The following is a 57,671-nucleotide window of genomic DNA, read 5'->3' as shown; positions in this document are numbered from 1 at the left end:
CGAGCTTGCCGCCGCCCGCCTTGATGTCCGCCACCCACTTGTCGAAGCCGTCGGCGGCCAGACCGTGGAAGGTGAAGCGCATGTGCGAGAAGCCGGCGCCGCTGTAGTTGGCGGAGAAGCCCTTGTAGCTGCCCGGCTCGTTGATGACGGCGTGCAGCTTCGTCTCCATGCCGGCCATGGCGTAGATCTGCCCGGCCAGCGCGGGGATGTAGAAGGAGTTCATCACCGTCGAGGAGGTGATGTTGAAGCGGATCGGCCGGTCCACCGGGGCGGCCACCTCGTTCACCGTGGCGATGCCGTATTCCGGGTAGATGAACAGCCACTTCCAGTCGAGCGCCACGACGTTGACGTCGAGCATCTTGGTGTCGGCCGGAACCGGGCGCCCGGCGGCGATGCGGTCGAGCGGGCGGTAGGGGTCGAGCAGGTGGGTCGCCATCCAGGTGAGCGCGCCCAGGCAGATGATGATGAGCAGCGGGGCCGCCCAGATCACCAGCTCGAGCTGCGTCGAATGGTCCCAGTCCGGGTCGTACTGGGCCGTGCTATTCGACTGGCGGTAGCGCCACGCGAACAGCACCGTCAGCACCATCACCGGAATGATGATGAGAAGCATCAGGAGGGTGGAAATGGTGATGAGGTTGGCCTGTTGGCTCGCCACGTCGCCGGACGGGCTCATCACCACAAGGTTGCAGCCGCTCAAAACCGCCATCAGCGGCAAGAGGGCCAAGGCGCGGAAACGGGTCAAGGCAGGACCTGTCAGCAGGGGTTCGCTTTGGATTTGGGCGAAGAGCTAACCCCCACGGGCCGGGTCGGACATTGGACAATTTGTCCAATGCGCCGCGATTCCGCGCAGCCATTGACGCACATCAAAGCAATGCGCCCATGGGCGTGGCAGAATGCCGTTGCGGTGCCTATTTAATTCCCTCTGACGCAATTGCCAGACGGTGGGGGGACCATGGGATCATCGACCACGGCGACCGAACGGGACGCAAGGCTGGTCAATGCCCGCGACCACCGGGTGAATCCCGGTGAAATCGCGATTGGCGTCATCATCGGACGGACGTCCGAATTCTTCGATTTTTTCGTTTATGCCATCGCTTCGGTGATCGTCTTCCCGAAGCTGGTCTTTCCCTATCTTGACCCGCTGACCGGAACGCTGTGGTCCTTCGCGATTTTCGCGCTGGCCTTCGTCGCCCGCCCGGTGGGCAGCATGCTGTTCATGGCGATCGACCGCGCCCACGGACGCGGCGCCAAGCTGACCCTCTCCTTGTTCCTGCTGGGGACCTCGACGGTCGCCATCGCCTTCCTGCCGGGCTACGAGCAGATCGGCGCGGCGGCGATCTGGCTGCTGGCGGCGGCCCGCATCGGCCAGGGTCTGGCGCTGGGCGGCGCCTGGGACGGCCTCGCCTCGCTGCTGGCGCTGAACGCGCCGGAGAACCGCCGCGGCTGGTACGCGATGATTCCGCAGCTCGGCGCCCCCATCGGGCTGATCGTGGCGAGCGCCCTCTTCGCCTATTTCGCCGGCAACCTGTCGGCGGAGGATTTCTTCAGCTGGGGCTGGCGCTATCCGTTCTTCGTGGCCTTCGCCATCAACGTGGTGGCGCTGTTCGCGCGGCTGCGCATCGTGGTGACGCCGGAATACACCCACCTGTTCGAAAGCCGCGAGCTTCAGCCGGTTCCGGTGACCGAGATGCTGCGCAACGAGGGCATGCGCGTCGTGCTGGGCGCCTTCGCCCCGCTGGCCAGCTTCGCGCTGTTCCACATGGTGACCGTCTTCCCGCTGTCCTGGATCTTCCTCTACACGCAGGACACGCCTGCGGACTTCCTGCTGATCGAGGTGGTCGGGGCCTTCTTCGGGCTTGGGGCGATCATCGCCTCCGGCTGGATCGCCGACCGCATCGGCCGCCGCACCCTGCTTGGAAGCTGCGCCGCGGCCATCGCGGTGTTCAGCGGCGTGGCGCCCCTGCTGCTGAACGGCGGGCCGCTGGGCGAACTGGTCTTCATGATCGTCGGCTTCGTGATCCTGGGCCTGTCCTTCGGCCAGTCGTCGGGCGTGGTCACGTCGGGCTTCACCCAGCGCTACCGCTACACCGGCGCGGCCATCACCTCGGACCTCGCCTGGCTGTTCGGGGCGGGCTTCGCGCCGCTGGTGGCGCTGGTGCTGTCCGCCAACTACGGCCTGTTCTCGGCCGGCGCCTATCTGCTGTCGGGCGCGGTCTGCACGTTGCTGGCCCTGTGGCTCAACAAGACTCTGGCGAAGTGACCTGAGCGAACGTCGGGAACCGGACCGGCCTCATCCTTGCGGGATGCGGCGGTCCGGTTCCATCCTTTCATGCAATAGGCGAAGAATCACGACGACCGGCGGCTCGCCGGTCTGCTGATCCATGGCGTAATAAAGCGTGTGGGCCGCAGCGCCGCGCCGGCCGGCGGCATGGTCCAGGTGGAAGGCACGCAGGTCCGGCACAATGCGCCCACGGTCCCAGGAGCCGCCCCTGGCAGGGTTTGCGGCAACCATCTCGACCGCCTTGGCGATCAAGGCCTTGTAAATATCTCTCTGCTGCGCGCCGAATCGCTCCCTGTTTTCCCGCAGGACCATCGCAAAGTCCCGCTTCGCCGCATCTGTGACGCGGTAAGCGACCACGGGTCAGTTCTCGATGTCGTTCAGGATGTCGGCAATGGGACGGTCGTCCAGGCGGCCATTCTTCCAGTCGTCAACGCCCACCAGGATGGCGCGCCGGAGCATCTCCTGCTTCTCAAGCTCGACCGCCTTTTCCCGATGAAGCAGACGAAGTGCCTCGCGGACGACTTCGCTCTGCGACGCGTAGCCGCCGCTTGCCACCTCCCGCTCGACGAAGGCGGCCAGCGCTTCGGGCAGGCTGATGTTCATGGTCGGCATGGACCACCTCCTTCTTCCGAAGGACATTTCGGAACGATTGGCAATCTTTGTCAAGAAGCTCGGGACTCTCCGAAATCTCACCCTCGAACGCGCATCGCCACCCGGCGGCGGTACGCCGTAATCCCGCGCAGCGGCTACCCCCGACTTTAATCGTCGTTAAGAGATCGGCGCGCATCCTGCCCTCACACACAGATCGGCAGGTCATCATGTCCCAGTACAATCCCGCTGTCGGCACCACCGAGACCGTTTCCTTCCCGCTCCCCCTCACCGCTCCGGCCCCGGCGAAGAAGCTGCGCGGCCTGCCGCTGGTTGCTCTGTGGGGCGGGCTGATCGCCGCTCCCTGGGTCATCCTCTATCAGGCCGCCAAACTGGTGTTCTGAGACTGGTGTTCTGAGACCGGCGATCTCAGGCCGACAGTTCGGCCATGATCTCCGGCACCTGGGCCAGCAGCTCGCGGGCCAGGAAGCCCAGCGGGCCGCGGCGGGCCAGACGGTTGCCCGCCTCGCCATGCAGATGGACACCCCAGATGGCCGCCTGAGCCGGGTCGGCGCCCCGCGCGGCCAGCCCGGCAATAACACCGGCCAGCGTGTCGCCCGACCCCGAGGTGGCGAGGCCGACGTTGCCGCCGTCGTACGACCACATCCGCCCGCCGGGCGTGGCGATGTGGGTGCAGGCGCCCTTCAGCACGACGATCACCTTGTGACGGTCGGCGACCCGGCGGGCGGCGGCGGGCGGGTCGGCCTCCACCTCCTCCCGGCTGATTCCGGACAACCCGGCCATTTCGCCGGCGTGCGGCGTGATGATCGTCCGCCCGCCGCGGCGGCACAGCGCCGCGTTGGCGTCCTCCAGGCCCATCAGCGCTTCGGCGTCGATGACCAGAACGGGGCCGCCTTCCCCGTCCAGCTCGGCGATCAGGGCGCCGGTCAAGTCGGCGACCGCCCGCTTGTCCATCATGCCGGGACCAATCAGCACCGCGGTGCAGCGGACCGCCCGCCCGCACAGCATCTCCACGCAGTCGGGGGCGATGCCGCCCTCCGCCGTCTCGCCCAGGCCGAGCACCAGCGCCTCCGGCACGGCGAGCCCGAGATGCGGGGCCACGCTGCGGCAGGTCGCCATCTGGAGCTTGCCCGCCCCGGCGCGCAGCGCCGCCGTCCCGGCCAGCAGCACGGCGCCCGGCACCTCCACACTGCCGCCGATGACCAGAACCCGGCCCCGCCCGTCCTTGTCGGCGCCGTCGCCGGGGTGGGGAAGCGGCATGGACCGCAGCAGGTCGCGGGTGACCGGAATCGAGTCGCTCATGGGAACATCACTCATCGGGCGGCCATGTTGGCGTCGGGTTCGGCCGTCAGCGGCGCTCCGGCGGCCTCCAGCGGGGCAACGAAATTGTAACGGCGAAGCTGCATCCGCCCGCTGTGCCCCTGGTCGGGATCGAAGGCGTATTCGGTGACCCCGCAGTTCGCCACGTCGCCCTCGCGGTCGATGGCGAGGATCTGCTCCTCCGTCATGCCCTCCAGCAGGTAGCGCAGGCACAGCACGACGACCTGATGGCTGACCACCAGCACGCGCTGGCCGCCATGGTGCAGGCTGATGGTGTCGAGCGCGCTGCGCAGCCGCAGGATCACGTCGCACCAGCTCTCCCCGGCGGGCGGGCGGAAATAGAATTTGCCGAGGATGCGGCGGAACTCCGCCTGCTCGGGATGCTCCTGCGCGATGCCGAGCGCGGTCAGCCGGTCGAGGATGCCGAATTCCTTCTCGCGCAGCCGCTCGTCCACCACGAACTCCGTGGGTTCGACCGGCAGGCCGCCCCCGGCGTGGATGATCTCCGCCGTGCGTCGGGCGCGCCTGTAGGGGGAGGTCAGCACCACGTCGGGCCGCTCTTCCGGCGGCAGAGCGGCGAACCAGCGCGCCAGCGCCGCGGACTGCTGCTCCCCCTGGCGGCTCAGCGGCACGTCGACGTCGCGTTCGGCGATGTCGATCCGCCCCAGCCCGGCGGCGTAGGCGGCCTCGCGCGCCACGTTGCCGGCGCTTTCCCCGTGACGGACGATCCACAACCTCTGCGGCCAGCGCTGCTGCATGGTGAACGACCTCTTCCCGCCTCAAACAAGGCTTTCAACGGGAAAAAGACGGTTCCGTCACGCAGCGGCGGGTCTTTCCCTGGTCGGGCCCCGATCGGCCCCCGGTCGGGCCGCTATCAGGCCGTCCGGCGCTCGAAGATGCGTTCGGCGGTGGACTTGCCGGGGCGCCAGGGCACGATGCTGATGGGGGCCGTGGGGTCGAGGCTGCCGTTCGCCCGCAGGCAGTCGATGGCGGCCAACGGCTCGTCCCCATGGGGCAGGCCGGGCTGTTCGAGCAGATAACGGCGGTGATTGACGGTCACCGCCCAGCCCGGCGGGCGGCCGAGCGGGCTGGTGGCGACCACGCCGATCGGTTCTGAGACGAGCCACGCCTCGTCCGTGACGCTCCAGCCGACGAGGCGGCGTTCGCCGGGGCCCGTCCCGGAACCGATGTCGAGCCAAGCCCACTGGCGCAGGCGGGTGGTGCGGTCACCATCGACGCAGACGAACATGATCCCATCCTCTCCCGTCAAGAACCGGTCAGGCGGGTATTGTTCTTCTTTTGTTCCGGCTGCGCAAGCGGATTCCGCACCCGGTCAGTCCGGATTCTCTCAGTCCGGATTCTCGTGGCGAACGTCCCTGTAGAAGACGTGGGTGCCGCGGCCCGCCTGCTTGGCCCGGTACATCGCGCCGTCCGCCGCCACCAGCAGGCTGCGGGCGTCCGCTCCGTCGGCGGGGGACAAGGCGATGCCGACGCTGGCGCCGATCACGGCGGTCATCCCCTGCACCGGGATGGGCTGCGCCACCGCCTCCACGATCTTGGCGGCCACGCTCCCGGCATCCGCGGCGGAGGTCACATCCTCCAGCACGATGGTGAACTCGTCGCCGCCGACGCGGGCCACCGTGTCGCTGCGGCGCAGGCAACCGGCAATGCGCGCCGCCGCGATGCGCAGCACCTCGTCCCCGCAATCGTGCCCCATGCGGTCGTTGACCGCCTTGAAGCCGTCGAGGTCGATGAACAGCAGGGCCAAGGGTCGCCCGGACCGCCGCGACCGGGCCAGCGCCACGTCCAGCCGGTCGAAGAGGAGGCGGCGGTTGGGCAGGCCGGTCAGGGCGTCGTGGTTGGCGAGATGGTCCTTCTCCGCCTCGCTGCGCCGCAGATCCTCCTCGGCGGCCTTGCGCAGCGTGATGTCGCGCCCGACTCCGACCAGCCCGAGAAGCTCGTTGCCGGCGTCGCGAATCGGCGCCTTCAGGATCTCCACCCAGATCCGTCCGCCGTCGGGCAGCGGGATGCTCTCCTCGTTGCGCCGCGGCTGGTCCTCGGCATAGACCGAAGCGTCGCCCGCGCGGATGCCGTCGGCCATCTCATGAGGCCATATCTCGTGGCTGTCCAGCCCGATCAACTGCTCCAGCGGACGCCCGGTCCAGGAGGCGAAGGCGCGGTTGGCCTTGCGCAGCACGCCGTCCCGGTCCTTGAAGAAGACGGCGTCGGGGATGGTGTCGATGATCCCCTGCAACAGGGCGTGCTGCCGCAGAAGCTGCTTTTCCGTCTGCCGCCGCTCGGTGATGTCGCGGGCGATGCCGACGACGCCCAGCATCTTGCCGCTGCGGTCGAGGCAGACGGCCTTCGCGGTCTCCATCAGCACGCGGCGGCCGTCGGGATGGACGAACCACTCCTCGCTGCGCGAGAAGCCCTTCTGCATGGCGATCTGGTCGGTCCGCCGCCGCCGCGCCGCCGTCTCCGCGTCGAACAGCCGGTGGTCGGTCAGCCCCAGCGGCGGGCGCCCCGCATAGTCGAGCATCGCCCGGTTGACCTTGAGGTAGGTGCCGTTCACGTCCTTGAAGAAGACGATGTCCGGCATCGAGTCGATCAGGCTTTGCAGCATGGCGCGCTCGCGGTCGAGCGCCTCGGTGTCGGTGCCGCCATGGTCCGGATCGGCCATCGGGGCGGCGAGTTGCGCCTCGTGCAGGATGCCCAGGCGTCCGTCCGGCAGCGCCATGCCGCTGCGCCGCACCCAGGCGGTGACCGGACGCCCCTTGGGGTAGAAGGTCCAGCGTCCCGTCACCGCTTCCCCCTCGGCCTGCGGCGCCCCCTCCGGCTGGCGGCCGAACTCGCGGGCCTGGAAATCGGCGAGCGACGCGGCGTTCCACAGCTCCAGGGCGGCGCGGTTGCCCCAGACCATCCGCCCGCGTTCGCCCTCCTGCAACCAGACCGGCGCCCACAGCCCGTCGAGCCGGGGAAGATCGGCAACGGTCATTGGGGCGGTCATTGGGGCGGTCATTGCGGCCGTCATCGAAGCCGTCATCGGGCGGTCCGCCGACGCGCACGCCTCCCCGCCGGGGACGCCGATCCCGGACTGGTTCTGATCCGCCTGATGACCCATGGTGGTCGCCGCCGCCTCGGCACGAAGAAAGCACCGGACGGCTTTCTAGCATAATTCGAGGCAATCTTCTCCTGCTACCGCAAGAGGCCGCGCTCTTTCACCACCCCCGCCACTTTCCATACTCCTGCACGAAGTCGCGGACGATTGCTTCCCGCCCGGCGAGAGCCGGCAACAATTGTTTGTGCAAACCGCCGCGCAGGATCACCTCGACGCGCATCTGCCACCGTTCATCGGCCTCCTTCAGATCGGTGAAGGCGAAGGTCAGCGGGTGATAGGCCCGCGCGCGGATGTCGTAGCTGAACTCCTCCTCCCCGTCGCGCAGGACGGACAGCCCGGCGTTGAAGGGGCCGACCTCGATGACCGCCCGGCGGCCGAGGCGTTCCAGCTCCGCCGCAATGTCGCGGAAGGCGGGCTCGACCGTGTCGGCGATGAAGCGGGCGACCTCGCGCCGCGCCCCGGCGGCGCCGGGCGGGGCCGCCGCAGCAATGGCCCCCTTGCGCCCGATCACGGCGGCCAGCTGCTGGCGCCAGTCGCCGTCGCCCGCCGGCTGCACCGGGGCGCCGCCCTCCGACGCGGTGGCGACCCGCGCGACCCGCCGGTCAGGCCCCGTCCGGCGCTCCGCCCGCAGGCTGGTCACCAGCCCGACGCACATCAGCACCATAACCACCGCGAAGGGCAGCGCCGTCGTCACCGCCGCCGTCTGAAGCGCCTGCAACCCCCCGACGAGGAGCAGCACCGCCGCCACCACGCCCGACAGCACCGCCCAGAAGATGCGCGTGGCGATGGGCGGATCCTGGTTGCCGCCGGACCCGATGATGTCGATCACCAGAGCGCCGGAGTCGGCGGAGGTGACGAAGAAGGTGACGACGATCAGCGTCGCCAGGGCCGAGGTGATCACGCTGAGCGGCAGGCGGTCCAGCATGACGAAGAGGGCCGTCGGCACGCTCTCCTGGACCGCCGCCGCCATGCCGCCGCCTTCGAACATCTCCATATGGATCGCCGTCTCGCCGAACACGGTGAACCAGACGAAGGTCAGCGCCACCGGGGCGAACAGCACGCCGCCGATGAATTCGCGGATCGTGCGGCCGCGCGACACCCGCGCGATGAACATCCCGACGAAGGGCGCCCAGGAAATCCACCAGCCCCAGTAGAACATCGTCCAGCTCGCCTGCCACTCCGCCCCGGTGTAGGGCAGCGTGCGGAAGCTGGTGTAGGGCAGCGTCCACAAATAGCGCCCGATGCTCTCCACCAGCGTCGACAGCAGGAACACCGACGGGCCCAGCAGGAAGACGAAGAGCAGGAGCAGCAACCCCGCCAGCATGTTCAGCTCGCTGAGCCGGCGGATGCCCTTGCCGACGCCGCTGACCGCCGATACGGTGGCGACCGCGGTGATGACGGCGATCAGCACCATCTGCTGCACCGTTCCGACGCTGAGCAGCCCGAGATAGTCGAGCCCGGCGTTGATCTGCATGACCCCCAGCCCGAGCGAGGTGGCGATGCCAAACAGCGTACCGACGATCGCCACGATGTCCACCAGATGGCCGGGCCAGCCGCTCAGCCGGTCGCCCAGCAGCGGGTAGAGCGCCGACCGGATGGTCAGGGGCAGGTCGTGCCGGTAGGCGAAATAGCCCAGCGACAGGCCGACCGTGATGTAGATGCCCCAGGCGTGCAGCCCCCAATGCAGGAAGGCCAGATTCATCGCCTCCCGCGCCGCGTCGGGGGTTCCCCCCTCCCCGACCCGCGGGTTGGCGAAATGCAGCACCGGCTCCGCCACGCCGTAGAACAGCAGGCCGATTCCCATGCCGGCGCTGAACAGCATGGCGAACCAGGTCAGGTAGCTGAATTCCGGCTCGTCATCGTCCTTGCCGAGCTTGATCGACCCGTAGGGGCTGAAGAACAACCAAAAAGCGAACAAAAGGAAGCCCGCGACGGACAGAATGTAGAACCAGCCGAAGTTGCCGACAATGGCCGATTGAAGAGCGGAAATCCGCTCCCCGAACGGTTCGGTGAAGACGCTGGCGAGAAGGACGAACAGGAGAATCAGACCCCCTGCGGTGAAGGAGACGGTTTTGTTGATCCCGTGCATGTCTTTCTCCGGGTCCGGGCAGCGCACCCGAATCCGAGGCGCGGCGACGTGGCCCACACAACGGATCAACCCGGCCGGAGTTTCCAAAAAAATGCCGCGCTCATGCTTCCGGCCCAAGGCGCGGCGTCCGGCTATTCCGGGCGGGCGCCGCCTTTGCGATCCGCGCGGAGACGCCGCCGCAGGACCAGCGCGTACCAGGCCAGCAGCACCGTGGTGACGAGCGACAGGGTGAAGGACACGCCGTCCGGCCGCAGCCCGTAGCCCGTGGCGCCGCCGAACAGCGTCACCGAGCTGTCCCAGAGATAGGCGAGCAGCAGGATCAGCGTGTTGGTCCCCGACAGGCCGGTGGCGAGATAAAGCACAAGATGCATCCGTTGCCTCCCGAAGAGCCACGCCCGGCCATGCGCTTTTTCGTTGCGCGGTGTTGTTCTTGTCCGAAGCCCCGTCATCCTAGGCGCCCGGAACGATCCTGTCAGCCATGGCCCATACCGAAAGCCCCCCGACCTGGACCCAGCGGCTCCTGCGCTACGGCACGGGGGTGCTGATCCTGGCCCTGCTGGCCGGGGCGCTGGTCATCCTGAACCGCTGGCTGGAGCAGTACAGCGTCGCCGACATCCGGCAGGCGCTGAGCCGCATCACCGGCGTGCAGCTTCTCGCCGCCTCGGCGGCGGCGGCGGTCAGCTACTGGCTGCTGACGCTCTACGACCTGCTGGCCCTGCGCCACCTGCGGCGGCCCCTGCCCTACCGCTGGGTGGCCTTCACCGCCTTCACCAGCTACGCCTTCAGCCACAGCCTGGGCTTCGCCAGCATCATCGGGGCGACCGTGCGCTACCGCCTCTACGCGCCGCACGGGCTGGGCGGGGTGGAGGTGGCGCAGGTGACGCTGTTCGTCGTCACCACCTTCATGCTCGGGCTGGCGACGGTGATGCCGGTGGTCATGCTGATCGACCCCACCGCCCTGAAGGCGCTGCACGTCCCGCCGGGAAGCGCCGTCCTGCTGGGGCTGGCGGCGCTGGCGGTCCTGGCGGCCTACGCGGTGGGCGGCTTCTGGCTGCGCCGGCCGCTGCGGGTGTTCGGACACGCCATCGCCTTTCCCCGCCCATTCATCGCGGTTCGCCAGCTCCTGCTGGGGCTCTGCGACCTGTCATTGGCGGCGCTGGTCCTCTATCTCTGCCTGCCGCCGAGCGACGCGGTGAGCTACGCCGACGTCCTGGTCGCCTTCGGGCTCGCGCTGGTCGCCGGCATCATCAGCCATGTGCCGGGCGGGCTGGGGGTGTTCGATGCCATCGTCCTGGTCAGCCTGACCCCGGCCATGCCCGGCAACGACGTGATGGCGGGGCTTCTGGTCTTCCGGCTGATCTACTATCTGGCGCCGCTGGTGATCGCCGGGCTGATGTTCGGCGGGGTGGAGGCCTTCCAGGCCCGGCGCCGCATCGGCGGCCTGTCGCGGGGCATCTCCGCCGCCGTCAGCCCGGCGGTGCCGCTGGTGCTGGCCGCCTGCATCTTCATCACCGGGGCCTTCCTGCTGTTCTCGCGCGCCACGCCGGAGGAGACGCTGCCCGCCCCCTTCGACGCCACGGCGCTGCCGCTGGTGGAGATGTCGCACTTCACCGGCAGCGTCGCCGGGGTGCTGCTGATTCTGCTGGCCCACGCGGTGCAGCGGCGGCTGCACGCCGCCTGGGTGCTGTCGCTGGTGCTGCTGGCGACCGGCTGCGCCTCCGCCCTGCTGAAGGGCGGCGATTGGCCCGAAGCCATCGTGCCGGGGCTGATCTTCCTGGCCCTGCTGCCCGCCCGCAAGGAATTCCACCGCCGCGGCAACATCCTGCGCAACCCCCTGACGCCGAGCTGGTTCATCGCGACCGGCGTGGCGCTGGCCAGCGCCTTCTGGCTGGGCCTGTTCTCCTACAAGCACATCGCCTTCAGCGACGAGCTGTGGTGGCATTTCACCCTGCACGGCGACGCTTCCCGCTTCCTGCGGGCGTCGGTGGCGGTCGGGGTGATCGCGCTCGGCGCCGCGCTGGTCCATCTGGTGTCGGCGGCCAGCCGCGACCCGCAGGAGCGCGAGCGGGAGGAGAAGCCCCCCGGCCCCCTCACCGCCGCCAGAAGGACGGACTAAGCACGACCAGGATGGTGAAGAACTCCAGCCGCCCCAGCAGCATGCCGGCGGCCAGCGCCCATTTGGCTCCGTCCGGCAATGTGGCAAAATTCCCGGAAGGTCCGATGGTGGGGCCGAGGCCGGGGCCGACGTTGCTGACCGCCGTCGCCGCCCCTGACAGCGCGGACACCACGTCCACCCCAAGGAAGGCCAGGACGAAGGCCAGGACGAACACCGACATCAGATAGACGAAGCCGAAACCCATCACCGAGATCATCACGTCGGCGCTGACCGGCTTGCCGTTGTAGTTGAGCGGGATCACCAGATTGGGGCTGTAGAGGCGGCGCTGGAGCGCGCGCAGAACGATGAACAGGATCTCGAACCGGAAGATTTTCAGCCCGCCCGAGGTCGATCCGGTGCAGCCGCCGACGAAGGTCAGGATGAAGAAAGCCACCGACGCCAACGGGCCCCATCGCTCATAGTCGATGGAGGCGTAGCCCGTGGTGGTGACCACCGAGACGACGCTGAAGGTGGTCACGCGGATGGCGTCGTCCCACGGCATGCCCCGAGTCAGCGTCAGCCAGACCGACAAGCCGAAGGACACCGCCGCGAGGAAGCCGAGGTACCAGCGGATCTGCGTGTCCGCCCAGAAGCTGGCCGCCCGCCCCTGGGCAAGGCTGATGAAACGGACGAAGGGCATACCGCCCAGCACCATGAAGACCACCAGGACCCACTCGATGGCCGGGCTGTTCCAACTCGCGATGGACGCGTCGCGGGTGGAGAAGCCGCCGGTGGACACGGCGGTCATCGCGTGATTGATGGCGTCGAACCACGACATCCCGGCATAGGCGAGCATCACCGCGCAGACGGCGGTCAGGCACAGATAAATCCAGCCCACCGCGATGACGAGGTCGCTGACCCGCGGCGTCACCTTGTCCGACCGGTCGGAGGATTCCGAGCGGAACAGCTGCATGCCGCCGACCTGAAGGAAGGGCAGGATGGCGATGGCCATGCCGATGATGCCGATGCCGCCCAGCCATTGCAGCAATGACCGCCACAGCAGCAGCCCCGGCGCCAGCCCGTCCAGCCCGGAGATCACCGTGGCCCCGGTGGCGGTCAGCGACGACATCGCCTCGAAATAGGCGTCGGCCGCCGACAGGTCGATCTGCGACACCATGAAGGGCACGGCGGCGAAGGCGCAGATGACCACCCAGGACAGGGCGGTCAGCAGGAAGGCCTGCCGGAGGTTGAGCGCGATCCGGTCCATGCGGTTGGCCAGCATGAACTGGACGCCGAAGAACAGCGTCAGGGCGAAGGCGATGGCGAAGACCATCCAGTCCGGATTGCCCGTCGCCAGATCGACGGTCATCGGGAGCAGCATCGCAACGGCCAGGACGCTGAGCAGCGCGCCGATGATGAAGAAGACGGGGCGGGTGTCGAAACCAGTCATGCACGGGCCATAGCCGATCGGAATTGCGGCCTAAACTGTCACGATTGCGCCCGCTCGGCATTGCCGAAGCGCGACGCACGACGATTTTTCCTTCGGATTACCCCGAAGGGCGGATTCAAGCTGGCCTAGCGTTGTCAATTCACCCAGTGAGCACCGCCATACCCCGAAAGATGTCTGGAATCGGGCCGGATGCGCCCCCGCGAAGAGGGGCGCGGGACTGGACGGCGGGGGGCATCCTGTGCACACTCCGCCCCGACGTACGGCTCAAATCGTCGAGCCTTCCCGGATGATCGGGACCCGCGGGGAACTGGAACAGACAATGGACTGGCGGCGTGCTTTCGGACGATGCCCTGATCTTTCTTCAGCATTCGATCAAGACGGTGTGGACCCTGGAGATCCTGCTGATTTTACGGCGTGATGCGGATCGGGCGTGGAATTCGGAGGAACTCATTCGCGAATCACGCGGCAGCACGCTCATCCTCCAGGAAGTCTTGGCGAATCTTCATCAGGCTCGATTGATCGAAACGGACGGGAACCATCGCATCCGCTACCGTAGCGCGACCCCGGCCCTGGAGCGTCTTGTCGGGGAGATCGCCTCCGCGCAGGCGCGGCGCCCGGCGGCGGTCACGAAGGCGCTGCTCTCCGTGTCGTCGGACAAGGTCCAGAATTTCGCCGACGCGTTCCGCGTCGGAAAAAGGACATGAGGGATCAATCACAATTCACCCCGAAGCCCAGTCGGATTTTGCTAAACTCTCGTTCGAAGTAACGGCAATTGTCGCGCCGCCTCATCCGGAAGAGAGGCGAACGGCGGCGATTGGCTTGATCCGCCGACCGAATGGCTTCGATGTCTTGTGGAGTTTCCATTATGCCGTTTCACCGACCGGCCCTGGGGCTGACCCTTGCCGCCCTCGCTCTGGCCGGAACCCTGGCGGGCGCCGCCCAGGCCGCAACCACCGATCGCAGCCCCGCTCCCGCCGCCCCTGCTCCCGCCGCCCAGCCCGCCCAAGCCACCACGCCCAACGCTGCGGCCGAGACGGCCCCCGCCGCCAAGGTCACCGGCTTCCGCTCCGCGCGCTTCGGCATGACCGGTGACGAGGTCGCGAAGGCCATCACCAAGGACTTCAAGATCGAAGGCAAGGACATCCGCCGCGAGACCAACGCGACGGAGCGGACCACCAGCCTGATCGTGAAGGTCGATGACCTGCAGACCGGCGCCGGCCCGGCGGTCGTCGCCTACATCCTCGGCCATTCGACGCAGAAGCTGTTCCAGGTGAACATCCTGTGGGGCGGCGCGGTGAATCCGAAGGTCGACCCGAACGCGCTCGTCGGCGCGGCGAACGCGCTGCGCAACTACTTCGTGGCGCAGGGCTACCGGCAGGAAGGTATGCTGCTCAACGCGCCGGTCGGCGACGGGTCGCAGGTGGTGGTCTTCCGCGGCACCGACAGCCAGGGGCGCATGAGTCTGCTGACCCTCGCGGTCCCGCCGAAGCCTTCGGACGACACCCCCGCCCTGCCGCCTTCGCTCCAGCTCTCCTACATCGAGAAGCCGAACGAGCCGGACGTCTTCAAGATCGAAAAGGGGTTCTGATCGCCGGTCCGCAACGAAAAAGGGCGGCGCCAGGGTGGCGCCGCCCTTTCCGTTTCCGGCAGACTGGACCGGATCAGCCGCGCAGGGCGAGGCGGTCGACCAGACCCGACCAGCTGCTGACCGAGATCAGGTGGGCGTAGACCAGCCCCAGCCAGCCGCGGTCACGCCACTCCACCAGCGTCTCGGCGGGAAGCTGGTTGAAGGCCGCCTCGTCGATCACGTTGAAGCCGGCGAGGCTCAGCCGCTCGCCGTTGTTCAGGGTGATGTCGGCGCGCTTCTCCGACATCAGGCCGGCGGCGGTCACCGCCTCGACGAACTGCGTGGTGTAGGCGCTCTGGGCCTGGACTTCCTTGACGAATTCCAGGGCGTTGTTGGTCAGGGCGGAGGGCTGCCCGTCGACGAAGAAGGGGTTGTCCCGGCCGGGGACGACGGAGTCCGCCGCCTCGTCGATGCACAGGGTGAGCTGGGACTTGTCCTCGCTCTCCAGGAAGATGAACGGGTAGCGGCGGACATAGGCGGGGATGTAGGCCCCCTCCTCCCACGCGCCGTTCGCGTCGACGAACAGGTTCTCCCCGGAGCGCAGGCCGAGCAGCGCCACCGGCTGGGCCGTCGGGCCCTCCGAGAACAGGATCGGGAACTGCTTGCAGGCCGCGGGGAACTCCACCGCCATCAGCGGCACCGAGTTGGTGGCGGCCGCGAAGGCGAAGTTCGGCTCGGTCCGCAGCGACAGATCGGCGTCGCGGGCGGCCACCAGCGGGCGGGGGCTCTTGTAGAACAGGGGCAGGGTCGGGTTGGTCATCGTTCACTATCCAAAGGGTAAAAGTCTGCCGCGGGGAAAGGCGCGCCTCAGCGCTCCTCCTCCTCCTCCGTTTGCTGGTTGCCGGTGACCGACGGCGCGGGGCCGGTGGTCAGAACCTCCGGCTGCGCGCCGGCGCGGGTGGTGGACGGGGTGGTTCCGGCGCCGGTGGTCAGGACCTCCGGCTGGGTCCCCGCACCGGTCAGGGTCGGGGCCGTGCCGGCCAGGGTGAGAACCTGCGGCGCGGCGTAGGCAGCCAAGGCGTCCGGCGTGAGGCCGGCGCGGGTCACCGTGCCGGTGAACAGGCTGGTGACGCCGGGGGTGCTGGGAACCGGGACCACCACCACCACGGTGGCGGCGACCCGGCTGACCTGCTCCGTCGGACCCCAGGGGGTGTTGTTGATGAAGTACGGGGCGGCCCGCAGCGGGCTGTCGATCGCGCTGGCAGCCAGAGCGTCCGTCTTGCCGGCCACGGTGCCGAACATCCGGGCGGACCCGGCCTTGGGGACGGTCAGGCTCAGCACGTCGATCTTCTGCAAGGCGGTCCCGGTCTCCTGTCCGATGAGCAGCGCCCCGCCGTCGGACGCCATGGTCAGCATGGTGGCCTTGCCCTGGAGCCCCGCCATGGTGATGGGGCCGCCCGCCGCGATGGACGCCTGGCCGTCCGGCAGGGACGCCACGGCGCCCAGCGTGATCGGGCCGGTCTTGGCCGTAATGCTGGCCGGCAAAACAATGCCCGATCCACCGGATTGGGTAAAGCCTCCCTCCGTGACAACCGTGGCATCGCGACCAAAGGTCACCGCCCCCGCCGCGTCCGTCGTGACCAGGGCCAGCGAGCCCGCGCTGTTCACCGCCGCGCCGAAGGTGAAGCCGGCGCCGGTCAGGCGGAGGCCGTCCGTCCCGGTAGCGGTCAACGCCTTGGCGAAGCGGCTCTCCCCACCCGTCGTCTGGGTCAGCGAGCGCACGGTCACCGCGCCGTCGTAGAAGACGCCGCCCGAGGTGCGCACCGTGACGTCGCCCATCAGGCCCGACGCGCCGATGTCGCCCGCCGCCCGGATGGACGCCCCGTTCAGCGACAGCGCCGAACGGTTGGCGCTGTCGACGGCCCCGCCGAACACGAGGTCGCCGCCGGTGCTGGTCAGCGCGCTGGCGCCGGCCACCGTCAGGGCGCCGCCGAAGCGCTGCGCCCCGGTGGCGGTGACGGTGGCGCCGTCCAGGCGGGTACCACCGCTGACGGCGATCTGCCGCAGGGCGCCGGTTTCGCCGAAGACCCCGGCCAGGACGGCGTCGCCGTTGACCGTCAGTCCCTGCACCCCGGCGTTGGCGGCGTTGCCGCCGTTCCGCAGGGAGACGGTTCCGCCCGTCAGGACGGTGTCGCTCCCCAGCGTCACCGCGCCCTCGTAGCTCTGCTCCGCCACGGTGGTCACCGCGCCGCCGTTGAGGGCGGCGGTGCCGGTCACCGACAGGCGGCTCAGCGCCTGGGCGCCGCCGATCGCGCCGTTGACGACGGCGTCGCCGGCGATGGTCAGCCCCTGCCCGCCGCGGGTGGCGGCGTCAAGCCCACCGGCCAGCACGACCGTGCTGCCGGTCAGGCGGGTGTCGGCACCGAGCACGGCGCGCTCGCCGTAGGTCTGAACCCCGGTGGTGTCGACGGAGCCGCCGTCCAGGGCCAGCGTGCCCGCCGCGTCGGTGACGACCGAGGCCGCGCGGACCGACTGGGCGAAGCGGGTCTGGCCGGCGCTGTTCACCGTCAGGGCGCCCAGCCGCTCCGTTCCGCCGACCGTACCGGCGAACACGGCGTCGCCGGTCCCGCTGGTGACGGTCAGCGCCTGACCGCCGTCCAGCGTCCCGGCGACGGTGATGCCGGTGCCGGTCAGGGTCGACCCGGTGCCGGCCAGACGGACGGCGCCGCCGTAGGTCTGCGCCCCGCTGGTGACCGCCGTGGCGCCGGTCATCAGCGTCTCGCCGCCGACCGTCAGCGCGGCCAGAGCCTGCCGGGTGCCGAGGGTGCCGGCGAGCGCCGCGTTGCCGGCGATGGTCAGGCCCTGACGGCCCGCTTCCGCCGCGTCGATGCCGCCGGACAGCGACACCTGGGTGCCGGTCAGGACCGTGTCGGCCCCCAGCGTCACCGCGTCGGCGTAGCTCTGCGCCCCGGTGGTGTCCACGCTGCCGCCGTTCAGGATGGTGATCCCGGTGGGGTCGGTGGCCAGCGAGGCCGCCTTGACCGCGCCGGCGACGGTGGTGGTGCCGCCGCCGTTGATCGTCAGCGCCCCCAGACGGCTGGTGCCGCCGACCGCGCCGCCGAGCAGGATGTCGCCGGTGCCGCTGGTCAGCGTCAGCGCCCGCCCGCCGTCGAGGGTGGACGCCAGGACGATGCCGCCGGTCCCGGTGATCCGGCTGTCGCCGCCCAGCGTCACCGCCTCAGCCGCCGTGAAGACCGTGCCGGCCTGATAGGCGCCGTCCAGGGTCACCGCGTCGTTGTAGGTCTGGGCGCCGCTGGTCGTCACCGACGTGAGGCTGGTGGTGCCATCGGCGTCGGTGGTCAGGCTGGCGAGCGCCGTCGTGCCGCCCACCGCCGCGTTGAACCGGGTGGCGCCGCTGCTGTTGACCGTCAGCGCCTGGGCGCCGTTCACCGTCCCGTTGAAGGTCGCCGCGCCGTTGCCGGCGTCGACCGTGACGGCCCCCGCCAGTGTTGCCGGGCCGGCGACGGTGAAGGCGCCGTTGCCGGTGGCGTAGCTGCCCATCAGGCTGGTTTCCCCGCCGTAGCTCTGGTCGCCCGCCGTGGTCACGTTGACGAGGCTGGTGTAGCCCGTGCCGGTGGTCAGGCTGGCCAGCGCCGTCGTGCCGCCCACCGCCGCGTTGAACACCATCGCCCCGGTCGAGGTCGCCGTCAGCGCCTGGGCGCCGTTGACCGTCCCGTTGAAGGTGATCGTGCCGTAGCCCGCGTCCACCGTCGTCGCCCCGGCCAGAGTCGTCGCACCGTTGAAGGTGATCGGGCTGTTGACCGAGCTGTAGGTGCCGTTGAGCGTCGTCGCGGCGCCGTGGGTCTGGGCGCCCGTGGTGGTGACGTCCAGGAAGCTGGCCGCGACGCCCGCGTTGGTGGTCAGGCTGGCAAGCGCCGTCGTGCCGCCCACCGCCGCGTTGAACTGTGCCGTGCCCGTCCCGGCGATGGTCAGCGCCTGGGCGCCGTTGACCGTCCCGTTGAAGGTCGCCGCGCCGCTGCCGGCGTCGACCGTGACGGCCCCCGCCAGTGTTGCCGGGCCGGCGACGGTGAAGGCGCCGTTGCCGGTGGCGTAGCTGCCCATCAGGCTGGTTTCCCCGCCGTAGCTCTGGTCGCCCGCCGTGGTCACGTTGACGAGGCTGGAGTAGCCCGTGCCGGTGGTCAGGCTGGCCAGCGCCGTCGTGCCGCCCACCGCCGCGTTGAACACCATCGCCCCGGTCGAGGTCGCCGTCAGCGCCTGGGCGCCGTTGACCGTCCCGTTGAAAGTGATCGTGCCGTAGCCCGCGTCCACCGTCGTCGCCCCGGCCAGAGTCGTCGCACCGTTGAAGGTGATCGGGCTGTTGACCGTGCTGTAGGTGCCGTTGAGCGTCGTGGTGGCGCCGTGGGTCTGGGCGCCCGTGGTGAAGACGTTGAGGAGGCTGACCGTGGCGCCGGCGTTGGTGGTCAGGCTAGCCAGCGCCGTCGTGCCGCCCACCGCCGCGTTGAACTGCGCCGTGCCCGTCCCGGCGATGGTCAGCGACTGGGCGCCGTTCACCAGGCTGTTGAAGGTGGCCGTCCCGGCGTTCACCGTCGTCGCCCCGGCCAGCGTCGCCGCCGCGTTGGTGGTGAAGGTGCCGCCCGTGTAGGTGCCGTCCAGCGTCACCGCGTTGTTGTAGGTCTGCGCGCCGCTGGTCGTCACCGACTTCAGGCTGGCGCTCCCGCTGTCGGTGGTCAGGCTCGCCAGAGCCGTCGTGCCGCCCACCGCGCCGTTGAACGCCGTCGTGCCCTTGTTGTTGACCGCCAGGGCGTAAGCACCGTCCACCGTGCTGCCGAAGAGAATGCCCGACCCGCCATACACCGTCGTTGTCCCGGCCAACGTCGTCGCGCCATTGGCGGAGAAGGCGCCGCCGGCGCTGTAGAGACCGTTCAGGGTGACCGCGTCGTTATAGGTCTGCACGCCCGTGGTGACCACGTTGCGCAGGCTCGTCGTCCCGCCGGCGTCGGTGGTCAGGCTCGCCAGCGCCGTCGTGCCGCCCACCGTGCCGGTGAACTGCGTGGCGCCCTTGCTGTTGACCGCCAGGGCGTGGGCGCCGTCCACCGTGCCGGCGAACAGAACCGCCGACCCGCCGTTGACCGTCGTGTCGCCGGCCAGCGTTGCCGCACCGCTGGCGGTGAAGGCGCCACCGCTGGTGTAGGTGCCGTTCAGCGTCACCGCGTCGTTGTAGGTCTGCGCGCCCGTGGTGGTGACGTTGCGCAGGCTGCTCGTGCCGGTGGCGTCGGTGGTCAGGCTGGCGAGCGCCGTCATGCCGCCCACCGCGCCGGTAAACTGGGTGGAGGCCTTGCTGTTGATGACCAGGGCCTGGGCACCGTCCACCGTCCCGGCGAACAGCACACTCGTCCCGCCGTTCACCGTCGTGCCGCCAGCCAGAGTCGCCGCACCGTTGGCGATGAAGGCACCGCCGGTGGTGTAGGTGCCGTTCAGCGTCACCGCATCGTTGTAGGTCTGCGCGCCCGTCGTCGTGACGTTGCGCAGGCTGGTGGTACCGGTGGCGTCGGTGGTCAGGCTCGCCAGAGCCGTCGTGCCGCCCACCGTGCCGGTGAACTGGGTCGTGCCCTTGTTGTTCACCGCCAGGGCATGGGCGCCGTTCACCGTGCCGGCGAACAGCACACTCGTCCCGCCGGTGACCGTGGTGTCGCCGGCCAGGATCACCGCACCGTTGGCGGTGAAGGCACCGCCGCTGGTGTAGGTGCCGTTCAGCGTCGTGGCGGCACCGTGGGTCTGGGCGCCCGTGGTGGTGACGTCCAGGAGGCCGACCGTGGCCCCCGTGTTGGTGGTCAGGCTGGCGAGCGCCGTCGTGCCGCCCACCGCCGCGTTGAACTGCGCCGTGCCCGTCCCGGCGATGGTCAGCGCCTGGGCGCCGTTCACCATCCCGTTGAAGGTCGCCGTCCCGGCGTTCACCGTCGTCGCCCCGGCCAGCGTCGCCGCCGCGTTGGTCGTGACCGTGCCGCCGGTGTAGGTGCCGTCCAGCGTCACCGCGTCGCTGTAGGTCTGGGCGCCGGTGGTCGTCACCGACTTCAGGCTGCTGGTGCCGGTGGCGTCGGTGGTCAGGCTCGCCAGAGCCGTCGTGCCGCCCACCGTGCCACTGAACGTCGTCGCGCCCTTGTTGTTGACCGCCAGGGCGTGGGCACCGTCCACCGTGCCGGCGAACAGAACCGCCGCACCGCCGTTGACCGTGGTGTCGCCGGCCAGCGTCGCCGCACCGTTGGCGGTGAAGGCGCCACCGCTGGTGTAGGTCCCGTTCAGCGTCACCGCGTCGTTGTAGGTCTGGGCACCCGTGGTGACCACGTTGCGCAGGCTCGTCGTGCCGCCGGCATCGGTGGTGAGGCTGGCAAGCGCCGTCGTGCCGCCCACCGCGCCGGTGAACTGCGTGGCAGCCTTGCTGTTGATGACCAGGGCCTGGGCGCCGTCCACCGTGCCGGCGAACAGAACCGCACCGCCGTTCACCGTCGTCGCCCCGGCCAGCGTGGTCGCCGCGTTGGCGGTGAAGGCGCCGCTGCCGGTGCTGTAGGTGCCGTCGAGCGTCACCGCGTCGTTGTAGGTCTGCGCGCCGGTGGTCGTCACCGATTTCACGCTGCTGGTGCCGCCCGCGTTGGTGGTCAGGCTGGCGAGCGCCGTCGTGCCGCCCACCGCGCCGTTGAACTGCGCCATGCCCTGGTTGTTGACCGTCAGGGCATAGGCGCCGTCCACGGTGTTCATGAACACGACGCTCGACGTGCCGTCCACCGTCGTGTTGCCGGCCAGCGTCACCGCGCCGATGGCCGCAAAGACCGCACCGGTGGTGTAGGTGCCGGCCAGCGTCACCGTGCCGCTGTAGATCTGGGCGCCGGTGGTCGTCACCGATTTCACGCTGGCCGTCCCGCCGGCGTCGATGGTCAGGCTCGACAGCGCCGTCGTGCCGCCCACCGCGCCGGTGAACTGGGTCGCGCCGCTGCTGGTGATCACGAGCGAGTTGGCCCCGTTCACCGTGCCGCTGAACAGCACGTTTCCGCTGCCGGTGCTCACCGTGGTGTTGCCCGCCAGCGTCGTCGCGCCGATCGCCATGAAGGCGCCGTTGGTGGTGGTGTAGGTGCCCTGGAGGCTGGTCGCGCCGTTGTAGGTCTGTCCGCCCGTCGTCGTCACGTCGCGCAGGCTGATGGTTCCCGCGGTGGCCGACAGATAGGCCAGGTTGCTGGCCGCGCCGCCCAGCGTCACACCGCCCTGCGCCGCGTTCAGGGTCGCCCCGAACCCGCCGCCGTTCAGCGTGCCGCTCACCGACAGGTCGCCACCGGTCGCGATCACCGTGCGGTTGAAGCCCGCCACGCTCAGGTTCCCGGTGACGGTCACCGACTTGCCGGACAGCGCGCCGCCAAGGGTGGTGTCGCCGGTATAGGTCTGCGCGCCCGTGCTGGTGACGTTGGCCAGGGCGATGGTGGCGGCCTGCATCGTCACGCTCGCCCGTGTGGCGTCCGAACCGGTGCTGCTCACCGCCTTGGTCAGGGAAATCGCACCGCCCGTGGAGACGAGGGAGATGTTTCCGCTGCCGCCGGCGATGATGCCGATGGTGGCGTTGTCGTTGCTGATGGCGCCGCTGGCGGTGACCGAGATATCGCCGTTGGTCGTGGAAAGATTGCCCAGGGTGAAGCTGGTGCCGGACAGGTAGATGCCGCCCGTCCCGGTCACCATCGCAGAGGTGTTGGCGATGGTGGTGGTGAAGGCGGCGCTGCTGCTCCCGATCCCGTTTCCGGAAAGCAGGGTCAGCTTGCCGCCGGTCAGGCTCGTGCCGTTGCCGGTCAGCAGGCTGCCGGCGGCCGCCGACAGGTTGATCGTGCCGGTCGTCCCCGCGTTGATCGTGCCGACCGACAGGTCGCCCGACACCACGGTCAGGTTGACCGTGCCGACGCCGGTGACCGAGGTAGCCGTCATGCCGGTGCTGCTCACGGCGAAGAGGGTGCCGTTGGCGCTGAGGGTCGCCGACGTCAGCGTTCCGGTGTTGTTGACGCTCAGGCTCTTGCCGGCGCCGGTCAGGCTGGCGTCGATGCTGCCGACCGTGGTGTTGAGGGTGGTGTTGCCGCCGTTGGAGCCGCTGGCGAAGATCAGCGAGCCCGCGGTGATCGACAGCGACCGCGGCGAACCGCCCGCGGCCACCACGTCGGTGGCGCCCTTCAGCGTCAGCGCGCCCGCGCCGAGGTTGATCGCAGCGGTCGGCAGGGTCAGCACCCCGCCGGACTGCAGCAGCAGGTTGCCGCTGGTCATCGACAGGCCGGCGCTGGCGTTCAGGTTGCCCGCGGTGCGGATGTAGGCGGAGCCGCCCGACCCGAGGGTGATGAGGTTGTTGCCCAGCGTCAGCGCGGCGCTGTTGATGTTGTCGACCGAGATGACCGGCGTGGAGCCGGTGGCGGTCAGGCCGGTCAGGCTGGACACGTTCATCTTGATCGGCGTGCCGGCGCCGGTGGCGGCGTCGGTCACCGTGCCGATGCTGCCGCCGTTGGCGGTCAGGCTGGCCGAATGGCCGGTCACATGGGTGCCGTTGCCGCTGCCCAGGATGGAGCCGGCGGCGGTCAGCGCGACCGCTCCGCTGGTGCTGTTGGCCGACACCGCCTGGACCGTCATCGTGCCGGCCGACGCGATGGTGACCGAGCCGCTGGAAGCGGTGGCCGAAGCGACGGTGACACCGGCGGCGGTGTCGTCGGTCACATAGACGCTGCCGTTGGCGCTCGCCAGGGTCAGGCTGCCGGTGGTGGTCTGGACCGAACGGCTGGAGGTACCGATGCCCTTCCCGCCGGTCAGCGAGACCGAGCCGCCGACGATCCGCGTCTCGGCGAGGCCGTCGTCATACACCCCGCCCCCGCTGGAGCTGAGGGTGACCGCCCCGCTGCCGGCGTTGAGGCTGCCGGCGATGATGTCGGCGTCCACCGCGGTGGAGGAGATGGCGATCGCCCCGCCGCCGGTGCTGGCGCTGACCACCTGGAGGCGGTCGCCGGCCAGCACGTCGATCTTGCCGCCGGTCGTCGCGGCGTAGGCCAGCGCGGTGGCGCCGGTCGTGCTCAGATAGATGTCGCCCGACCCGCCGTTCACCTGCACCTGGGCGCCGCCCACGCCGACGCGGGCGGAGGAGGTGCCGATGCCGCCGGCGCCGTTCAGCGCGACGGTCTTGCCGGTGACCGCGGAGCCGCCGTTGGCGGCCAGGATCTTGCCGCCGTTGCCGGTGGCGCTCAGCGTGACCGCGCCGTTGTTGGCGCCGGCCGTCACCGTCCCGGCGGTGATCGAGCCGCCGGTCGAGGTCACGGTGATGCTGTTGCCCGCCGCGTCGGTGGCGATGGCGACGTTGGTCAGGGTGATGTTGCCGCTGCCTGTCACCACCACCGGGCCGTTGTTGACGGCGGCGCTCAGCCCACCCGTCAGCGATCCGGCGATGTCCAGATAGAGGCCGCCCGCGCCCGTGACGTTGGTGGTCAACGCTCCGGTGCTGGACGTCGTGACCTTGAACGCCGAGTCCGCCGTGCCGATGCCGGCCCCCGCCGTCAGCGTGGCGCTGCCGGTGCCGAGGCTCAGGCTGGAGCCGCCGTTGAGGATCCGCCCGGCCGTCGCCGTCAGGGTCAGCGCCTTGCTGCTGTCGTAGGAGAGGTTGGAGACGGTCAGGTCGCCGGCCGCCGCGATCACCGTCAGGGCGCCGCCCGTGGTGATGGAGCTGAGGTTCAGCCCCGCCGCGTTCTTCACGAACAGGCCGCCGGTGCCGCTGCTGGCGGTCAGGCTGGACACGTTCATGCCCAGCGCCGTGGCGTTGCTGCCGATGGCGCTGCTGTTGCCCTGCTCGTTGGTCTTCTTCTGGGCGTCGAGCTTCAGGGAGCCCGCGGTGATGGTGGAGCTGTTGTTCACCGCCGTGATGTTGCCGGCGGTCGCGCTGTCGCCCGTCGCCGTCAGGCTGACCGTGCTGGATGCCCCGGTGTTCACCGTACCGATGGCGATGGCCCCCGGCGCCTTGAAGGTGAAGTCCAGGCCGGTGCTGTCGGTCAGCGTGGTGAAGGTGGTGGTGCCGCCGCTGTCCGTGACGTTCCAGACCAGGTTGGTCGCCGTCAGGCTCATCGTGCCGGAGGTGGCGGTTCCGGTGGACGGCGTGCGGTCGATGGTCAGCTTGGCGAGGTCGAGCGTGTCGGCAATGTTGAAGGTGCCGGGCGTCTTGATCGTCAGGTCGGTCGTCGCGACGTTCAGCGTGGAGCCCGTGTCGGCGATGCCGCCCATGATCGCGGACAGCTCGACGCTGCCGCCGGTCACCAGATTGCCGCTGTTGGCGCGGATGTTGCCATCGTTGCTGGTCAGCGTCACCGACCCGGTCGTGGTGATGGTGCCGGCGGTCAGGAGGCCGGCCCCCGAGGAGCCGGTCGACAGCTTGATCGCACCGCCACCGGTGCTCACCACCGACTGGGCGATCAGGCTCTTGCTCTCCGACACCGCGATGCTGCCGGCGGCGCTCGCGGTCAGCGTGGTGCTGGTGGAGTTGGCCTGCGTCGAGATGGCGGTCACGTTGCCGATGGACCCGGTTGCCGTCAGGTTCACCAGATTGCTGCCGCTGATCGTGCCGCTGAGGATCGAGCCGCCCTGGTTGTTGATGTATGCGTTCGCGCCGTACATCGAGATCGAGCCGAGCGCGATGTCGCCGGTGGAATTGTTCAGGGTCAGTGCACCGGCCAGGCTCATGGAGTCGATGACCGTCGAGCCGTGCAGGTTGATCACGGCGCCGTTGTTGGCGTTCACCGTCAGGTTGCCGGTGGTGATGCTGATGAATTCACCCCCGTTCGCACCGACCACGTTGGAGGAGGACGTCAGGCTCGCGACGCCGGCGTTGATCTTGAGAACCGAGTGGCCGTTCCCGACGATGCCGGGATCGGCGATCAGGGCGATCGTGCCGGTCTTGCCGACGTCAAGGCCGCCGACGACCAGCTTGCGGTGGCTGTCGAAGGTGAAGCGCACGCCGCTGGCGTCGGTCAGCGAGGCCAGCACCGCCTGGGTGCTGCTCTCCATGCCGCTCAGCGCGATGGCCGCGCCCGCCGTGTTCACCGAGGTCAGATTGTAGGTGCGGTCGTTGATGGTCGACAAGGCGCTCTTGATCTTGAGCGTGCCGATGCGGGTGTCGGATTCGACGTAGAGGTCGCCCTTCACGTTGAAGGTCGCGGACGACGCCGACAGACGGATCTTGTTGCTGGAGGAGCCGATGGCACCGCCGCTGCTCAGGGTCGCGGTGCCCGCGGTGATGCGGTTGGCCGGATTGCCCGCGTTCGCCGACGCGGCGCCCGTGATGGCGCCTGCGCTGGTCAGATCAACGGTGCCCCAGTTCTGCACGTTGAGCGTGCCGATGGACAGCGCGTGCTGGGTGTCCAGCTTGAAGGCGAGACCGGTGGCGTCCGTCAGATTGGACAGCGTCGTGGTGGTGCCGTCGTCCGTCATGGTGAAGACGAGCTGCGGCGCGGTGATCTGGTAGGTGCCCGCGCCGGTCGTCCGCGAGCTGGTCAGCGACAGCGCGGTCAGGTCCTTGCCGTTGTCCACGAAGGCGTTTGTCGCCGTGGTCAGAACCAGCGTGTCGGCCATCGTCGCGATGTGGTTGGACGACGATCCCGCCTGACCGATGCCGCCGGTCGCGGTGAGGGTGACCGTGCCGGCGGTCACCATCGAACTGCCGTTGCTGAGGATGTCCTTGCTGGTGCCGGTGGTCTCGATGGTCACATTGCGGGCGAGGCCGCCGTTGATCGTCCCGAGCGCGACGCTGTTGTCGCTCTTGAACGAGAAGTCGAGGCCGCTCGCGTCCACGACGCTGCCGAGGGTGTACTGGCTGCCGGTGTTGCTGTCGGTCAGCGCGAAGGTCAGCGCCTCCGAGCGGATGTCGTAGACATTCTGCGCGCCGGAGGAGGCGTGCCTGACGTCCAGGCTGAGGGCGTGCAGGTCGGCGCCGTTCGTCAGGTAGACGTTGCGCCCGGCGGTCACCTCCAGGGTCCGCGTCTCGGTCAGCAGCGGCGTGCCGGACGCCCCGATGGAGCCTCCTTCGACCGTCAGCGTCACCTTGTCCGCGCTCAGCGGCTTGGTTCCGGTCTGCAGCAGCGACCCGTTGTTGGTCACCTTGATGTCCGCCGAAGAGCCGGCCTTCACATCCTTCAGCGTCAGGGTGCCGGTGTTGCTGAGCGCCAGCGATCCCGTCAGATTGGCCGACAGGGTGCCGACCTGGGTGGTGAAGTAGGAACCGCTGCCGTTGGTATGGCCGACGCTGGTCGCCTTCAGCGTCAGGCTGCCCGCGGTGATCGCGGCGCCGCTGCTGTTCGAGGCGTTGATGGCGGACGTGCCGGAATTGGCGGTCAGATCGACAGTGCCGCTGTTCCCGACGTCGATCTTGGCGATCCGCAGGGCCTTGTCGTTGCTGATGTTCAGCTTCAGCCCGCTCTGGGTGACGTTCGTCACCGTCAGACCTTCCTGCAGCGACGAATCGCTGAAGGAGGCGGTCAGGCCGGTCGAGCTGATGGAGTAGGTGTTGCTGCCCCCGCCGGACTTGTTGTGCCGGAAGTCCAGCGTCAGATCGGTCAGGGTCGTGTTGTTGCTGACCGTCACGTTGCCGCCCGACGCGATGGACAGCTTCTGCGTGCTGGTCAGCACCTGGTTGGTGCCGCCGACGTTGCCGTTGCTGCCGGTCGCGGTCAGGGAGACCGAGCCCGCCGTGATCGTGCCCGACCCGTTGATCGATGGGCCGCCGGACGCGCCCGACGCCGACCCGGTGGAGATCAGCGTCACCGAACCGGTGGAGCTGGTGCCGGCGTCGATGGTGCCGGCCACGATGCCGCGATCCACGCTGTAGCGCAGATTCATGCTGCCGTTGCTCGGCGTGGACAGGGCCAGCGTCTGGATGCCGTTGGCCTCCGTCACCGTGAAGCTGCGGTTGGAGCCGAGGGCGTTGAACTGGTAGGTGCCCGCGGCGGTCGACGTCTTGTGCGTGACGGTGACGTCCAGCGCGGTCAGCGCGGCGTTGCTGTTGTTGATATAGAGGTCGCCGTTGCTCACCAGGGTCAGCGACGCGGCGGAGGTCTTCACCGCCCGCGTGCTGGTGCCGATGGAACCGCCGTTGGTGCCGGTGCCGTTGGCCGACAGGGTGACGGAGGACGCCGCGATGGTCCCGCCGCCCGCCATGGTGATCGTCGAGTTCTCCCCGCCGCCGGCGGTGGTCAGGCTGACCGACCCGCCGCCGGCGACGATCTCCGAAACCACGATGTGCTTCTTGCCGGTGAAGCTGAAGTTGCTGTTGCCCGCACCCGTGATGTCGATCGTGTGCGTCGTGCCGCTGTCGGCCAGCGAGTAGATCTGGGACCCGGTGCTGCCGATGGAGAAGGTGCTCGCGGTCGAAGAGTTGGTGGTGCTGTTCGTGCTGGTGATCGCCAGGCTGTTGAAGGCGCGCCCGTTGTTGTCGACGTGGATGTTGCGTCCCGAGGTCACCGACAGGTCGCCGGTGTCGAGGCTGATGGCCCCGTAGAGGGTCGAATCACCGATGGAGGAGGAGGTCCCCGCCTCCAGCGACACCTTGCCGGCGGTGATCTTGCTGCCGTTGCCGGTGTTGGTGACGCCGCTGGACGAGACGATGGCGACGCTGCCGCCCGTTCCGACGTTGACGGTGCCGACCTTGATCGCACGCGACGAATTGAAGGCGAAGTTCAGCGCCGTGCTGCTGGTGACGGTCTGGATCGTGGACTGCGACGAGCTGTCCGACAGGGTGAAGACCTGTCCGTTGACCGTGTTGATCCCGATGGTGCCGCCGGAGTAGGAGCCGCGCGTCAGGGTGAGATCGGTCAGCGCCATCGTGCCGGCGATGCCGATGGACCCGCCCGCTTTGATCGACAGGTTCGCCGTCGCCACATCCAGCGCGTTCACGCTGCCGACGCTGCCGCTGGCGTCCAGGATCACCTTGCCCGCGGAAATGCGGGTGCTGGTGTCGGTGTCGCCCTGGATGCTGCCGCTGCCAACCTTCAGCTCGACGGTGCCGGTGCCGTTGTTGGCGTTGACCGTCCCGACGGTCATCGTGCCGCTGGACTGCGTGACGCTGATGTCGCCGCCCGCCGTCAGGCTGTTCAGCGCGACCGGGTTCCCGCCCGTCAGGCCGAGCCACAGGGAGCCGCCGGCATTGGCGACCAGCGTGCCGCCCCGCACCACAAGGGCGTTGGACGCGGAGCCGATGTCCTTCCCGGCGGTGAGGGTCACCGTGCCGGTGTCGCTGGCGCGCACGCTGGCGCTGTTCGGGTTCAGGATCGACCCGTGGGTCGCCTTTACCGTGATGTCGCTGCTGGCGCTGGACGAGAAATTAGAGCCGAAGGCGATGTCGCCCCAGGTCGCCGTCACCACGATGGGGTTGTTGGCGGCGCTGAAGAAGCTGCTGCCCAGCGTGATCAGGTTCTTCTGGTTGTCGACGCCCGTCGAGGTCGGCAGGGTGATGTAGATTCCGCCGTCCGACGCGCGGGCGTTCAGGACGGGGGTGACGACGTCCAGATACTCGGTGCCCGAGCCGCTGCCGATCGCCTTGCTGGCCTTCAGGTTGACCGACCCGGCCAAGACCAGCGTGGTCTTCGATCCATCATCCAGAATGGAGCCGTTCGTCGTCTCGGCGTTGAAGATGCTGTAGGTCTGGCCGAGCGAAGGCATCCCGTTGTTGGGGAGGACGCCGCTCTTGTCGGTCAGATCGACCCGGCCCAGCCGGATGTCGCGGTCGCCCTTGAAGGAGAAGATCTGGCCGGTGGTGTCGACCAGCGTGCGCAGCAGATAGCCGCTGGTGGCGTCGTCGGTCAGGTCGAAGGCGAAGTTCGGCGCGGTGATCGAGTAGCTGTTCACCACCGTCGTGTCGGCATGCGTGCTGGTGACGGTCAGCTCCGCCATGTCGGACAGGTTGGTGACGTGCAGGTCGCCGCCGGTGGTCAGCACCAGCTTCGTGGCGTTGAGGCCCAGCGGAGCGGAGGCCTCGCCCAGGCTGCCCGCCGCAGCACTCAGCGTCACGGTGTCGGCGTTGATCCGCGTGTTCAGGCTGCCGTCGTCACGGATGCTGCCGGCGGTGGAGGTCAGCGTGACCGTGCCGCCCACCCCAACCGTGGCCAGATCGCCGACGATCAGGTCGATGTCGCTGTTGAAGCTGAGGGTGGACAGCTTCGGGCTGCCGACCGCCTCCAGGATGGTCGCGGTGCCGTTGTCGCCGACCACGAAGTTGAAGTATTCGGAGGTGAGTTCCAGCGCGTTGGCGGTCGTGCCGACATGACGATTGGTGATCGACAGGCCGGTCAGGATCACGCCGCTGTTGTCGACATACAGATCCCCGACGTTGCTCAGCGTCAGCGACCCCGTCGAGGTGCGCAGATGGGTGCCGGAGCTGCCGATGGCGCCGTCCGTGCTCAGGCTGATGATGCCGGCGGACAGCCGGTTGCTGGAGTCCTTGCCCAGGATGGCGCCGCCGGTCGCCGTCACGGCGATCCCGCCGGAATTCGACGCCTTGATCGTTCCCAGCGTGGCGGCACCGCCGGTGACGGTGAGCGAGACCGACGTGCCGGCGGAGGTGATGTTGTCCACGGTCACGGCACCGGTCTGCATGACCGTGACATTGCCCGCGTCGTTGGTGACCGTCAGCCGCTTCGCCGCGGTGTTCACCATCACGGTGGAGGTGTTGCCCCCGGCGGCGAGGGTGACGTTGTCGCCGGTGATCGTGCCGGACAAGCCGGAGATGCTGCCGTTGGCGGTCGTCAGGGTGACGTTGCCGTTGGCCCCGGCATTGACCGTGGTCACCGTGATGTCGGAGACCGTGCCGTTCGCCGTGACGGCGATGCTGCTGGTCCCGTTGGCGCTGGTGATCGTCCCGATGGTGGTGGTGCCGCCGGTGGTGATCGCGACGTCGCCGTTGGTCGAGACGATGGAGCCCAGCACCGCCGAGCCCGACGTCGTCAGGAAGACGCCGCCCACGCCGGACGTGGCGTCGATGTTGTAGGAGCCGGCGGTCAGGGCCGTGCCGCTGGTGCCGATGCTGCCGGCGGCGTTCAGGACCAGGCTGTAGGAGCTGATGGTGGTCGAGGCGTCTGCGTCGTTCAGGATGCTGCCGCCGCTGCTCAAGTTCAGCGCACCGCCGCTGGCCACCGCGCCGACCGTCAGGTTGCCGGTGGCCGCGACGGTGGTAAAGCCGCCGCTGGTCAGGTTGGCCAGGGTCAGCGCGCCGGTGTTCGACAGGTTGATGCCGCCGCTGCCGGCCGTGGCGGTCAAACTGGCGCCAGCCGTGTTCAGCGTCTGCAACGACGTGCCGATGGCGCCGTTGCTGCCCGACGAGCCTTTGGCGGTCAGCGTCAGCGCGCCGCCGGTCAGCAGGCTCGCGCCCGTGCCGGTGATGTTGCCGGCGGTGCTGGTCAGCGCGACGGACCCCGCTCTGGCGTTGACCGTGCCGACCTGGATGTTGCGGTCGCTGCGGAAGGCGAAGCTGTTCAGGCCGCCGGTCTGGCCGACCGTGTCGAGCGCGGTGCCGCCGGCCGAATCGGTGACGGTGAAGGTCAGGCCCGTGGAGGCCAGGAAGAACTGGCTGTCGGCCCCGGCCGTCCGGTGCGTGCTGGTGACCGAAAGGTCGGTCAGCGTCCGGTCGTTGGTGACGAACAGGTTGCCGCCGGTGACCAGGGAGAGCTGGGTGCTGCTGGTCGAAACCGCCGCGCCGCTGGCGCCGATGTCGCCGCCGACGGACAGGGTGACCGGGCCGCCGACGATCCGGCCGGCGTCCAGCGCGCTCAGCGACCCGCTCTGGGCGCTGACGGAGACCGCCCCGGCGCTGCCCGACACCGGCGTGGTGTCGATCAGGTTGGCGAGCTGGACGTTGTTGGTGGCGGTCAGCCGCACCGCGCCGCCGCGGGTCGTCAGCTTCCCGATGTTGGTCAGGCTGCTGGCCATGCCGTTGGCTTCCAGCACGATGTCGCCGCCGTTGGTGCGGATCTCGTAGCTGGCGTCGGTGAAGGCGATGCCGCTGCTGGTCAGCGACCGCAGGGTGAAGCTGTGGCCGGCGATGGTCTGAAGGTCGAGGCTGGTCTCCACCGTGATGAGGCCCGAGGCCTCCAGCACGATGTTCGCGTTGCCGGCGATGCTTTCCAGCACCTGCTTCGACACCGTGTTGACGGCGTCGCCGCTGCCCAGGTTGGGATCGTTGACGCCGATCGTGCCGTCCGCCGCGGCGCCGTCCTGGCTGCCGCCGGCGGAGCTGACGATGCGCAGGCTTTCCGGGTCGAGCAGGAAGGTGCCGGCCGCGCCCTTGGGCGCGGTCAGGTCGACGCTGCCGGTCAGCGAGATGTCCTTGTGGCTGGAGACCTCGGCGAAGCCGCCGTCGCCGCCCTCCGCGCCGCCGCGGGCGGAGATTTTACCGGCGTGCTTTGTGCTTTTCTGCGACAGCACCGTCACGCTGCCGCCCTTGCCGGACTTCACCGCGTCGGCGGACAGGGTGGCGCCGGCCTCGACCGTCACCTTGTCCGACCAGGTGCCGGAGCGGCCCGTCTTGCTGCCGATGGCGACCTCGCCGCCGCCCTTGCTGCCGGAGGCGTCGACGCGGGCGTTCTTCTTCACGGCGATCTCGGCGCCGGTGGCGACGACGGTGCCGCCGGTCTGCCCTTCCCCGCGCCCGCTGGCGTCGACCGTGCCGCCGATGGTGACCTTGCCGGTGTCGCCGCCCGACAGGACGATCTTGCCGTTGGCGCTGCCGACCGAGGTGGCCTTGATGACGCCGTCGGTGTTGATGACGTTGTCGATCACGCCCTTCACGGCGCGCGCCGACAGGGTGACGCTGCCTCCCTCGGCGGCGATCTCGCCGGAATTGACGACCAGCGCCGCGACCGGCTTGCCGTCCGCGTCCTTCGCCACCGTCTTCACGGCGGAGCTGGCGTCGAAGCTGATCAGCCCGTCGCCGTGGAAGTCGAGCGTGAAGGTCTCGGCACCGCCCAACGCGACCTTGCCCAGCTTCGCGCGGATGACGCCGGAGTTGCGGACGTGCGGGGCCACCAGGGCGGCCAGGCCGCTGTCCTTGACGGTGATGTCGCCCTCGTTCACCACCATGGCGTTCGGCTTGGCGGAGGCCTGGTCGAACTGGTACTTGCCCGCCATGAAGTTGGCGTCGGAGATGTTGGCGGTGGTCGCCACCAGCCCGCCGACGTCCACCTTCGCCCCGGCGCCGATCACCACGCCGTTCGGGTTGACCAGCATGACCGTGCCGTTGGCCGACAGGCTGCCCATGATCTTGGACGGGTCGGCGCCGGTGACCCGGTTCAGCGTGACGCTGGAGGCCGAGGGCTGCTGGAAGGTGACCTTCTCACCGGCGTCGATGCTGAAGGACTTCCAGTTGATGATGGCCTTGTCGGTGGATTGCAGGATCTCCATCGACTTCGGGGTCGCCGACTGGATGGTCGCCGCGCCCGCGGTGACGGTGCCCTCCAGCGGGTTGGCATAGGCCGCGCCCGCGAACAGGGTGGACAGCGCCACGCCGATCACGCTGCGCAGCGCCAGCCGCGCGAAGTCGATGCCGCCCTTGGCCTTCGCCGCGCGGCGCTGGCGCCGGGTGCCGCCGCCGCGCTGGGGCGCCTCCGTCGCGGACGACAGCAGCAGCCGCTGGCGCAGCGTCTGGCGGTGGCGGCGCGCGCCGGGAAGCTCGGTGAAGCCGGAGGTGGTGGTGACGTTGCCCTTGCCCATGTCCTGTTTCCCCCGGCCCTATCAGTATTGCGCAGTGATGTTGAAGAAGACCCGCATGTCCTTGTCGCCCTCGGTCGCGACGCGGCGGGTCAGCGGCTTGTCGATCTCAAGCGTCGCGAACAGCCGTTCCACCAGGCCGGCGCGCACGCCGCCGCCCACGGAGACCAGCGAATTCCGGCTGTTCTGCTCCAGGCTGGAGCGGTTCCACACCTCGCCACCGTCGACGAAACCGTAGATCTGGACGGCCTGGGCGAAGCTGTTGTCCGGCAGCACCGGCGTGTAGCGCAGCTCCAGCGACCCGGCCCAGCCACTGTCGCCGGAGATCTCGCCCTCGTCGAAGGCGCGGCCGTAGCTCGGGCCGCCCAGGGCGATCTGCTCGCTGGCCAGCAGCGGCGTGCCAGCGGCCTGCATGGTGGCCGTCGCCAGGATGCTGAAGTTGGCCGGCAGCTGCTGCACGCGGGTGATGTCGGCGGTCAGCTTGGTGAAGTCGCTGCGCCCGCGCTCGCGCGATGCGTAGGCCGAGCCGAGCTTCGTCGCGTCGAGAATGTCCAGCCCCTGATGCACGAGGCCGCGCACCGCGGTGATGCCATCCCAATTGTCGGTCCGGTCATAGCTGAAACCGCCGCGCAGGATGCGCAGGCGGTCGCGGTTGAAACGGTCGCCGGAAATGTCGGTGTTCACGTCGCGGTATTCGAACTCGCCGACGGCGCGCAGGTTCTCCAGGCGCGAGCGGATCACCGGGTAGCTGAGCGTCCCCACGCCCGCGGCCACCCAGCTTTCCACGTCCAGCGGGTCCAGCGTCAGGCCCGGGCGCGACTTGGAGTAGGAGCCGGTGGCGGAAAAGGTCAGCCCGTCGCCGGTCACCAGCGCCTGGTAGCCGGCGCCGACCGACCAGGCCCGCGACGCCGGGGAGGACACGCGCCCGCTGAGGTTCACCGTGTCGGCGTTCGGCCCGAAGGAGTTCAGCGCCGCCGTCGCGGTCGTCTGGGCGGTGCCGAGATAGGGCGTGTTGCGGTTGCTGAACGACACCAGGGCGTCCACCGCCTTGCGGTCCGTCTTCACCACCACCACGGAGGCGCCGAGCGTGTCCGGCGCCGGTTCCAGGCTGGCGCGCACGGTCAGGCCGGCGAGGTCGTTCGCCAGGAGAAGGCGGCGCTCGACCTCGGCGACGTTGATCGGCTTGACGCCGCGCAGCGGCTCCACCAGCCGCTTCACCGCGGCCAGCGCCGGGCCGATGTCGTCGGGATAGGTGATGTCGGACACGAAGCCTTCGACCACCTGGAGGCGGAAGGTGCCGTTTTCGATCGTCTGGGCCGGAACGATGACCCGGCTGGTGATGAAGCCGTCGTTGCGGTAGCGGAACTCGATGTCGTTGGCGATCTTGAACAGGTCCGCCACCGACACCTCGCGGCCCAGCATGTCCTGGTAGGCAGTCTTGAGGCTGTCCTGGCTGTAGGCGGTGGCGCCTTCGATGGCGACCTCCCGCAACGTCAGGCGGTAGTTCTCGGCCCCGGCCGGAGCTTCCGCCGCGGGCGCCTTCGGCACGGTCACCGCCCCGCCCGGCACGGAGGGCAACGGCATCACCGGGCGCGGCGCCTCCGGACGGGGCTCAGCGCCCGAGGGAAGCTGGGTCGGCAATTGCTGCGCGAGTGCCGACGACGCAAAACCCGCAGAAATGGCTGCGGCCGCGACCAATGTCCACCGTGACGCCTTTCTCTTATCCACATCTTCTTTAAGGACGGACGTGGAAAAGGCAGCTCTGGTGGACGAATTCATGGGACCGATACCTTCGCGCGATGGTCGTTGCTAACCTTTGATTAACGAAGATCCCATTGGATCTCCATCTGAGGTAGCTATTTTTATCATACGATTTCGGACAGGGTGTTAGTTCTAGATTGTCGGAATTTGTAACATTCACATCCTTGTCATGGGCAGCACTGGAACGGCACCGGGGCAGCACGCCGATTGCGGGCAAGCGTGCACAACCTTCCATGGAAGGCTGCGGAACAACCGATGAATCCCGGCATGGAACCTCGAGCGCGGCGCGGCGGCGCCATGGCGGAGCGCGGTGCAGCTCGCGCTTTTCCACCCCCTGTTCCATGCTCTATGCATAAGAAGACGGCGTTTGGACAGAAGCGGTGCGGACACCGAGTTCCATGGACAAGACCGCGGAGCGGCCGGAGGATGCGGTGAACCTGTTTGCGGCCGGCAGCCTGAAGGCGGCTCTGGGCGAACTGGGTGCCATGTTCGAAGCGCGGGAGGGCATCCCGGTCACGGCCGTCTTCGCCCCCTCCGGCCTGCTGAAGGCCCGCCTGCTGCGGAGTGGGGAAGGCGGCCTGTTCGCGTCCGCCAACATGGCGCATCCCCACGCGCTGGCCACCGCCGGACGGGCAACGGCCGTCCGGCCCTTCGCACGCAACCAGCTGTGCGTCATCGCCCAGCCGGAGATGGAGGTCACGGCGGACACGCTGCTCGACCGCCTGCTCGACCCGGCCCTTCGGCTCGGCACCTCGACGCCGCTGGCCGATCCCGCCGGCGATTACGCCTGGGACGTCTTCCGCAAGGCCGAGGCGCTGCGCCCCGGCAGCTTGGCGGCGCTTGACGCGAAGGCGCTGCGGCTCACCGGCGGGCCGGACAGCGAGAGGGCGCCGGAGGGCCGCACCCCCTACGGCTGGCTGATGGAACGGCGCAAGGCCGACCTATTCCTGACCTACCGCACCAACGCGCGGATCGCGGCCCTGGAGATTCCGGGGTTGAGAATCGTCGCCCTGCCGACGGCGATGGCGGTGGGCGCCGACTACGGGCTGGCCGTCCTGAACGGCCCGGGCCGCGCACGGGCGGAAGCGCTTGCCCGGAGCATCCTGTCCCCCGCCGGCCAGGCGGTCCTGGAGCGTCACGGCTTCGCCGTCCCGTGACGCGGGGGCCGCCACGAACCGTCGCCCCTCCCGCTCCACCCGCATCCGCGGCGCCGCTATCTTTTAAAACTGAAACCGATACTTTCAAAAACGGCTGATTTCTTCAAAATGGCGAGCAGAGGCGGGTATCACGTGACAAAAAATGACGTTCTTTGGTAAATTTTTTCTTGTTCTGCTGCACGCGCGAAGGCCGGCGACGGTCCGGCCACGCTCACGGTGACCTTGCTCCACGCCGGCCTCCGCCATGCCCGCGGGAAAAGAGCGTTTCAGACCCGATTGCCGCAATTTTCCGCTGGTGCAACGCTCTGAAATCGCCTAAAAGCGGCTTCCCGCTGCAGAGCGGCGACAGGAGTGTAGCTCAATTGGTAGAGCACCGGTCTCCAAAACCGGGGGTTGGGGGTTCGAGCCCCTCCACTCCTGCCATCCGGCAAAGGCTTCGGATGGCCCCGCGCACGGCGGCATCAAACTCCTGAAATTTGGACATCCGGCTGGAATATAGAATTCCGGAAACATTGCCGGGACGGCGAGCGAGGATTCGCGCCTCTTGGTTAATAGACGTTTAGCCCTAAAGCCTTGAACGGCCTGGAGCCGCACGGCGTTACTGTCTCCCCGGCCATCCTTCCCCACGACCCCATAGAATCGACGCATCCGGTTGCGTGTGCATAGCCATGGCTTGATTATCAAGACATAGTGCGGTTGTAGCCGGATAGGCTTTTTTTTAGATAAGGTCGTACGAAATACATAGGTATTTCGAAAAAAAGTATATCCAGTTCGTTCACGCCTAGAACCTGGCGAGCGTCCCTTGAGCAAAACGCGCAAGGGACGTGATATGCAACAAAGAGCGCAACCTTTGGGGGATATCCCCACCGGAACGGCGTCGGATCGTCGGCGGGAACCGAAACGCCCCTGGCCTTCCCTGTCCATGGCCGGATCGCCGCGGCTTCTCTCCCGCAACGGCGAGGATCTCCACCAGCTGGACGATTCCAGCCTTCTGGAACGCATCGCGACGGGGGACCAGACCGCCTTCTGGGTCTTCTGGTGCCGCCATTACACCGACCTGTTTTGGACATATCAAAGGTTGTGCAAGGGAAACAGGCAGGAGATTCACGACTGCCTGAGCGGCCTCTGCATCAACCTGTCCGAATCCCTTCCCCTCTACGCCCGTTCCATCATCAAGACGCGCACCTGGCTGCGGCGCACCGCCATCAACCACTTCATCGACCGGCACCGCTCCCACCAGCGCCATCCGGTCCTGGTCGGCTCGCTCGTCGAGATCGCCTCCATCGCGGACGTGTCCAGCGGGCGGGACGCCATGGACCCGGAACGCACCAACGCCGACCGCGCCCTGCTCGTCAAGGTCCTGGAATCGCTTGACGGCATCCGGGACGACCGGATGCGCCAAGCCGCCCGCATGCGCTTCATCGAGGAGCAGCCCTACGCGGACATCGCGGCCGAGCTGTCGATCTCCGAAGAGCTGGCGCGCAAGTGGATTCAGCAGATCCGCAGCTATCTGCGCAGCGCCGTTCCCGATCACCGCGACCTGCTGGCGAAACCGCCGCCCGACACCCCCCAGGCGCGGCGCGCCACCAAGCACGGCGTGCTGACGCGAACGCGGCCCCCCAAGGCGCCTCAGAAGACCATGAAACCGGCGCTCTGACCGGCACCGGACGCCCCCAGGCGCGTCCGATCACACACCCATTCCCAACCCTGGCGACCTCCAACCCGGGACGCCAACGACCGGAGCCATCATGCCCGACCAGACCATGCCCGCCCCCGCCGTCCAGCCCGCCAACCGGAAGGGCGCCAAGCCGATCAACCTCGCGCTGCAGGGGGGCGGCGCCCACGGCTCCTTCACCTGGGGCGTGATCGACCGCATCCTGGAGGACGGGCGCCTGACCATCGACGGCATCGTCGGAACCAGCGCCGGCGCCATGAACTGCGCCGTCACCGCCTATGGCCTGACCGTCGGCGGTCCCGAGGGGGCGCGGAGCAAGCTGCGCGAGTTCTGGCGCCGCATTTCCGACGAGGCGAAGAAGGGGCCGCTCCAGCCGACCCCGCTCGACAAGATGTTCAGCAAGGGGAACATGGACTTCTCCCCGCTCTGGCAGATGTTCGACGCGCTGTCGCGCATGATGTCGCCGTACGAGCTGAACCCGATGAACATGAACCCGCTGCGCGACGTGCTGTCGGACGTGGTGGACTTCAAGCGGCTGCGCAAGGCGCCGGCCTGCAAGACCTTCATCGCGGCGACCGACGTCTGCGCCGGCCGGCTGAAGGTGTTCGGCCCGAAGGACATCTCGGTGGACGCGGTCCTCGCCTCGGCCTGCCTGCCCTTCCTGTTCCAGGCGGTGCAGGTCGGCAACGCCTTCTACTGGGACGGCGGCTATTCCGGCAACCCGCCGCTGTTCCCGCTGATCGACCAGTGCGACAGCCGCGACATCCTGATCGTCCAGATCAACCCGGTCCGCGTGCCGGTGCCGCCGCGCACCGCCCGCGAGATCATGGACCGCGTCAACACGCTCAGCTTCAACTCCAGCATGATGCGCGAGCTGCGCGTCGTCGACTTCGTCTCCAAACTGATCGATTCCGGCGAGCTCAGCCCCGAGAAGCACAAGAAGATGCACATCCACACCGTCGACGCCGAAGAGGTGGTGGAGAAGCTGGGCGTCACCAGCAAGCTGAACGCCGACTGGGACTTCCTGACCTACATGTTCGAAACCGGCCGCCACAAGGCCGAGGAGTTCCTGGATCAGCATTTCGAGAAGATCGGCCGGGAATCCTCGACCGACATCAGCGCGAAGTTCCTTGCATGACGGGAACGCGGACGGGCCGGCGGGGCAGCACCACCGCCTGGGCGGACATCGATCTGCACGCCCTCGGCCGGAACCTGGAACGGCTGCGCCGCGGCCTTCCCCCCGGTCAGGCCGTCTTCGGCGTGGTCAAGGCGGACGCCTACGGCCACGGCGCCGGACCGGTCGGGCGGGCACTCCAGCGTTTCGGGATCGACGGGCTGGTGGTGGCCGACATGGGCGAGGGCATCACCCTGCGGCGGGCCGGAGTCGCGGCCCCCATCCTGGTCATCGACCCGCCGCTGCCCAGCCAGCTCCGGCTGCCCGCCCTGCACCGGCTGGGCGCCACCGTGACCAGCGCGGCCGAGGCGCGGGCGCTCGCCATCGCCGCCAACCGCGCCGGCCGGACGGTCGACGTGCATGTCCGGGTGAACACCGGCTTCGCCGGCTTCGGGGCGCCGCGGGCGGACCTGACCGACCTGCTGGCCGCGGTCGCCGCCGCGCCGGCGCTGCGGCTGGAGGGGCTCTACACCCACCTGTCCGGCGCCTATGGCCCTTATGAGGACGGCGGCCTGGTGGAGCTGGACCGGTTCGGCGAGGCGGTCGATGCGGCGCGGGCGGCGGGGCTGCTGCCGCCGCTGGTCCACGCGCTCAGCAGCCCGGCGCTCGGCCGGCCCCTGCTGACCGGGGCCGCGGCGCGCATTGGCTGCACGGCGGTGCGCTGCGGGGCCGCCCTGTTCGGCATCCGCATGGCGGACGGGGACCTGCCCCTCCCCCTCGCCCCGGTGATGAGCGTGAAGGCCCGCGTCTCCTGCGTTACGGCTCTGGAGCCCGGCGACGTCGCCGATTACGCCGCCGCCGGCGCGGCGCCCCGGCGCACCCCGGTGGCGGTCCTGCCCTTCGGCTTCGCCGACGGCCACCACCTGCACCGGCTGGCCGGCGGGACCCTGCTGATCCGGGGGCGCCCGGCGCCGGTCCTGGGGCGCGCCTTCATGAGCAGCCTTCTGGCCGACGTGACGGACATCCCCGACGTCCAGCCTGGCGACGAGGCGGTCCTGATCGGGCGGCAGGGCGATCACCGGATCACGGCAGAGGACATCGCGGCACGGTCCGGATTGCGCCCCAGCGCGGTCCCGCTTCTCGGGCCGCGGGTCGTCCGCCGCTACCGGTCGAGCCCCGCGAGGGAGGACCAGACGGAATGAGCGCACATCCCCCCACCGATGCCTCCGGAGCCGCGGTGATCACCCGCCGCGGCTGGATGGCCGGAGCCGCCGCCGCCGGCCTCGGCGTCCTCTGCCCGCCGGCCGCGGCGCTGGCCGCCCCCCGACCGCTTCCGTCGGTCCGCGACGTGCCGCGGCGCTGGCGCGTCAGCTACGCCGAATCCATGCCCTACGGCAATTACGCCGCGACGCTCGCCGCCATCCTGGGCGAGCTGGAGCGGATGGGCTGGACCGGCGAACTGACCGGCATGCCCTACCGTCCAGGCCAGACCGACACGGCCGCCCTGTGGTCCTGGCTGGCCGTCCACGCCGGCAGTCCGGTTCTGGAGTTCGTCGCCGACGCCCATGCGACCAACCTCACCGCCGACGCCGCCGCAGCGCTGGTGAGGCGCCTGCAGGACCCGGGCGACATCGACCTGATGATCGTCATGGGGACGGTGGCGGGCGTCGCCCTGGCGACCGACGCCCACCGGGTGCCGGTCCTCGCCTTCTCCTGCACCAACCCGATCGCCGCCGGGATCGTCGCGTCGGAAACCGACACCGGGCGCGACCATGTGTGGGCGCATCTCGACCCGCGGCGCTTTCAACGCCAGTTGGCCATCTTCCACAAGACCTTCCGGTTCCGGCGGCTGGGCATCGCCTACGACGACAGCCCGACGGGCCGGGCCATCGCCTCGCTGCCCGACATCGAGGCGACGGCCGAGCGGATCGGGTTCGAACTGGTGGAGCGGCACGTCCGCGCGCCGATCGACCATCTGGACCAGTACCGCTACGAGGTCGATCTGACCGCGGCCTGGGAGGCGCTGTCGCGCGAGGCGGATGCCGTCTACATCACCTACGGGCGCTGGCCGCTGGACCGCTTCACCTCGCTGGCCCGGCCCTTCCTGAAACGGCGCATCCCAACCTTCTCGCAGCTCGGCCCCGAGGAGGTGGAGCGCGGCGCGCTGATGAGCATCGCCCGCGCCGACATGGCGGGCATCGGTCATTTCGGCGCCGCCACCCTCGCCCGCGTCATGGCCGGCGAGCCGCTGCGCCGCCTGCCGCAGGTCTATTTCGACACGCCGTCCATCGCCTGGAACGCGGCGACGGCGGCGGCCATCGGCTACCGCATCCCCTTCCCGGCGCTGCTGGCCGCGGACTCACTGCACGGAGTGCTCTAGCCATGGCCTCGCCCGGTGCCCCGCAGGGCCGATCCGGCCCGCTTCGCGCCTTTCTGGTGTCCGTGCTTCTGGTGGGGGTGACGCTGGCCTTCAGCCTGAGCATCAATCTCGGCTCCTTCCGCCAGAACTACGCGGGCACGCTGATGGCCGCCTTCGCGGTGGTCGGCGGCAAGACGGCGGAGAACATCCAGGACGCGCTGGGCTACGGCAAGCCGTTGGACGACTTCTACGGGCTCGAGGCGATTCTCGACCAGCTCGCCGTCAACCTGCCCTGGGCGCGGGGAATCGGGGTGGCGGTGGCGGACGGCCGCGTCGTCGCCATCGCCAGGGGGCGGCCCGTGGATCCGCTGCCGGAAGCCACCCTGCGCCGCGCCCGCGCGGAACTGGAGCGGCGCCCCCACTGGTTCCGGCATGACCCCGACCAAGGCGCCTACGTCCTCTATCTGCCGCTCCGCAATCCCGGCGAGGCCGAGCGGGACGACCGGCAGGCCGACGCTCCCGCCGGCTTTCTCGTCATCCAGTCCGACAGCAGCAGGGTGGACGAGCGCGTCGAGGATTTCCGCGACCGCACCCTGCCGCAGCTCCTGTGGACGGGGCTGGGAACGGTCGGGTTCCTCGGCCTGACCGGCCTGGTGATGGCCTTCGGCCTGCGCCGCGCGTTGGAAGACCGCCGGGTCCGGCTGGAGCGCCTGCGCCGGCTGCTGGCGCTCGGCGCGATGCTGGCCGCCCAGACCGCGGCGGCGGCGGAATGCTACACGCTGATCTCCACCGCCCATCTGGAGGCCGCCGAACAGGCGACCCAGATCGTCGCCCGGATGATCCGCAACGACGTCGAATCGGTGGTGCGGCGCGGGCTCGACTACGGGTCGCTGGCCGGGGTGGAGGGCTATTTCGAGCGCATCCGCGCCAGCATGCCCACCCTGCAATCCATCGAACTGGCCCTCCCCGGCGCCACCCCGCCGACCCACGAGGCCCGCCACATCATGGGCGGCGTCCCCTTTCTGTCGGACATGCCGGACGTGACGCTGCGCTGGCCGCTCGCCCAGGACCGCGGCGGCGAGGGGCGCGAGCTGGTGGCCATGGTGGACGGTGACCGGGTCGACGCGCAGTTGACCGAATTCGGGCTGGACATGGCGACCATCCTGGTCACCTCGCTGCTGTTCATGTTCGAGATGGACCGCGTGCTCGGCGGGCGGACACGGATGGCCCGCCGCTCGGACGAAGGACGGGCCGGGGCGGCCAGACCCGCGCCGGGCGCGAGCGGCGATTTCGCCGGCCCCATCCGCTTCTCGGCTTTTCTGATGTATTTCGGCGCCTTTCTGCCGGTGTCCTTCGTCCCGCTGCTGATGTCCAGCTTCGGCGGGAACCCCTTTCCCCTGCTGTCGCCGTCCCAGGTCGCCGCGGCCCCGCTGACGGCGGAAATGCTGTGCGGAGTCGCCGCGGCGCTGGCCGCCGGACGGCTGACCGGGCGGTTCGGCTGGCGGGCGGTCTCGCTGGCCGGCTTCGCCGCCGCCGCCACGGGGATGGCGCTGGCCGCCGTGGCGGTGCTGGCCGCCGACCCGCTGCTGTTCGTGCTGGCCCGCGGCTTGAGCGGTGCGGGCAGCATGGCCGGGTTGATCGCGGCGAACGCCCTGATCGGCCGGCTGCGCGGCGTTTGCGATGCGTCCGCTCTGCATTCCGGGCTGTTCGCCGGCATGTATGCCGGGGTGAACTGCGGGGCGGTGTCGGGCGCCCTGCTCTCCACCACCTACGGATCGGTCACCGTGTTCGCCGGGGGGGCCGTGATCCCGGTCGCCGGGCTGCTCTACACCGCCTTCGGCGTCCCCCGCCTGCCCGGAGCCGTCCCGCCGGACGCGCATTGCGCACCGGCGGCGGCTCCCACGCCGTGCGGCACGGTCCACCCGCGGCTACGGCGCATCACGGTGCCGCTGTTCCTCGCGCTGATCTCCCTGCCCACCGCGGTCGCGGCGATGTTCCTGCCCTTCTATCTGCCGCTGTTCATCGCGGACCTCGGCCTGTCGTCGGCGACGGTGGGCCGCGCCTACCTGCTGCACGGCCTGTGCGTCGTGCTGGCCGGGCCGTTGCTGACCCGGATGGCGGCGCGGCGCCTGCCGATTCCGGGGGTGACCCTGCTGTCCGCGGCGATGATCGCCGGGGCGCTGGCCCTGTTCGGCCTCCAGGCGTCGCTGTGGACGGCCTTCGCCGCCGTGTTCGCGATCGGCCTGGCGGAGAGCTTCGGCCTGTCCGCCCAGATGCGCCATGTGGAACTGTTGGCGGCGCGCGAGGCCCGCCGACGCGATTCCGTGCTGGCCCTGCACGTCAACACCCGCAAGCTGGGTCAGGCCGCCGGGCCCGTCCTGTTCGGCACGCTGGCCGCCGCCGTTCCGCTGGGCGCCGGCCCCGAGGGGGTGAGCCTGATCGGCGGGCTGCTGGCCGGCAGCCTGCTCCTCTTCGCCCTTCTGACGTGGCGGCGGACCGTCCCGCACCGCACGGCGCGCCGGCGGCGGGAGGAGGGGCGATGACCGGCCTGCGCTTCGCCCTCCTGACCCCGGACGCGCTGGGCGCCGTCCTGGCGCTGCAGCGGGAGGCCTGCGGCCCGCTGATGCACCCGCTCGGCGAGGCCGAGTTGTCGGACATGCTGGCCGGCCCGTGGATCGGGCGTGGGGCGGTGCTCGGCGCGCTGACCGACAGCGCGCTCGCCGCCTTCCTCGCCGTGCAGTTTCCCGGCCGGGCCACCCACAATCTGGGCCGCGACTACGGCCTTGCGGACGCGGAACTGGACCGGGCTCTGCATTTCACCGGAATCCTGGTTCATCCCGCCCGGCGCGGGCAGGGTCTGCACCGGCGCCTGATCGAAACCGCCGCACAGGGGGTCCTGCCACCGGGCCGGCACCGCTATTGGTTCGCCACCGTCCGGCCCGAGAACACGGCCAGCGTGCGCGGCATGCTGTCGGTCGGCATGCGCGTTTTCGCGCGCATGCCCAAGCACGACGGGCACGACCGTCTCCTCTTCGTCCGCGACCTGTCCGCCCCGGCCGGCGGCTGACCCCCCTTCATCATCGTCGCCACCGCCCCTTTGGCCCTCCGGAGACCGCCCGATGTCCCAAACGCCGTACCGGATACGCCTGCGCGTGGGAATCGCGCTGGCCTTCCTGCTGACGACGGTGCCGCTGATCGCGGTGATGCTCAGCTACCTCTACCACGAGAACTCCCGCACCGCGCTGGAGGTGGCGTCGCAGTCCATCGCGCGCACCACCCAGACGGTCACCAACGACCTGAACGGTTTGGTCAGCCCGGTGGCCCGCGTCGCCGAAGCGATGGCCGGGTTCGGGCGGATCGACCGGAACGGGCTGCGCCGCATCGAATCGCTGCGCTACTTCTCCGACGCCCTGGCCACCCTGCCGCAGCTCGCCTCGCTCTATGTCGGCTTCGCCGGAGACGGCGCCTTCTTCCAGATGGCCCGGCTGGCCCCCGACGGCGGGCGTTTCGGCCCCGCCACCCCGCCGCCGGGCAGCGCGCTCGCCCTGCGTATGCAGGATTCCAGTTCGGGCCGGTTCGCCGACTCCTATTTCTATCTGCGCTCCTGGGGACAGGTCACCGGTGTGGAGCGGACGGAGGCGACGGAGGATCCGCGCACCGCCCCCTGGTACGTGGCGGCGCAGAAGGCCGGGGCGGCGGTGATGTCCGATGCCTTCGTCCTGCCGGCGACCGAGCGGCCGGTGGTCACCGTCTCCTACCGGATGGCCACCGACGACGGGGTGCCCATCGGCACCATCGGGGCCGACGTTTCGCTGGACAGGCTGGCGGCCCGGCTGGACGCGCTGCGCATCGGCCCCTCCGGGGCGGTGTTCGTGATCGACGGCAACGGGCGGGTGATCTGCCACAACCGGGCCGACCTGCTGGTCGGCGGGGACGGTGCGACGGCGGCGCTTCACACCACCGCGTCCTTCCCCGATCCGGTGGTGGCCGAAGCGGTGGAGCGCCGCCGTGACGGGGCCGGCGACCGCTTCATCGCGCCGCTGGGGCCGGCGGGCCGCGACTACATCGTGGAGTTCGCGACCCTGACCGACGGGATCGGCAGCGGCTGGACCGTCGGCGTGGCGGTGGAGGTGGACGAGTTCGTCGGTTCGCTGCGCCGCGCCACCTACCGCATCGTCGTGATCGGCGCCGGGCTGCTGGCGGTGTCGGTCCTGCTGCTGCTCTGGCTGTCGCACCGGTTGACCCGCCCGATGCAGGACATCGTGTCGGAGACCAAGCGCATCCGCCATTTCGACCTGACCGGCCGCTTCGCCGTCCGCACCCGCGTGCAGGAGGTGGCGGAACTGGCCGGCGCCGTGGAGGCCATGAAGGGCGGGCTGCGCCGCTTTGGCGCCTATGTGCCCAAGGCGCTGGTGCGCGACATCATCGTGACCGGCGACGGCGGCGAGCTGGGCGGCGAGACGCGTCCCCTCAGCATCCTGTTCAGCGACATCGCCGGCTTCACCGCGACCAGCGAAGCCATGCCGCCGCAGCAGGTGCTGGACCGGCTGACCACCTATTTCGAGCGGATGACCGCTTGCATCCACGGCCATGGCGGCACGGTGGACAAGTTCATCGGCGACGCCATCATGGCCTTCTGGAACGCCCCGCGCCCCGACCCGGACCATGCGGAGCACGCCTGCCTCGCCGCGCTCGGCTGCCTGTCGGTCAACCGCGCCATCAACGACGCCTGCCTCGCCGCCGGCATGCCGCCGATGCCGACCCGCTTCGGCCTGCATCTGGGGGAGGTGGTGGTGGGCAACGTCGGCTCCTCCGACCGCATGCAGTACACGGCGCTGGGCTCCCACGTGAATCTCGCCTCGCGCATCGAAGGGCTGAACAAGGTCTACGGCACCAGCATCCTGGTCACCGGGGCGGTGGAGCAGGCGGTGCGTGGGCGCTTCCTGTTCCGGCCCGTCGATCTCGCCGTGCCCTCGGGCCTGTCGGCGCCGATCGAGCTGTTCGAACTGGTCGGCGCGCTCGACCCGCATTCGGCCTTCGCCCGGCCCCCGGAAATCCACGATCTGTGCCGCCAGTGGCACGTCGCCGTCTCGCTCTACCGCGCCCGGCGCTGGTCGGCCGCCCTGGAGCTTCTCCAGCCCCTGGCCGGCGAGCCGGAGGTGGCGGCGCTGGCCCGGCTCTATATCGCGCGCTGCGAGCGGCTGATCGCCGACCCGCCCGGCGACGGCTGGGACCCCGCCGAGCATTTCAAGACCAAGTAGCCAGAAGAGGACGCGATGAAAAGCAGATGGACGGCGCGGCTGTTGGCCGCCTGCACGGTACTGGCGCTGGCGCTCGCCGCCGCCGGGGTGTCCGCCGAGACGGTCATCAAGCTGGCCCACCCCAACCGCAACGACGCCTTCGACAACACCGCCGGGGCGATGGCGATCGTCTTCAAGAACTATGTGGAGGTGGCGACCGAGAAGCGCGTGCGGGTGGAGATCTTTCCCGAAGGCCAGATGGGCCGCGACGGCGACGCGGTGAAGCTGGTCCGCCAGGGGACCATCCAGTCGGCCATCTCCTCGGTCGGCGGGGTGGCGCCGCTCTACCCGATGCTGGCGGTCATCGACCTGCCCTTCGCCTATTCGTCGGTCGCCAACGCCTACGACGTCTTCGACGGTCCCTTCGGCCACCGGCTGGCCGAGGAGATCCGGCGCAAGGCGGGGCTCGCGGTGCTGGGCTTCGGCGATCCGGGCGGGCTGTTCACCATCACCAACTCCAAGCGCCCGATCCGCCAGCCCGAGGACATGAAGGGGCTGAAGATCCGCACCATGGATCTGGAGACGCACCGCACCATGATCGGCAGCCTGGGCGGCACGCCGGTCAACGTCGCCTGGTCGGACCTCTACAACGCGCTGGGCACCGGCGCGGTGGACGGCCAGATGAATCCGGTGCCGATCGTCCGCTTCGCCCGCTTCGACGAGGTGCAGCGCCACCTGACGCTGAGCAACCACCTGTTCCTCCCCTATGTCTGGGTGATGAACGCCAAGTTCCTGGACGACCTCGCGCCCAGCGACCGCGCGGCCGTGCTGAACGCCGCGCGGCTGGGCGTCGTCGCCAGCCGCGGCCTCAGCCGGCTGATCGAATCCTCGGACCGCGGCCTGCCGCCGCTGGCGCAGCGCATGGAGGTCCACACGCTGACTCCGCGCGAGGCGGAGGCGTTCCGCAAGGTGACCCAGCCCGCGGTGCGGCAGGCCATCGAACGGCGGTTCGGCGCCGAGGGGGTGGAGATGCTGGCCGCCTTCGAGCGGGCGATCCGCGAGGAGCGGACGCCGTAGACGGCGCAGCCGGGCGGTCAGCTCACCCCATCCGCCGGACCGCTCCCCCGGCCAGAGCGCGCAGCCGGCCGGCGCGGCCGTGGCCCGTCCCCTCGCCCGCCCCGTCTGCGGACGCGCTTCCCGCCGTTGCGATCACCGACAGCCGCCGTGCCAGCGCCCATTCCGCCGCGCAGGCCTCCTCGCACAGCGCCCTCATCTCCGCGATGGACGGGCGCCATTTCTGCGTGCGGCGCCAGCTCCGCGCCGCCGCGTCGACCGCCCAGGCCGGAAACTCGCCGAGATCCTCCGCCCAGTCGAGCGCGACCAGATGCTCCACCTCCGGCGCGGTTCCCTTGGCCGGATAATGGCTGAGCAGGGCCAGAACGCGGGCCAGCAGATGATCCGGCGTCGCCGGGGCCAGGATCGAGCCGGTCAGCTCGTCGAGCGCCCGCCGCGCCATCAGCGCGTGCTGGGCGGTCACCCCGTCGGGCGGGCTCCAGTCCTCGATCACCCCGTCGAAACCGCGGTCGCCGAAGCGTGGCCGCTGCTCCAGCCGTCCGGAGGCGAGGACGTCCCGGAGGGGTGTCGGCAAGGCTGAAACCAGCGCGGCGCGGCGCTCGGCCGCGGGGCGGACGGGTCGAAGGCCGGTGGTGGACGGGTCGGCAAGGGTGTCACGACCGATGGGCTTGGAACCCCGGGCGGGGCGGAACGCGGCTGTGCGGCCATGGTGTGTCCTTTACCTCCAGGCTTGCGGGATGACCGGCGGGACGTGGGCGGCGTTGAGCTTGGCCGCCGCGGCCATCCAAGCACCGAGCTTCTGTTCGGGAGCGGGGACGTTCGATGACGGCCTTCCGGGGGTGGCGGGGGCCGTCGGCCGGAGCATCGGCGCCCTGCCGGCGGCGGCGTCCTGCGCCAGCCAAGCCTTCCAGGCGGCTCCGGTGTCACGGTAGCGGTAGCCGTGGGCTTGGCAGCGCAGGCGGAATCCTTCGGCGTGACGGTCGAGATCGACCCCGGCGAAGCGGCTTTCGGCCCAGGCGCGATCCCCGGCGTCCGGCGTCCAGCCGTCCGGCACGGCTTGCGCAGGCCCGTGTGAAGCGTGCGAGTCCGGAGTCTGTTCGGATTCCGGCTGTTTCTGTCGCACCGGTGCACATGGGGAGTCGGCGGGGGCGACATCCCTGGCCGGCGTCTGCACAGGGGACATTCCGCTTTGCTCGCACATCGTACCGGCCGCCGGAATCGGTCCGTCGCCGGGGATCAGCCGCAGCCGGTACCGGCAGGACAGGCGCCCGCCCGAGGCGGAACGGCGGGACTCCCTTTCGATCACTCCGGATTCGGCGAGATGGCCGAGGATGCGGTTCACCGTGCTGCGGCTGCGCTTCAGCGCGGTGGCGAGCGTCGCCTGCGACGGCCAGCATTCGCCGCGGGCGTTGGCGTAGGTCGCCAGCGCCGCCAAAACGGCCAGACCGTCGGCGTCGATGGCGGGGTGTCCAAGCCACCAGGCCGGAATCCGGCCCCACCGCCCGGTGTCGGGGGCGGGCCGGACTCTGGTGGGGCGTCATCCGGTGGGGCGCCCATGGCTGTGTCGTCGCGCGGTGTCATGATGCGGTCTCCGCAAGGCAATCGGGACCGGCTCCGCACGGACGGCGGGCCGGTGACTTTGCGGATCAGGATTCCCAGCGGCGCGCGCCTCTTCAAACCGCGGGCAATCGCTCCATAGCCGGGCATGGAGTGGGAACCCGCGCCGTTGAAGCCCTGGCTCGCGCTCCTGGAGCCTTTGCCCGCCGTTATGGAGCGATTGCCCGCGCTTCATCGCCGAATCGGAATCCTGGAGCGCGAACCCGCGCCCCTGGAGCGATAGCCCGCGCCTTCGGAGTCGGATGCATGGAGCCATTGGCCGCGGCCGGCGGGCCGGAGCATGGAGCAACAGCCCGCGGTTCGGCGGAAGATCCTCCGCCCATCATGGAGTGATAGCCCGCGAGTATGGAGCGATAGCCCGCGCCCTGCCCTCTGCCCCTGCCCCTGATGGCGAGCACGGGATGGAGCTTTTGCTCGCGCTTCGCCGATCTGACCCCTGGAGTTCCGACTCGCGGAGGGACTCGCGGCCCTGGAGCGATAGCCCGCGCCTTGGTCCTCGCTTCGGTCATCGTCGGCGCCGGGCGATTCGCAGCGTGCCGCGGAGTCGCGGACAGAGTCGAAGGACGTCAACGCGGTGCCGGAAAAGCGCGGGCTATCGCTCCATACCCGCGGGCTATCACTCCATGGGCGCGGGCAAAGGCTCCATACCGAAGGAGGTCGCCCGTCACGAAGCGGTTGTCAGCGCGCGCCGGCCGCCGCATGGTCATAGCCGGGCAAGGAGGGATTGGATGAGCAAGATCGCGACACCCGGCGCGCTGCAACTGGTTCTGTTCGAGCTGGAGGACCGCTCCCAGTCGCACCTGATCGCGCTGTACGATCTGGCGCCGCGCTACGTCTTCGCCTCGCGCGACGGCGGGCGGTCCGCGGAGACCGCGCCCGCGAAGGGCAATTTCGTCGCGTCGATCAAGCGCGAGTTCACCTATCACGGCAGCACCTTCCACCTGACCATCCAACCGGCCCGTCTGACCAAGATGGTCAACCGCGACCTGGTCAACCGCGACGACGGGGCCGCCCAGGCCGACGGCCAGACCGAGATCGAATACGAGGTCTTCCCCGCCGAGCGCGAGCAGGTGGTGGAGCATGTGGTGCGCCGCCTCGCCATGGACCGCTCGCGCCTGTCGCTGGGCGGCGAGAACCGCGACAAGGTCCAGATGCGCTTCACCCTCTACGAGATCCAGCGGGAGCTGAAGGCGGTCGGCCACACCCTGTCGATCCGCGACATCCGCGAATCGCTGACCATCCTCGCGCGCTCGCGCATCATCATCGGCAAGCCGGCGGAGGGGGTGAAGAAGGGCCGCGGGGCCAATCTGCTGGAATCCACGGCCTTTCCGGTGCTGGCCATCCGCTCCCGCCCCGACCTGATCGGCGACGAGGGGGGCGACGAGGAGACCCACCTGCAGTTCAACCCGCTGGTCTCCTCGGCCATCCGGAACCTGGAATTCAAGCCGGTCAGCTACCAATGGCTGATGCGGCTGAAGAGCCCGGTGTCCCGCTGGCTCTACAACCGTCTCAGCGCCGAGTACGACTATTCGGGCGCGGAGGCGCCGGGCGACCTGGGCGCCAAGGCGATGACCCTGTCGGCGGACGAGATCATCAAGAACAGCGGCATGAATGTGTGGAGCCGCCGCCGCGACACGCTGCGCGCGGTGACCTCGGCGGTGGACGCCCTGGTCGAGGAGGGCATCCTGACCAGCGCGGAGAAGCTCTACGACAAGGTGGGCGCCCGCATCGAGGGGATCACCTACGTGATGCTGCCCAGCGCCAAGTTCCTGGCCCAGGTGCGCAAGGCGCAGGCGGTGGAGAGCGCCAACGTGGCGGCCATGCGGGCGATCACCGGCGACGACCGCCGGCCGACCGACTTCGTGCCGGTCACCCCCGCCACGACGGTGGAAACCCGTGCCCGCCGCGCCAAGCGGCTGACCGAGGAGTCGCCGCGCCTGCCGATGGCCGAGGCCGGCTGAGCGATCCCTTCGCGGCCGGGCTCAGTCCCGGTCGGCGGCGGCGTGCAGCGAGTCGCGCAGGCGCAGCAGGGCGTCGCGCAGACCGGCGAGGTCCGGCAGCGGGCAGTTGGCCGCCGCGGCGATGTGCTCCGGCAACGCCGTCGCCCGCTCCCGCAGGGCGGTGCCCTGGGGCGTCAGATGAATGCGCACGAGCCGCTCGTCCGCCGGGTCGCGCCCGCGGGTGATCAGCCCCTGCCCTTCCAGACGCTTCAGCAGCGGGGTCAGCGTGCCGCTGTCGAGCAGCAGCCGTTCCCCCAGCGCCTTCATGGTCTGGCCGTCCTGCTCCCAGAGAAGGAGCATGACCAGATACTGCGGGTAGGTCAGCTCCAGCGCGTCCAGCAGCGGGCGGTACACCCGCGTCATCGCCAGATTCGCCGAATAGAGGGCGAAGCAGGCCTGGTTGGCCAGAAGCAGCGGGTTGTCGTTCTCGGTGCTCATCGTTCGGGGGTTCCCAATCAGGAACGCGTCGCGGGCCTGTTGCGCGCAACCCCATAGCGCATGGGGATATGGCGCGCAACAGACCCAAGAGCGTGAAACCCTGCTATGCGCCCGTTACGCGATGACCGTGTTCACCGCGATGTTGCCCTTGGTCGCGTGGCTGTAGGGGCAGACCTTGTGGGCGCGGGCCACCAGATCCTCGGCCGCCGCCTTGTCCAGGCCGGGCAGCGAGACGGTGAGGTCCACCGCGAGGCCGAAGCCCTCGCCGTCGTCGCGCGGGCCGATGCCGACCTGGGCGGTGACGGTGGCGTCCGCCGGAACGGCGATCTTGTCGCGGCCGCCGACGAACTTCATGGCGCCGATGAAGCAGGCCGAATAGCCGGCGGCGAACAGCTGCTCGGGGTTGGTGGCGCCGCCCTTGCCGCCCAGTTCCTTCGGGGCGGCCAGCGCCACCGACAGCAGGCCGTCGTCGCTCTCCGCCTTGCCGTCACGCCCGCCGGTCGCCGTCGCCTTGGCCGTGTAGAGGGTCTTCATTGCGTGCACTCCTTTGAACAGATGGATCGTTTCATCGGGGAAGCGGGTTGCCGCTTGTTGTCGAGGGAGACTGTCGCGCAAAATTGAATTGCGCGCAATATGATTGGTCATGCGCCATCAGATTGCGCGCAATGCATTTGCGGAATGGCACTGGGGCACACGCTTCGCAAGGGAAACGGGTCAGGACGCGCGCCGGTAGTTCCAGAGCAAGCTGCCGTTGTGGCCGCACCAATAGCCGCTGGCGGCGCGGTTGGGCTCCAGGTCGGGGATGACGACCCCGCCGTCCTCCCCGGCGACCATAATCAGGCCGCCGCCCTCCGCGTCCGGCGTGCCGACGGCCAGCCGCCCCCGGTCGTCCAGCCGCCCGATGCCGGAAAAGTCGCACACCCAGCGTCCCGACGAGGGTTCGGCGCCGCTGACGCTGACGGCGACGGTCCCGTCGCGCAGGGCAATGGCGGCGATGCCGATGAATCCCTCATGGTCGAAGAGGCCGACATACCGCGCGACGGGCGACGGCGGTGTGGCGGGATCGGTGCGGAAGGACAGGATGGCCATACGTCCATCGTAGGCGCGGCGCAGGCAGGCCGCGTCGGCCCGGCAGGTGTCGCGGTCGCGCAGCCAGGCCCGCTGGTCGGCCTTCACGGCGGCCCCGGCGGCGCCCTCCTCCGGGCTGGCGCCCGACAGGCGCTCCAGGGCGGCGCGATAGGTCGCGGCCAGCCGCTCGTCCAGAGCGGAGAGCCCCGGATCGGCGCAGATCGTCTTCTCCGTCGGGGTGGTGGCCTTCGAGCAGGGAAAGCCCGCGGCGGCGGCGGTGGTGGTCGGCAGGGCCAGGAGGCCAAGGGCGAGCAGCGCTGGGCGGAGCATGCGGATGTCCCTTCGACGGTCGGGCTTCGACTCTGCCGTGGCTGCGGAGAGCGGTCAACCCGTCCTCCGGGGATCATCCGGTCTTCTGCGTCCCTGCCTCATCTCCGAAGCAGGAAATCCGCGCTTCGCAGCGCTGCGGAAGTGTCCGCCGTCACAGCGCTGTGATGAACTCTTTTAACAGCGCTGCGAAGACTTGTGTGCGTGAAAGATCATGCTCCATTTTATTCTGTGTTGTGCGCTGCATCATAGTAATGGAAGCCATGCGTTATCGGCGCGTCGTCTTTCGGGGAGGCGGTGTCAATATATCCAGGCAGGCAGCACCGCCCCTTCGCCGGCATCGCGCAGGCCCCTTGCACGGCCCGCCGCCGACCCCGGCGCCCGAGCGGCACCGCCAGAGACATTTTCCATCGAACCGCGGCCCTTGATGCCGCCATGAGGACAGCCATGAACGCCGATAGCTTTGCCACCCCCCTGTCGTCCACGGAACTGCGCAACATCCGCCGTCAGGCGGAAGCCCTGCGGGCCGCCTACCTGCGCAGCCTGTTCCGCCGTCTGGCGGCGGCCTTCAGCCGTCCGGGCGCGGCGACCAACGGCGGCCTGACCGCCGCCCGCTGAGGCGCACCCGACAGAGCAGGTCCCCTGCACGCGGCCGGACCGTCCGGCCGCGACTTTTTTCGCCCGCACATGACCAGTTTTAGCAAGATTCGTTAAGATTTTGCCGTGTATCATTTTCTAATGATACCCGAAATGGTGGTCTGGGGCGGGCGCAAAAATGCAGGTTGTAATCGTCGATGACGATCCCTCCACGCTGTTCATCACCAGCGCGGTCATCCGGCGGATCGACGACGCGGAGCCCATCGGCATGGGCAGCCCGCTGGAGGCGCTGGACTGGTTGGCCGTCAACACGCCCGACCTGATCCTGATCGATCACGTCATGCCGGAACTCGACGGCATGGACGTGCTGGAGCGCATCCGCGCCCAGCGGCATCTCGCCGACGTTCCGGTGGTGATGATCACCGCCGACACGTCGGTGAAGCTGCGGGTGGCCGCCCTTGAAAGCGGCTGCACCGATTTCCTGACCAAACCCATCATCGTGCCGGAACTGCTCGCCCGGGCGCAGAACCTGCTGCGCCTAAGGCTGGGCCAACGGATGATGCGCGATCAGGCCGCCGTGCTGCGCAGCCGGGTGGAGGAGGCGACCGCCCAGCTCCGCCAGCAGGCCCAGGAACTGGTGGCCCGCCTCGCCCGCGCCGCCGAATACCGCGACCCGGAAACCGGCCTGCACATCGAGCGGATGGCGAACTACTCGCGCGTCATCGCCGAAAGCCTCGGGATGGACCCCGACGACTGCGCCCGGCTGGCCGAGGCCGCGCCGATGCACGACATCGGCAAGATCGGCATTCCCGACGCCATCCTGCTGAAGCCCGGCCGGTTGACCGACAGCGAGATGCGGGTGATGCGCGAGCATCCGGCGATCGGCCACGCCGTGCTGCAGGGCAGCGAGCATCCGCTCATCTGCGAGGCCGCGGAGATCGCGCTCGGCCATCATGAGAAGTACGACGGCACCGGCTATCCCAAGGGCCTGCGGGGCGAGGAGATTCCGCTGGCCTGCCGCATCGTCGCCATCGCCGACGTCTTCGACGCGCTGACCACCGCGCGTCCCTACAAGGCTCCCTGGCCGCTCGACACCGCGAAGGCCTACATCGTCGAGCACAGCGGCACCCATTTCGACCCGGCCTGCATCGACGCCTTCCTGCGCGCCTGGACGTCGATCCTCGCCATTTACAATGCCCATCCCGACCCGGTCTTCACCGGGGCGGACGGCGCCGCGTTCCGCTAGACGGGAGGCCGCGATGCCGGACACCCCCGCTTCCCTGCCCCTGCCCGAACACGGCCACCGGGCCTATGCGTTCCGGTCCAGGGCGCTGGTCTCCGGGGTGTGGATGGCCACGCTCCTGCTGACCGCGGCGGCCTGGACCGCGGCCCTCTATCTGACGGATCGCGACCAGCGCGACGCGCTTCAGCGGGCCGAGCGCGACACCGGCAATCTGGCCCACATCATCGCGGAACAGACCACGCGCGCCATCGCCGGAACCGACCGCATCCTCTCCTTCATCGGCTACGATCTCTACCGGCTGGGCAGCCAGAGCCCGCTGCTGCGCGACGTGATGCGCAACGCGACGCTGGATTCGGACCTGCTCCTCCAGCTCGCCTACGCGGACGGCAAGGGCGACCTGATCCAGACCAGCGTGGACAACGCCCCGGCCCGTGTCAATCTGGCCGACCGCGAGCATTTCCGCGTGCACAAGGAGGGCACGGTCGAAGGGCTGTTCATCAGCCGGCCGGTCTTCGGGCGGGCGTCGGGCAAATGGTCGATCCAGCTCAGCCGCAAGGTCACCGCCCCGGACGGCGGGTTCGGCGGGATGATCGTCGCCTCGCTCGACCCCTTCTACTTCGGGCGCACCTTCGACAATCTGGACGTCGGCCATGACGGCGTCATATCCATCATCGGCCGCGACGGCATCCTGCGCGCGCGCAGCGTCATGGACGACCGCATCATCGGATTGGACCTCGGCAAGTCGCCGATCCTGCGGGAGGCTCAGGAGAAAACACAAGGCTTCCTGCGCTCGGTCAGTCTGATCGACGGGGTGGCCCGCCTGACCAGCTTCCGCAGCCTTCAGAACTACCCGCTGATCGTCAGCGCGGGCTTCGGCGAGGCGGAGTTCATGGCCGAAACCCGGGCGCGGCAGCGGGCCTACTCCGTCGGAGCGGGCCTGACCACCGCCCTGCTGTTCGTCCTGGCCACGCTGGTGACGTTGCAGAGCCGTGCCCAGGAACGCGCCCATGCCACGCTGGACGAGGCGGCGCGGCATCTGCGCGCCAGCAAGACGAAGCTGCGCGACATCGCGGAAACGGCGTCCGACTGGTTCTGGGAAATGGACGCCGACCTGTGTTTCGCCGGCGTATCCGGAGCCTATGCCGGATCGATCCGCGATCCGGATCTGTACAGGGGCCGGCGCTGCGAGGACATCGCCCTGCACGAAGCCGGCGACGGCGCCCATTGGGAGGAGCAGCGCCGCGTCCTGGAGGACCGGCAACCCTTCCGTGATTTCGAGTTCGCGGTCCGCGGACCGGACGGCGACACCCGCATCTGGTCGCTCAGCGGCAAGCCGGTCTTCGACGATCAGGGCGCCTTTGCCGGTTACCGCGGCTCCGGCTCCGACGTGACGGAGCGGCGTCGGGCGGAACGGTCGCTGGCCGACAGCGAGCGGCGCTACCGCGCCATGTTCGCCGCGGTCGGCCAGCCCATCGTGGTGACCGACCAGAACGCCGTGATCACCGGCTTCAACCCGGCGGCGGAGGCCCTCTTCGGTTTCCGCGAGGCGGAGATGATCGGGCGCAACGTCAGCGCCCTGATGCCGGACGGGCACGCCCTCAACCACGACCGCCTGTTCCGGGCGTACCAGGCCAGCGGACGGGGGAGCCCGAGCGGCGTGGTCCGCGAGGTGCCGGTCCGGCGCGCCGACGGCACGCTGGTGCCCACCGAGATCGCGCTGTCGAGTTGGCGGGCCGGCGGGCGGGAGCATTTCATCGGTGTCTTCCACGACCTGTCCAAGGCCAAGCAGATCGAGGCCGACCTGCGCCGCGCCCGCGACAGCGCCGAACACGCCAACCGCATGAAGAGCGAGTTCCTGGCGACGATCAGCCACGAGATCCGCACGCCGATGAACGGCGTGCTGGGCACGCTGACCCTGCTGGACGGCGAGGGGCTGGATGCCGAGGAGCGGCGTCTGGCCGGAGTCGCCCGCCGCTCGGCGGAAAGCCTGCTGCGGCTTCTGGACGACATCCTGGACTTCTCCAAGCTGGAGGCCGGGCGGATCGCCATTGAAGAGGAGACCTGCGCACCCGCCGAGCTCGTGGAGGCGGTGATGGCGGTGTTCCAGCCCTCGGCGACGGAGAAGGGGCTGTCCCTGTCCTGCCGCATGCTGCCCACCGTGCCGGAGGCGGTGGTCACCGACCCGGCACGACTGCGGCAGATCCTGTTCAATCTGGTCGGCAACGCCGTCAAGTTCACCAGCGCCGGCCAAGTGGCCGTGCGTGCCCGCCGCGGCGCCGATCTGCCGAACGGGCGTTTCTTTCTGGAGTTCGAGGTGGAGGACAGCGGCATCGGCATCGCCGCGGAGGCCATCCCGTCCCTGTTCGACCGCTTCACCCAGGCCGACAGCTCCATCACCCGCCGTTACGGCGGCACCGGCCTGGGGCTGGCAATCTGCAAGGAATTGTGCGGGCTGCTCGGCGGGATGATCTCCGTCATCAGCGCGCCGGGCAAGGGAAGCCTGTTCCAGTTCTCGGTCGCCTGCGCGCCGGGCGATCCGGCGGCGCTGCGCCACGCCGCGGAGGCGCCGCCGGCCGCCCCCCTGCCGCCCTTGCGGGTTCTGGCGGTGGACGACAACGCGGTGAACCGGGACATCGTGCGCGGCCTGCTGGTGCGCGGCGGGCACAGCGTGGTCACCGCCGTGGATGGCGAGGAGGCGGTGCGGACCGTGGAG

Annotated in this window: 36 protein-coding genes and 1 tRNA gene (2 of these 37 cut by a window edge); 19 read left to right on the top strand and 18 right to left on the bottom strand. The window is 69.5% G+C overall.

Features of this window, described 5'->3' with window-relative positions:
* Positions 1-742: the 5' portion of a ubiquinol oxidase subunit II gene (gene cyoA, locus D3869_RS22735; protein WP_137142115.1), read on the bottom strand. 446 nt of this gene lie to the left of the window's left edge; only the first 742 of its 1,188 coding nucleotides appear in the window; the start codon lies at positions 740-742; its stop codon lies beyond the left edge, outside the window.
* Between the two features lie 210 nt (positions 743-952).
* On the opposite strand from cyoA, the gene D3869_RS22730 reads away from it, so the two are divergent.
* Positions 953-2,260 (top strand): MFS transporter, encoded by a 1,308-nt coding sequence (locus tag D3869_RS22730; RefSeq protein ID WP_137142114.1) that lies wholly within the window; start codon positions 953-955, stop codon positions 2,258-2,260.
* Between the two features lie 30 nt (positions 2,261-2,290).
* On the opposite strand, the gene D3869_RS22725 is transcribed toward D3869_RS22730, so the two are convergent.
* Together D3869_RS22725 and D3869_RS22720 are read right to left on the bottom strand one after the other, a co-directional pair.
* The gene (locus D3869_RS22725) at positions 2,291-2,638 is read right to left on the bottom strand and encodes a type II toxin-antitoxin system RelE/ParE family toxin (protein ID WP_137142113.1); all 348 of its coding nucleotides are present in this window, start codon (positions 2,636-2,638) and stop codon (positions 2,291-2,293) included.
* A 3-nt stretch (positions 2,639-2,641) separates the two neighbouring features.
* A complete protein-coding gene (locus D3869_RS22720) occupies positions 2,642-2,893 on the bottom strand; it encodes a type II toxin-antitoxin system ParD family antitoxin (protein ID WP_137105884.1) in 252 nt (83 codons plus the stop codon).
* A 206-nt stretch (positions 2,894-3,099) separates the two neighbouring features.
* On the opposite strand from D3869_RS22720, the gene D3869_RS33220 reads away from it, so the two are divergent.
* Positions 3,100-3,273, top strand: coding sequence for a hypothetical protein (locus tag D3869_RS33220; protein ID WP_014241902.1), 174 nt, complete (start codon positions 3,100-3,102; stop codon positions 3,271-3,273).
* A 25-nt stretch (positions 3,274-3,298) separates the two neighbouring features.
* On the opposite strand, the gene D3869_RS22715 is transcribed toward D3869_RS33220, so the two are convergent.
* The 6 genes from D3869_RS22715 to D3869_RS22690 all read right to left on the bottom strand — a co-directional run bounded on the left by D3869_RS22715 (position 3,299) and on the right by D3869_RS22690 (position 9,788).
* Positions 3,299-4,192, bottom strand: a complete 894-nt coding sequence (locus D3869_RS22715; RefSeq protein WP_137142112.1) for an NAD(P)H-hydrate dehydratase — start codon at positions 4,190-4,192, stop codon at positions 3,299-3,301.
* An 11-nt stretch (positions 4,193-4,203) separates the two neighbouring features.
* Complete coding sequence (locus D3869_RS22710) at positions 4,204-4,968, bottom strand: histidine phosphatase family protein (RefSeq protein ID WP_137142111.1); 765 nt, start codon at positions 4,966-4,968, stop codon at positions 4,204-4,206.
* Between the two features lie 116 nt (positions 4,969-5,084).
* Positions 5,085-5,459, bottom strand: a complete 375-nt coding sequence (locus D3869_RS22705) for a hypothetical protein (protein ID WP_137142110.1) — start codon at positions 5,457-5,459, stop codon at positions 5,085-5,087.
* 99 nt (positions 5,460-5,558) lie between these two features.
* Positions 5,559-7,205 (bottom strand): sensor domain-containing diguanylate cyclase, encoded by a 1,647-nt coding sequence (locus tag D3869_RS22700; RefSeq protein WP_247895983.1) that lies wholly within the window; start codon positions 7,203-7,205, stop codon positions 5,559-5,561.
* A gap of 223 nt (positions 7,206-7,428) precedes the next feature.
* Positions 7,429-9,417: a BCCT family transporter gene (locus D3869_RS22695; RefSeq protein WP_137142108.1), complete on the bottom strand. Its 1,989-nt coding sequence runs from the start codon at positions 9,415-9,417 to the stop codon at positions 7,429-7,431.
* A gap of 131 nt (positions 9,418-9,548) precedes the next feature.
* Positions 9,549-9,788 (bottom strand): hypothetical protein, encoded by a 240-nt coding sequence (locus D3869_RS22690; protein ID WP_137142107.1) that lies wholly within the window; start codon positions 9,786-9,788, stop codon positions 9,549-9,551.
* Between the two features lie 107 nt (positions 9,789-9,895).
* Here D3869_RS22690 and D3869_RS22685 point away from each other — a divergent pair, with 107 nt between their 5' ends.
* The gene (locus tag D3869_RS22685) at positions 9,896-11,533 is read left to right on the top strand and encodes a lysylphosphatidylglycerol synthase domain-containing protein (RefSeq protein ID WP_137142106.1); all 1,638 of its coding nucleotides are present in this window, start codon (positions 9,896-9,898) and stop codon (positions 11,531-11,533) included.
* On the opposite strand, the gene D3869_RS22680 is transcribed toward D3869_RS22685, so the two are convergent.
* Positions 11,508-12,962 carry a TrkH family potassium uptake protein gene (locus D3869_RS22680; RefSeq protein WP_137142105.1) on the bottom strand — a complete coding sequence of 485 codons (1,455 nt, stop codon included), beginning with the start codon at positions 12,960-12,962 and terminating at the stop codon, positions 11,508-11,510. The genes D3869_RS22685 and D3869_RS22680 overlap by 26 nt on opposite strands.
* Before the next feature lie 332 nt (positions 12,963-13,294).
* Between D3869_RS22680 and D3869_RS22675 the strand changes: the two genes are divergently transcribed.
* The gene (locus D3869_RS22675; RefSeq protein ID WP_137142104.1) at positions 13,295-13,666 is read left to right on the top strand and encodes a hypothetical protein; all 372 of its coding nucleotides are present in this window, start codon (positions 13,295-13,297) and stop codon (positions 13,664-13,666) included.
* A gap of 161 nt (positions 13,667-13,827) precedes the next feature.
* The gene (locus tag D3869_RS22670; RefSeq protein WP_137142103.1) at positions 13,828-14,550 is read left to right on the top strand and encodes a hypothetical protein; all 723 of its coding nucleotides are present in this window, start codon (positions 13,828-13,830) and stop codon (positions 14,548-14,550) included.
* Between the two features lie 73 nt (positions 14,551-14,623).
* On the opposite strand, the gene D3869_RS22665 is transcribed toward D3869_RS22670, so the two are convergent.
* Genes D3869_RS22665 through D3869_RS22655 form a run of 3 tightly spaced genes read right to left on the bottom strand, consistent with a single transcriptional unit; the run spans position 14,624 to position 34,872 of the window.
* Positions 14,624-15,349 (bottom strand): SapC family protein, encoded by a 726-nt coding sequence (locus tag D3869_RS22665; protein ID WP_137142102.1) that lies wholly within the window; start codon positions 15,347-15,349, stop codon positions 14,624-14,626.
* A gap of 47 nt (positions 15,350-15,396) precedes the next feature.
* Positions 15,397-33,291 carry a filamentous hemagglutinin N-terminal domain-containing protein gene (locus D3869_RS22660; RefSeq protein ID WP_137142101.1) on the bottom strand — a complete coding sequence of 5,965 codons (17,895 nt, stop codon included), beginning with the start codon at positions 33,289-33,291 and terminating at the stop codon, positions 15,397-15,399.
* Positions 33,292-33,312: 21 nt separating this feature from the next.
* Entirely contained in the window at positions 33,313-34,872 is a 1,560-nt protein-coding gene (locus D3869_RS22655; RefSeq protein WP_247895982.1) for a ShlB/FhaC/HecB family hemolysin secretion/activation protein, read from the bottom strand.
* A 575-nt stretch (positions 34,873-35,447) separates the two neighbouring features.
* On the opposite strand from D3869_RS22655, the gene D3869_RS22650 reads away from it, so the two are divergent.
* The 10 genes from D3869_RS22650 (at position 35,448) to D3869_RS22605 (ending at position 47,671) form a co-directional block, all read left to right on the top strand.
* Positions 35,448-36,206, top strand: a complete 759-nt coding sequence (locus tag D3869_RS22650; protein ID WP_137142100.1) for a molybdate ABC transporter substrate-binding protein — start codon at positions 35,448-35,450, stop codon at positions 36,204-36,206.
* Between the two features lie 347 nt (positions 36,207-36,553).
* Positions 36,554-36,629, top strand: a tRNA-Trp gene (locus D3869_RS22645).
* A gap of 499 nt (positions 36,630-37,128) precedes the next feature.
* Positions 37,129-37,863 carry an RNA polymerase sigma factor gene (locus D3869_RS22640; RefSeq protein ID WP_137142099.1) on the top strand — a complete coding sequence of 245 codons (735 nt, stop codon included), beginning with the start codon at positions 37,129-37,131 and terminating at the stop codon, positions 37,861-37,863.
* Positions 37,864-37,954: 91 nt separating this feature from the next.
* Positions 37,955-39,019: a patatin-like phospholipase family protein gene (locus D3869_RS22635; RefSeq protein ID WP_137142098.1), complete on the top strand. Its 1,065-nt coding sequence runs from the start codon at positions 37,955-37,957 to the stop codon at positions 39,017-39,019.
* Positions 39,016-40,197 carry an alanine racemase gene (gene alr / locus D3869_RS22630; protein WP_137142097.1) on the top strand — a complete coding sequence of 394 codons (1,182 nt, stop codon included), beginning with the start codon at positions 39,016-39,018 and terminating at the stop codon, positions 40,195-40,197. The genes D3869_RS22635 and alr overlap by 4 nt, the downstream gene beginning before the upstream one ends.
* Entirely contained in the window at positions 40,194-41,375 is a 1,182-nt protein-coding gene (locus D3869_RS22625; RefSeq protein ID WP_137142096.1) for an ABC transporter substrate binding protein, read from the top strand. The genes alr and D3869_RS22625 overlap by 4 nt, the downstream gene beginning before the upstream one ends.
* 2 nt (positions 41,376-41,377) lie before the next feature.
* Positions 41,378-43,897, top strand: a complete 2,520-nt coding sequence (locus tag D3869_RS22620; protein WP_137142095.1) for an MFS transporter — start codon at positions 41,378-41,380, stop codon at positions 43,895-43,897.
* Positions 43,894-44,421 carry a GNAT family N-acetyltransferase gene (locus tag D3869_RS22615; protein WP_137142094.1) on the top strand — a complete coding sequence of 176 codons (528 nt, stop codon included), beginning with the start codon at positions 43,894-43,896 and terminating at the stop codon, positions 44,419-44,421. Before D3869_RS22620 ends, D3869_RS22615 begins: the two co-directional genes overlap by 4 nt.
* 52 nt (positions 44,422-44,473) lie before the next feature.
* Complete coding sequence (locus tag D3869_RS22610; protein ID WP_137142093.1) at positions 44,474-46,615, top strand: adenylate/guanylate cyclase domain-containing protein; 2,142 nt, start codon at positions 44,474-44,476, stop codon at positions 46,613-46,615.
* 15 nt (positions 46,616-46,630) lie between these two features.
* On the top strand, positions 46,631-47,671 hold the full coding sequence (locus tag D3869_RS22605) for a DctP family TRAP transporter solute-binding subunit (protein ID WP_137142092.1): 1,041 nt from the start codon (positions 46,631-46,633) through the stop codon (positions 47,669-47,671).
* A gap of 22 nt (positions 47,672-47,693) precedes the next feature.
* Here the strand turns inward: D3869_RS22605 and D3869_RS22600 are convergent, their stop codons facing one another.
* Positions 47,694-48,242, bottom strand: a complete 549-nt coding sequence (locus D3869_RS22600) for a hypothetical protein (RefSeq protein ID WP_247895981.1) — start codon at positions 48,240-48,242, stop codon at positions 47,694-47,696.
* Positions 48,243-48,386: 144 nt separating this feature from the next.
* On the bottom strand, positions 48,387-49,103 hold the full coding sequence (locus D3869_RS22595; protein WP_247895980.1) for a helix-turn-helix domain-containing protein: 717 nt from the start codon (positions 49,101-49,103) through the stop codon (positions 48,387-48,389).
* Positions 49,104-50,013: 910 nt separating this feature from the next.
* Between D3869_RS22595 and D3869_RS22590 the strand changes: the two genes are divergently transcribed.
* Positions 50,014-51,246 carry a plasmid replication protein gene (locus D3869_RS22590; RefSeq protein ID WP_137142091.1) on the top strand — a complete coding sequence of 411 codons (1,233 nt, stop codon included), beginning with the start codon at positions 50,014-50,016 and terminating at the stop codon, positions 51,244-51,246.
* Positions 51,247-51,267: 21 nt separating this feature from the next.
* Here D3869_RS22590 and D3869_RS22585 read toward each other — a convergent pair whose 3' ends face one another.
* The 3 genes from D3869_RS22585 to D3869_RS22575 form a co-directional block, all read right to left on the bottom strand.
* Positions 51,268-51,723, bottom strand: a complete 456-nt coding sequence (locus tag D3869_RS22585; protein WP_137142090.1) for a MarR family winged helix-turn-helix transcriptional regulator — start codon at positions 51,721-51,723, stop codon at positions 51,268-51,270.
* A 114-nt stretch (positions 51,724-51,837) separates the two neighbouring features.
* Positions 51,838-52,257 (bottom strand): organic hydroperoxide resistance protein, encoded by a 420-nt coding sequence (locus D3869_RS22580; protein WP_109068709.1) that lies wholly within the window; start codon positions 52,255-52,257, stop codon positions 51,838-51,840.
* Positions 52,258-52,437: 180 nt separating this feature from the next.
* Positions 52,438-53,121 (bottom strand): lysozyme inhibitor LprI family protein, encoded by a 684-nt coding sequence (locus D3869_RS22575; RefSeq protein WP_137142089.1) that lies wholly within the window; start codon positions 53,119-53,121, stop codon positions 52,438-52,440.
* Between the two features lie 444 nt (positions 53,122-53,565).
* Here D3869_RS22575 and D3869_RS33215 point away from each other — a divergent pair, with 444 nt between their 5' ends.
* The 3 genes from D3869_RS33215 to D3869_RS22565 form a co-directional block, all read left to right on the top strand.
* Entirely contained in the window at positions 53,566-53,736 is a 171-nt protein-coding gene (locus D3869_RS33215; protein WP_175426576.1) for an RSP_7527 family protein, read from the top strand.
* Between the two features lie 157 nt (positions 53,737-53,893).
* Positions 53,894-54,961 (top strand): HD domain-containing phosphohydrolase, encoded by a 1,068-nt coding sequence (locus D3869_RS22570; protein WP_137142088.1) that lies wholly within the window; start codon positions 53,894-53,896, stop codon positions 54,959-54,961.
* 13 nt (positions 54,962-54,974) lie between these two features.
* Positions 54,975-57,671, top strand: partial view of a PAS domain S-box protein gene (locus D3869_RS22565; protein WP_137142087.1) — the 5' portion only. Its footprint extends 636 nt past the window's final position; the window shows 2,697 of its 3,333 coding nt (coding positions 1-2,697); it begins with the start codon at positions 54,975-54,977; its stop codon lies beyond the right edge, outside the window.

Source organism: Azospirillum brasilense, from assembly GCF_005222205.1.
GTDB classification, from domain to species: domain Bacteria; phylum Pseudomonadota; class Alphaproteobacteria; order Azospirillales; family Azospirillaceae; genus Azospirillum; species Azospirillum brasilense_G.
The sequence above is the reverse complement of the archived record's forward strand: the minus strand, read 5'-3'. Positions and strand labels throughout refer to the sequence as shown.

Coding starts and splice junctions, on each gene's coding strand:
- D3869_RS22720 (WP_137105884.1), bottom strand. CDS start 2,893: ATGCCGACCATGAACATCAGCCTGCCCGAAGCGCTGGCCGCCTTCGTC.
- D3869_RS22705 (WP_137142110.1), bottom strand. CDS start 5,459: ATGTTCGTCTGCGTCGATGGTGACCGCACCACCCGCCTGCGCCAGTGG.
- D3869_RS22665 (WP_137142102.1), bottom strand. CDS start 15,349: ATGACCAACCCGACCCTGCCCCTGTTCTACAAGAGCCCCCGCCCGCTG.
- D3869_RS22585 (WP_137142090.1), bottom strand. CDS start 51,723: ATGAGCACCGAGAACGACAACCCGCTGCTTCTGGCCAACCAGGCCTGC.
- D3869_RS22700 (WP_247895983.1), bottom strand. CDS start 7,205: ATGACCGTTGCCGATCTTCCCCGGCTCGACGGGCTGTGGGCGCCGGTC.
- D3869_RS22640 (WP_137142099.1), top strand. CDS start 37,129: ATGGCCGGATCGCCGCGGCTTCTCTCCCGCAACGGCGAGGATCTCCAC.
- D3869_RS33220 (WP_014241902.1), top strand. CDS start 3,100: ATGTCCCAGTACAATCCCGCTGTCGGCACCACCGAGACCGTTTCCTTC.
- D3869_RS22590 (WP_137142091.1), top strand. CDS start 50,014: ATGAGCAAGATCGCGACACCCGGCGCGCTGCAACTGGTTCTGTTCGAG.
- D3869_RS22620 (WP_137142095.1), top strand. CDS start 41,378: ATGGCCTCGCCCGGTGCCCCGCAGGGCCGATCCGGCCCGCTTCGCGCC.
- D3869_RS22615 (WP_137142094.1), top strand. CDS start 43,894: ATGACCGGCCTGCGCTTCGCCCTCCTGACCCCGGACGCGCTGGGCGCC.
- D3869_RS33215 (WP_175426576.1), top strand. CDS start 53,566: ATGAACGCCGATAGCTTTGCCACCCCCCTGTCGTCCACGGAACTGCGC.
- D3869_RS22655 (WP_247895982.1), bottom strand. CDS start 34,872: ATGCCGTTGCCCTCCGTGCCGGGCGGGGCGGTGACCGTGCCGAAGGCG.
- D3869_RS22650 (WP_137142100.1), top strand. CDS start 35,448: ATGGACAAGACCGCGGAGCGGCCGGAGGATGCGGTGAACCTGTTTGCG.
- D3869_RS22695 (WP_137142108.1), bottom strand. CDS start 9,417: ATGCACGGGATCAACAAAACCGTCTCCTTCACCGCAGGGGGTCTGATT.
- D3869_RS22570 (WP_137142088.1), top strand. CDS start 53,894: ATGCAGGTTGTAATCGTCGATGACGATCCCTCCACGCTGTTCATCACC.
- D3869_RS22635 (WP_137142098.1), top strand. CDS start 37,955: ATGCCCGACCAGACCATGCCCGCCCCCGCCGTCCAGCCCGCCAACCGG.
- D3869_RS22580 (WP_109068709.1), bottom strand. CDS start 52,257: ATGAAGACCCTCTACACGGCCAAGGCGACGGCGACCGGCGGGCGTGAC.
- D3869_RS22625 (WP_137142096.1), top strand. CDS start 40,194: ATGAGCGCACATCCCCCCACCGATGCCTCCGGAGCCGCGGTGATCACC.
- D3869_RS22715 (WP_137142112.1), bottom strand. CDS start 4,192: ATGAGCGACTCGATTCCGGTCACCCGCGACCTGCTGCGGTCCATGCCG.
- alr (WP_137142097.1), top strand. CDS start 39,016: ATGACGGGAACGCGGACGGGCCGGCGGGGCAGCACCACCGCCTGGGCG.
- D3869_RS22710 (WP_137142111.1), bottom strand. CDS start 4,968: ATGCAGCAGCGCTGGCCGCAGAGGTTGTGGATCGTCCGTCACGGGGAA.
- D3869_RS22685 (WP_137142106.1), top strand. CDS start 9,896: ATGGCCCATACCGAAAGCCCCCCGACCTGGACCCAGCGGCTCCTGCGC.
- D3869_RS22730 (WP_137142114.1), top strand. CDS start 953: ATGGGATCATCGACCACGGCGACCGAACGGGACGCAAGGCTGGTCAAT.
- D3869_RS22670 (WP_137142103.1), top strand. CDS start 13,828: ATGCCGTTTCACCGACCGGCCCTGGGGCTGACCCTTGCCGCCCTCGCT.
- D3869_RS22575 (WP_137142089.1), bottom strand. CDS start 53,121: ATGCTCCGCCCAGCGCTGCTCGCCCTTGGCCTCCTGGCCCTGCCGACC.
- D3869_RS22605 (WP_137142092.1), top strand. CDS start 46,631: ATGAAAAGCAGATGGACGGCGCGGCTGTTGGCCGCCTGCACGGTACTG.
- D3869_RS22660 (WP_137142101.1), bottom strand. CDS start 33,291: ATGGGCAAGGGCAACGTCACCACCACCTCCGGCTTCACCGAGCTTCCC.
- D3869_RS22610 (WP_137142093.1), top strand. CDS start 44,474: ATGTCCCAAACGCCGTACCGGATACGCCTGCGCGTGGGAATCGCGCTG.
- D3869_RS22690 (WP_137142107.1), bottom strand. CDS start 9,788: ATGCATCTTGTGCTTTATCTCGCCACCGGCCTGTCGGGGACCAACACG.
- D3869_RS22680 (WP_137142105.1), bottom strand. CDS start 12,962: ATGACTGGTTTCGACACCCGCCCCGTCTTCTTCATCATCGGCGCGCTG.